Source organism: Mangrovimicrobium sediminis, assembly GCF_004745945.1.
In the GTDB taxonomy this organism is placed as follows: Bacteria; Pseudomonadota; Gammaproteobacteria; order Pseudomonadales; family Halieaceae; genus Mangrovimicrobium; species Mangrovimicrobium sediminis.
This window is the reverse complement of sequence record NZ_SRLE01000010.1, coordinates 1-57031: the sequence shown is the minus strand read 5'-3', so window position 1 is coordinate 57031 and position 57031 is coordinate 1. Positions and strand designations below refer to the sequence as shown.

Annotated in this window: 50 protein-coding genes; 25 read left to right on the top strand and 25 right to left on the bottom strand. The window is 66.6% G+C overall.

What is annotated here, in order from left to right:
* Positions 1 to 317: 317 nt before the first annotated feature.
* The 6 genes from E4634_RS15275 to E4634_RS15250 all read left to right on the top strand — a co-directional run bounded on the left by E4634_RS15275 (position 318) and on the right by E4634_RS15250 (position 4222).
* Positions 318 to 833: a GrpB family protein gene (locus tag E4634_RS15275; protein WP_135445447.1), complete on the top strand. Its 516-nt coding sequence runs from the start codon at positions 318 to 320 to the stop codon at positions 831 to 833.
* Between the two features lie 18 nt (positions 834 to 851).
* Positions 852 to 1388 carry a GNAT family N-acetyltransferase gene (locus E4634_RS15270; protein WP_135445445.1) on the top strand — a complete coding sequence of 179 codons (537 nt, stop codon included), beginning with the start codon at positions 852 to 854 and terminating at the stop codon, positions 1386 to 1388.
* Between the two features lie 46 nt (positions 1389 to 1434).
* Positions 1435 to 1890, top strand: a complete 456-nt coding sequence (locus E4634_RS15265) for a DUF6174 domain-containing protein (protein WP_135445443.1) — start codon at positions 1435 to 1437, stop codon at positions 1888 to 1890.
* A 152-nt stretch (positions 1891 to 2042) separates the two neighbouring features.
* On the top strand, positions 2043 to 2462 hold the full coding sequence (locus tag E4634_RS15260) for a GNAT family acetyltransferase (RefSeq protein WP_135445441.1): 420 nt from the start codon (positions 2043 to 2045) through the stop codon (positions 2460 to 2462).
* A 120-nt stretch (positions 2463 to 2582) separates the two neighbouring features.
* Positions 2583 to 3335, top strand: coding sequence for an FkbM family methyltransferase (locus E4634_RS15255; protein ID WP_135445439.1), 753 nt, complete (start codon positions 2583 to 2585; stop codon positions 3333 to 3335).
* A gap of 50 nt (positions 3336 to 3385) precedes the next feature.
* Positions 3386 to 4222: a hypothetical protein gene (locus tag E4634_RS15250; RefSeq protein WP_135445437.1), complete on the top strand. Its 837-nt coding sequence runs from the start codon at positions 3386 to 3388 to the stop codon at positions 4220 to 4222.
* A 97-nt stretch (positions 4223 to 4319) separates the two neighbouring features.
* Here E4634_RS15250 and E4634_RS15245 read toward each other — a convergent pair whose 3' ends face one another.
* From E4634_RS15245 to E4634_RS15205, 9 genes are all read right to left on the bottom strand, one after another.
* The gene (locus E4634_RS15245) at positions 4320 to 4715 is read right to left on the bottom strand and encodes an acyl-CoA thioesterase (RefSeq protein WP_135445435.1); all 396 of its coding nucleotides are present in this window, start codon (positions 4713 to 4715) and stop codon (positions 4320 to 4322) included.
* A gap of 94 nt (positions 4716 to 4809) precedes the next feature.
* On the bottom strand, positions 4810 to 5652 hold the full coding sequence (locus E4634_RS15240; protein ID WP_135445433.1) for an oxygen-binding di-iron domain-containing protein: 843 nt from the start codon (positions 5650 to 5652) through the stop codon (positions 4810 to 4812).
* A gap of 24 nt (positions 5653 to 5676) precedes the next feature.
* Entirely contained in the window at positions 5677 to 7374 is a 1698-nt protein-coding gene (locus E4634_RS15235) for an FAD-binding protein (RefSeq protein ID WP_135445431.1), read from the bottom strand.
* A 62-nt stretch (positions 7375 to 7436) separates the two neighbouring features.
* A complete protein-coding gene (locus tag E4634_RS15230) occupies positions 7437 to 8495 on the bottom strand; it encodes an LLM class flavin-dependent oxidoreductase (RefSeq protein ID WP_135445429.1) in 1059 nt (352 codons plus the stop codon).
* A gap of 237 nt (positions 8496 to 8732) precedes the next feature.
* Complete coding sequence (locus E4634_RS15225; protein WP_135445427.1) at positions 8733 to 10745, bottom strand: acetyl-CoA carboxylase biotin carboxylase subunit; 2013 nt, start codon at positions 10743 to 10745, stop codon at positions 8733 to 8735.
* Between the two features lie 76 nt (positions 10746 to 10821).
* The gene (locus tag E4634_RS15220) at positions 10822 to 12429 is read right to left on the bottom strand and encodes a carboxyl transferase domain-containing protein (protein ID WP_135445425.1); all 1608 of its coding nucleotides are present in this window, start codon (positions 12427 to 12429) and stop codon (positions 10822 to 10824) included.
* A gap of 20 nt (positions 12430 to 12449) precedes the next feature.
* The gene (locus E4634_RS15215) at positions 12450 to 12836 is read right to left on the bottom strand and encodes a MerR family transcriptional regulator (protein ID WP_206046911.1); all 387 of its coding nucleotides are present in this window, start codon (positions 12834 to 12836) and stop codon (positions 12450 to 12452) included.
* Between the two features lie 119 nt (positions 12837 to 12955).
* Positions 12956 to 13972 (bottom strand): YihY/virulence factor BrkB family protein, encoded by a 1017-nt coding sequence (locus tag E4634_RS15210; RefSeq protein ID WP_135445421.1) that lies wholly within the window; start codon positions 13970 to 13972, stop codon positions 12956 to 12958.
* Positions 13973 to 14028: 56 nt separating this feature from the next.
* Positions 14029 to 14187 carry a YqaE/Pmp3 family membrane protein gene (locus tag E4634_RS15205; protein ID WP_135445458.1) on the bottom strand — a complete coding sequence of 53 codons (159 nt, stop codon included), beginning with the start codon at positions 14185 to 14187 and terminating at the stop codon, positions 14029 to 14031.
* Between the two features lie 379 nt (positions 14188 to 14566).
* Between E4634_RS15205 and E4634_RS15200 the strand changes: the two genes are divergently transcribed.
* A complete protein-coding gene (locus E4634_RS15200; RefSeq protein WP_135445419.1) occupies positions 14567 to 15007 on the top strand; it encodes a VOC family protein in 441 nt (146 codons plus the stop codon).
* Between the two features lie 86 nt (positions 15008 to 15093).
* Here the strand turns inward: E4634_RS15200 and E4634_RS15195 are convergent, their stop codons facing one another.
* The 6 genes from E4634_RS15195 to E4634_RS15170 are packed head-to-tail and all read right to left on the bottom strand — an operon-like array spanning position 15094 to position 20865.
* The gene (locus E4634_RS15195) at positions 15094 to 16005 is read right to left on the bottom strand and encodes an SDR family NAD(P)-dependent oxidoreductase (RefSeq protein ID WP_135445417.1); all 912 of its coding nucleotides are present in this window, start codon (positions 16003 to 16005) and stop codon (positions 15094 to 15096) included.
* A gap of 8 nt (positions 16006 to 16013) precedes the next feature.
* Positions 16014 to 17180: an FAS1-like dehydratase domain-containing protein gene (locus tag E4634_RS15190; protein ID WP_135445415.1), complete on the bottom strand. Its 1167-nt coding sequence runs from the start codon at positions 17178 to 17180 to the stop codon at positions 16014 to 16016.
* Between the two features lie 35 nt (positions 17181 to 17215).
* Positions 17216 to 17929, bottom strand: a complete 714-nt coding sequence (locus E4634_RS15185) for a dienelactone hydrolase family protein (RefSeq protein ID WP_135445413.1) — start codon at positions 17927 to 17929, stop codon at positions 17216 to 17218.
* 31 nt (positions 17930 to 17960) lie between these two features.
* Positions 17961 to 18806, bottom strand: coding sequence for an SDR family NAD(P)-dependent oxidoreductase (locus E4634_RS15180; RefSeq protein WP_135445411.1), 846 nt, complete (start codon positions 18804 to 18806; stop codon positions 17961 to 17963).
* A 34-nt stretch (positions 18807 to 18840) separates the two neighbouring features.
* Positions 18841 to 20061: a cytochrome P450 gene (locus E4634_RS15175; RefSeq protein WP_135445409.1), complete on the bottom strand. Its 1221-nt coding sequence runs from the start codon at positions 20059 to 20061 to the stop codon at positions 18841 to 18843.
* Positions 20062 to 20106: 45 nt separating this feature from the next.
* On the bottom strand, positions 20107 to 20865 hold the full coding sequence (locus E4634_RS15170) for an SDR family NAD(P)-dependent oxidoreductase (protein ID WP_135445407.1): 759 nt from the start codon (positions 20863 to 20865) through the stop codon (positions 20107 to 20109).
* A gap of 148 nt (positions 20866 to 21013) precedes the next feature.
* Between E4634_RS15170 and E4634_RS15165 the strand changes: the two genes are divergently transcribed.
* Entirely contained in the window at positions 21014 to 22630 is a 1617-nt protein-coding gene (locus tag E4634_RS15165; protein WP_206046910.1) for an AMP-binding protein, read from the top strand.
* A gap of 90 nt (positions 22631 to 22720) precedes the next feature.
* Here E4634_RS15165 and E4634_RS15160 read toward each other — a convergent pair whose 3' ends face one another.
* A complete protein-coding gene (locus tag E4634_RS15160) occupies positions 22721 to 24931 on the bottom strand; it encodes a carbohydrate-binding family V/XII (protein WP_240725206.1) in 2211 nt (736 codons plus the stop codon).
* A gap of 207 nt (positions 24932 to 25138) precedes the next feature.
* Between E4634_RS15160 and E4634_RS15155 the strand changes: the two genes are divergently transcribed.
* Both E4634_RS15155 and E4634_RS15150 read left to right on the top strand, forming a co-directional pair.
* Positions 25139 to 26251 carry a hypothetical protein gene (locus E4634_RS15155; RefSeq protein WP_135445405.1) on the top strand — a complete coding sequence of 371 codons (1113 nt, stop codon included), beginning with the start codon at positions 25139 to 25141 and terminating at the stop codon, positions 26249 to 26251.
* A gap of 86 nt (positions 26252 to 26337) precedes the next feature.
* A complete protein-coding gene (locus E4634_RS15150; RefSeq protein ID WP_135445403.1) occupies positions 26338 to 28524 on the top strand; it encodes a prolyl oligopeptidase family serine peptidase in 2187 nt (728 codons plus the stop codon).
* A 69-nt stretch (positions 28525 to 28593) separates the two neighbouring features.
* Here E4634_RS15150 and E4634_RS15145 read toward each other — a convergent pair whose 3' ends face one another.
* Positions 28594 to 28902: an AzlD domain-containing protein gene (locus tag E4634_RS15145; RefSeq protein ID WP_135445401.1), complete on the bottom strand. Its 309-nt coding sequence runs from the start codon at positions 28900 to 28902 to the stop codon at positions 28594 to 28596.
* The gene (locus E4634_RS15140; protein WP_135445399.1) at positions 28899 to 29579 is read right to left on the bottom strand and encodes an AzlC family ABC transporter permease; all 681 of its coding nucleotides are present in this window, start codon (positions 29577 to 29579) and stop codon (positions 28899 to 28901) included. Before E4634_RS15140 ends, E4634_RS15145 begins: the two co-directional genes overlap by 4 nt.
* Before the next feature lie 285 nt (positions 29580 to 29864).
* On the opposite strand from E4634_RS15140, the gene E4634_RS15135 reads away from it, so the two are divergent.
* From E4634_RS15135 to E4634_RS15125, 3 genes are all read left to right on the top strand, one after another.
* Positions 29865 to 31037 (top strand): hypothetical protein, encoded by a 1173-nt coding sequence (locus E4634_RS15135; protein ID WP_135445397.1) that lies wholly within the window; start codon positions 29865 to 29867, stop codon positions 31035 to 31037.
* A gap of 32 nt (positions 31038 to 31069) precedes the next feature.
* Positions 31070 to 32251 (top strand): sulfotransferase family protein, encoded by a 1182-nt coding sequence (locus E4634_RS15130; protein WP_135445395.1) that lies wholly within the window; start codon positions 31070 to 31072, stop codon positions 32249 to 32251.
* Positions 32252 to 32324: 73 nt separating this feature from the next.
* Positions 32325 to 33332: a zinc-binding dehydrogenase gene (locus E4634_RS15125; RefSeq protein WP_135445393.1), complete on the top strand. Its 1008-nt coding sequence runs from the start codon at positions 32325 to 32327 to the stop codon at positions 33330 to 33332.
* 100 nt (positions 33333 to 33432) lie between these two features.
* Here the strand turns inward: E4634_RS15125 and E4634_RS15120 are convergent, their stop codons facing one another.
* Complete coding sequence (locus tag E4634_RS15120; RefSeq protein WP_206046909.1) at positions 33433 to 34386, bottom strand: helix-turn-helix domain-containing protein; 954 nt, start codon at positions 34384 to 34386, stop codon at positions 33433 to 33435.
* A gap of 383 nt (positions 34387 to 34769) precedes the next feature.
* On the opposite strand from E4634_RS15120, the gene exaC reads away from it, so the two are divergent.
* The 3 genes from exaC (at position 34770) to E4634_RS15105 (ending at position 40368) form a co-directional block, all read left to right on the top strand.
* The gene (gene exaC / locus E4634_RS15115; RefSeq protein WP_135445389.1) at positions 34770 to 36290 is read left to right on the top strand and encodes an acetaldehyde dehydrogenase ExaC; all 1521 of its coding nucleotides are present in this window, start codon (positions 34770 to 34772) and stop codon (positions 36288 to 36290) included.
* A 971-nt stretch (positions 36291 to 37261) separates the two neighbouring features.
* Complete coding sequence (locus E4634_RS15110) at positions 37262 to 37651, top strand: MAPEG family protein (protein WP_135445388.1); 390 nt, start codon at positions 37262 to 37264, stop codon at positions 37649 to 37651.
* A 257-nt stretch (positions 37652 to 37908) separates the two neighbouring features.
* Positions 37909 to 40368, top strand: a complete 2460-nt coding sequence (locus tag E4634_RS15105) for a TonB-dependent receptor (protein ID WP_135445386.1) — start codon at positions 37909 to 37911, stop codon at positions 40366 to 40368.
* A gap of 43 nt (positions 40369 to 40411) precedes the next feature.
* On the opposite strand, the gene E4634_RS15100 is transcribed toward E4634_RS15105, so the two are convergent.
* A complete protein-coding gene (locus E4634_RS15100) occupies positions 40412 to 42007 on the bottom strand; it encodes a tetratricopeptide repeat-containing sulfotransferase family protein (RefSeq protein WP_135445384.1) in 1596 nt (531 codons plus the stop codon).
* A 367-nt stretch (positions 42008 to 42374) separates the two neighbouring features.
* Here E4634_RS15100 and speD point away from each other — a divergent pair, with 367 nt between their 5' ends.
* Together speD and speE are read left to right on the top strand one after the other, a co-directional pair.
* Positions 42375 to 42800: an adenosylmethionine decarboxylase gene (gene speD, locus E4634_RS15095; protein ID WP_206046908.1), complete on the top strand. Its 426-nt coding sequence runs from the start codon at positions 42375 to 42377 to the stop codon at positions 42798 to 42800.
* Complete coding sequence (speE, locus tag E4634_RS15090) at positions 42793 to 43647, top strand: polyamine aminopropyltransferase (RefSeq protein ID WP_135445380.1); 855 nt, start codon at positions 42793 to 42795, stop codon at positions 43645 to 43647. The genes speD and speE overlap by 8 nt, the downstream gene beginning before the upstream one ends.
* Before the next feature lie 42 nt (positions 43648 to 43689).
* Here speE and E4634_RS15085 read toward each other — a convergent pair whose 3' ends face one another.
* The 3 genes from E4634_RS15085 to E4634_RS15075 all read right to left on the bottom strand — a co-directional run bounded on the left by E4634_RS15085 (position 43690) and on the right by E4634_RS15075 (position 47182).
* The gene (locus E4634_RS15085) at positions 43690 to 45186 is read right to left on the bottom strand and encodes a sensor histidine kinase (protein ID WP_135445378.1); all 1497 of its coding nucleotides are present in this window, start codon (positions 45184 to 45186) and stop codon (positions 43690 to 43692) included.
* Entirely contained in the window at positions 45187 to 45903 is a 717-nt protein-coding gene (locus E4634_RS15080) for a response regulator transcription factor (protein WP_206046907.1), read from the bottom strand.
* A gap of 70 nt (positions 45904 to 45973) precedes the next feature.
* Positions 45974 to 47182, bottom strand: a complete 1209-nt coding sequence (locus E4634_RS15075; RefSeq protein WP_135445374.1) for an MFS transporter — start codon at positions 47180 to 47182, stop codon at positions 45974 to 45976.
* A 263-nt stretch (positions 47183 to 47445) separates the two neighbouring features.
* Between E4634_RS15075 and E4634_RS15070 the strand changes: the two genes are divergently transcribed.
* The 4 genes from E4634_RS15070 to E4634_RS15055 all read left to right on the top strand — a co-directional run bounded on the left by E4634_RS15070 (position 47446) and on the right by E4634_RS15055 (position 52932).
* Entirely contained in the window at positions 47446 to 48279 is an 834-nt protein-coding gene (locus tag E4634_RS15070) for a peptidyl-prolyl cis-trans isomerase (protein ID WP_135445372.1), read from the top strand.
* Positions 48276 to 49262, top strand: coding sequence for a HupE/UreJ family protein (locus tag E4634_RS15065; RefSeq protein ID WP_206046906.1), 987 nt, complete (start codon positions 48276 to 48278; stop codon positions 49260 to 49262). The genes E4634_RS15070 and E4634_RS15065 overlap by 4 nt, the downstream gene beginning before the upstream one ends.
* A 42-nt stretch (positions 49263 to 49304) precedes the next feature.
* Positions 49305 to 51230 (top strand): DUF3604 domain-containing protein, encoded by a 1926-nt coding sequence (locus E4634_RS15060; protein ID WP_135445368.1) that lies wholly within the window; start codon positions 49305 to 49307, stop codon positions 51228 to 51230.
* Between the two features lie 193 nt (positions 51231 to 51423).
* On the top strand, positions 51424 to 52932 hold the full coding sequence (locus E4634_RS15055) for an alpha/beta hydrolase domain-containing protein (RefSeq protein ID WP_135445366.1): 1509 nt from the start codon (positions 51424 to 51426) through the stop codon (positions 52930 to 52932).
* A gap of 30 nt (positions 52933 to 52962) precedes the next feature.
* Here the strand turns inward: E4634_RS15055 and E4634_RS15050 are convergent, their stop codons facing one another.
* The gene (locus tag E4634_RS15050) at positions 52963 to 53526 is read right to left on the bottom strand and encodes a TetR/AcrR family transcriptional regulator (protein WP_135445364.1); all 564 of its coding nucleotides are present in this window, start codon (positions 53524 to 53526) and stop codon (positions 52963 to 52965) included.
* 102 nt (positions 53527 to 53628) lie between these two features.
* Between E4634_RS15050 and E4634_RS15045 the strand changes: the two genes are divergently transcribed.
* From E4634_RS15045 to E4634_RS15035, 3 genes are read left to right on the top strand one after another with little or no spacing between them, the layout of a single operon-like run.
* Positions 53629 to 54345 carry an alpha/beta hydrolase gene (locus tag E4634_RS15045; protein WP_135445362.1) on the top strand — a complete coding sequence of 239 codons (717 nt, stop codon included), beginning with the start codon at positions 53629 to 53631 and terminating at the stop codon, positions 54343 to 54345.
* A 4-nt stretch (positions 54346 to 54349) separates the two neighbouring features.
* Positions 54350 to 54778 carry a VOC family protein gene (locus E4634_RS15040; protein WP_240725205.1) on the top strand — a complete coding sequence of 143 codons (429 nt, stop codon included), beginning with the start codon at positions 54350 to 54352 and terminating at the stop codon, positions 54776 to 54778.
* 52 nt (positions 54779 to 54830) lie between these two features.
* Positions 54831 to 56483, top strand: a complete 1653-nt coding sequence (locus E4634_RS15035) for an isovaleryl-CoA dehydrogenase (RefSeq protein WP_135445360.1) — start codon at positions 54831 to 54833, stop codon at positions 56481 to 56483.
* 15 nt (positions 56484 to 56498) lie between these two features.
* On the opposite strand, the gene E4634_RS15030 is transcribed toward E4634_RS15035, so the two are convergent.
* Positions 56499 to 56990, bottom strand: a complete 492-nt coding sequence (locus E4634_RS15030) for a TPM domain-containing protein (protein WP_135445358.1) — start codon at positions 56988 to 56990, stop codon at positions 56499 to 56501.
* Positions 56991 to 57031: the final 41 nt, after the last annotated feature.

Sequence of the window (57031 nt, the reverse complement as noted above, 5' to 3'; positions counted from 1 at the left end):
TATGTCCAAGAGCACTTTCGAGACGCGAGATACCGTCCACGATGTTCCTTCCCGGTGACTTCTGGGCGTCGATACACACTCTCTCCTGCTCGTGGGCCTATCGGCCGATTTACCGCAAACTTTAGGGCCGAAGGTACGCAATGAGGTGTATCGTTCAACTCGTCGTAGCGCGCAGATCACTACTTCCGACTACGGAGAACATCATCCTGGATTGTTGTGGAAGGCGGGTCCGGTGAAGATCTTCGAATTTCTCGCCTTATCGGCGTGACCCTGTAACCATATGGCTAACGACCACAAACATGTAAGCGAGTACTCAGTTGATCGAGCTATACAAAATTGAAGACATCCAGCTACAAATTGATTCCACCGCGGAACAACTCATAGCACGGTGCACAGCGCTTTTGCCGGATGCGTCCATCCACCATATCGGCAGCTCATCTATTCCCGGTGCGCTGACCAAGGGCGATGTGGATATTCTGGTAGTCGCCGAGCACAACCGGTACGCCGATGCCAGGCGCTCTCTCGATGAGGTTTTTTCTCACAACCCTGATATGGCGCCCGAGGAAGGTTTCACCAGCTACAGCGGTTGCCACCATGGCTGCGACTACGGCGTCCAGTTGGTAGCACAGGACGACTCCAAATGTGGGTTCCTGGCTTTTCGCCAGGCACTGGTAGCCAACTCAGCCCTGCTTCAGGAGTACAATGCCATTAAGCGCTCCGCTCAATCGGGCTCGATGGAAGACTATCGCGCCGCCAAGGCCGCTTTTGTAGAGCGTATACTCAGCCAGGTGACGGCGTGGCATGGCGCTCGTGCGCAGCCAAACGATGGTTAGCCATGCGGAGTAAGTAGCATGACGACATTGCAAACCGATCGGTTAAAGCTGCGCGAAGTCGAACTCGCCGACGCTCCCTTCATGCTCGAACTGATTAACCAGCCAGCCTGGAAGGCGTTCATCACCCAGCACGATGTTCGTTCGGAACAGCAGGCGGCAGACTACATCGACACCCGAATTCGCAGCATGTACAGGACGCACGGTCACGGACTCTGGCTTGTAGAATCAAAGGCGTCAGCGCGCTCTCTGGGCCTGTGTGGATTGCTGCGCAGGGAGGGGCTTGCAGATATCGACCTTGGTTTTGCCTTCCTGCCTACAACCTGGGGAAACGGCTTCGCCCGCGAAGCATCGATTGCATGCCTGCAACATGCCTTTGATACACTCAAGGTCGAACGGGTTGCGGCAATTACAGTGCCGGAAAACACTCGATCTATCCGGGCACTGATAGCGCTCGGGTTTGCGTACGTGTCGCCGTATTCACTCGCGGATTCGCAGGACGTATTGGATTTGTACAGTCTCGATGCGGACAGCTTTAATCTACATATACACCGGTGACCAATGTTGGTCCGTATACCCAGGCTATGAGAAGAAGGGATCCCGCATGAAAATTGCCAGCCAGTACCTCCTGCCTCCACTGCTCGCCTTCACGCTGTTGGGTTGCGATGATTCCAACAACAATAACGTCAGCGCAGAGCAGAAGGCGCTGAACCAGGCCGAGAAGCTGTGGAGCGAGGCGGCCGTGGACAGTTACACCTATATCTATTCCCGGCTGTGTTTCTGTCCCCCGGAGGAGGACCTTGTGGTCACTGTCACCGAGGGCCAGGTCACTTCTGCTTTCTACACGCCGAGCGGCACGTACCTGACTGAGTTGAGCCTGTTTGACCTGAACACCATCGAGGATTTCTTCGCTCTCGTGCAGCAGGCCATCGACGAGCCCGTTGCCAGCCTTGAGGTGGTCTATAACCCCGATTTGGGATACCCGGTGACGATCGCGATAGATTACGATCTATCCATTGCCGATGATGAGATCACGCACAGAATACGCGATCTTCAATAGCCCGCTGTATGCCGGCGCACGCATTGTAGCTTCGCAGGTCACTGAGCTGTCTTCGTTGCGATGACGGGAGCGCTGTGCGTTGCACAGCGGGTCCTGTACTTTTCGCTGCATCTTCGGCTGGCAACTATCGCGCTCACTCGCTGGCTATAACGATGAATATTCGCCCCTTCGAAGAACACGACAGGACCGCAGTCATCGACTTGTGGCGGAGTTGTGGGCTTGTTGTTCCGCAGAATAACCCCGACAAGGATATCGACCGCAAGCTCAAGGTGGATCGGGACCTGTTCCTTGTGGGCATAGAGGACGGCACGATCGTCGGTTCGGTCATGGGCGGCTACGAGGGCCATCGCGGCTGGATCAACTACCTCGCCGTCCACCCGGATTCCCGGCGCAAGGGGTATGGGGAAGCCATCATGCGCGCCATCGAGACGCGTTTGCGCGAGAAAGGTTGCCCGAAAATAAATTTGCAGGTGCGTACCAGTAACCTGGCGGTGATCGCCTTCTACGCGGCCATCGGTTATGGGCAGGATGAGGTCGTCGGTATGGGTAAGCGGCTCGAGCACGACGCCTGAGTTGGTGTCGCGTTAAAAAGCTCTGCAGCACAGAGCAAATATGGCCCCGCCTGGGCCATGTTGATAATGGTACTGTTCGTGCTATATAGATGCCCCGTCCCAAATCCGTGAGCCTGCCCGGTGCGACTCAAGTCCCGCCTGAAAAAACTGCTGGAGCAAACGACCCGCACCCGGATCTATCGCCGGTTGCCGCGCGGTGTCGATTTCGCCGTGGATATACAGGCCGCGCTCCCAGGCTACGAGCCCCGCGTGATAGTCGATGTCGGTGCGAACACCGGACAGTCGGCGCGCGGTTTTCTGAACCGCTTCCCTGCGGCGCAGATCTACTGCTTCGAGCCGGTGGCGACGACGCAGCGGCGCCTGCGCGAGCGCTTTGCGGACGAACCTCGCGTAGAGTGTCTCGAATTTGCCCTGGGCGCGGAACCGGGGGAGGGCGAGATGGTGCTCGCCGGCCCCTCCGAGCAACACTACCTGCGCTCGCCGGAGGCAGCCGACAGTGACGGCCCGGCTACCCAGTCCGTCAGCATCGACACCCTGGACCGCTTCTGTGCGCAGCGCGCGATCGATCGCATTCACTACCTGAAGATCGACACCGAGGGTAGTGACCTCGATGTGCTGCGCGGGTCAGTGCACTGCCTCACTGGGCAGACAGTAGATCTTGTACAGGTTGAGGCGGGAATGAACCCCGGCAATACCACCCACGTCCCGCTGGAGGAACTCAAGGCTTTCCTCGAGGCTCGCGACTACTATCTCTTTGCGCTCTACGAGCAAGTGAACGAGTGGCCAACCCGGGCGCCCCACTTGCGGCGCGTGAACCCGGTGTTCATTTCGCGCAGGTTGAGTGAGGCTTTCAGGGATAGCACCCCGGCGTGAACAGCGGTGGTATTCCTGGACTCGCAACCGCCAGCGATGCGTCAGTCGCTATGACGCTCCCCGCCCTGACGACAGCTCTTGCGCAGCCGCGCTCTGATTACCTGGTGTTTTCCTCGGTGGGCGACCAGGCGCAGGTGAACACCTGGCTCAAGGGGCGGCGCAACTTCGACCTGTGGACCTGCTACTACGGCGAGGGCGAGAATCCCTACCGGGAGATCAGCGATTACAGCCTGTCGCGCCGCGGTGGGAAATTCCCGAACCTGCATTTCATCTACCAGCACTGGCGCGAACTGCTTGCGCACTACCGGGCAGTGTTTGTCCTCGACGACGATATCGCGCTCAGTGGCAGGCAGATCGCACGGCTTTTCGGCCTGCTGGAAGGACACGACCTGTGGGTGCTGCAACCGGCCTTCGATTCCCGCGGCAAGGTCAGCCACGAGATCACGCGTGAACAGCCGTTGTCCTTTTTGCGCTATACCAATTTCGTCGAGGTCACCTGTCCGCTGTTCCGTCGCGAGAAACTGGACGCCTTCATGGAAGTCTACGACCCGAGCGTGGTGGGGTGGGGCGTGGACTTCTGGTTTGCCCACCATCTGGGTGCGCAGCGTGAAGGCAGGATGGCGATTGTCGACGCGGTGCCCTGCATTAACCCGCGCAATGCGCAAAAAGGGGGGCAGAGGACGATCGATACGCTGCAGGATACGCCGACGCGTATCGCCCACTGGCGGCGTGTGCAGGAGGCGCTGGGTATCGAGTTGGAGGAGCAGAGGGAGTTTGCTGCCATCCGCAACCACTGGAACCCCGCGGCGCTGGGGCGGGCTGTTGTCGTGAGCCTGAGACGCCGCCTGCGCCGCTGGCGTGAGCGTCGCGCAAACGAGCACCGTTGATATCATTCCTACGAGCCGTACCAGTAGTGCCTATGTTACGACTGGGTTCGCACTTTGGCCTGGTGCCAGTGGAGTCCGGTAGTTAGTTCACACGCCGTCACCCGATACAGGCCAGGAACTCCTGCGGCGTGGGCACGATGTCCTTGGCCTGGTCTACGCAGACCAGTTCCACTTGCGCGGTGACGGCGGCTTTCGCGCCCGCCGGTCGCCAGAACTCGTGCTCCCAGATCGTGCGGAAATTGCCGTCCTGGCGCACGGTGGTACGCACTTCGCACACCTCGCCGAACTGTACGCCGTCCGCGTAGGTCAGGCTCGCCTTGTAGACCACGAAGCCGACCCCGCGGTCGCGCCACACCGCGGCCAGCACGGCACCGTCGATAATGTGCTCGCGCGCGCGTTCGAAGTACTTCAGGTAGTTGGCGTGGTAGACCACGCCGGAGTGGTCCGTGTCCTCGTAGTAGATCTGGACCTTGTGCGTGAATACCGACGACATACAGCGACCCTTGGCGGGAGTGGGGAAGGAAGGTGAAAAGTGTGCCTGTGCCGGCGGCGGGGGGCAAGCGTCCGTGGCGGTGCCTGTCGGGAAGTCAGTCTCGCGGACCGCCGGACTCAGGCAGTGCCGCGCCGACACCTTCCAGGTGCAGCGAGGCCGGCGCGGTCTCGGGCAGGGCGGCCATCATCGCCAGTGCGTCGTTCACGCAGTCATGGGGGATAACCGGCGTGTGTGCGCCGGCGATCACCTGCAGGTCCAGCGCGGAGAGGCGCTCCACCTGCGGACGAAATTTCTCCATGTCCACCAGCGCGATCCACGGACACAGCGAGTTCTGGTGGTATTTAGCCATACCCTGCGTCCAGAACACTTCGGGCATTTCGTCCACCCGGTCTACGGGCTCCACTGGCATGGGCGTGCAGAAGGCGTCGGAGGCGTAGTACGCCCGCGTCTGCAGGTCGAGCATGCCGAGCGTGTAGGGGCTGTCGAACACCGGCGGGCGCAAGGCCTGCAGGCGGCGCCCGCCCAGTTCGAAGGTCTCGCCCTCGGTGACGGTATGCACCCGCGATTCGGGAATACCGAAGGAGGCGCAGGTGCGCCAGGACGAGGCGCGATTGACGATGAGCCGCGCGTTGGGGCAGCGCGCGAGGGCTTCCATCAGGTTGCCGGTGTGGTCGAAATCATCGTGGGTCACGAAGATCCAGCGCACCGCCTCCGGTTCGACCAGCGAGAAGACATCCTCCAGCCAGGATTCGCGCAGTACGCCCATCCCGGTATCCACCAGCATGGGCTCCCGACCGCCGATCACCATGGCGTTGAGGTTGGTGGACATGGCGCTGGTGCGATAAATGCCGCGGATCACCCACACCGACTCGGCAATTTCCAGCGGCGCCTGGCGCACGGGTGGCAGGTCATCGTCCGGTGTGGCGAACAGGCTCATGTGAACTCTCCCTCGCTGCGCGGGTCAGGGCGCCAGGCGCGCAATCGCCTGTTGCAACAACTCGCTCGGCTTGCCCGCCACGTGGTGGCCGATGAGGTAACCGTGCATCATGCCGCGCGCGTTGGAGATGCCGCTTTGCATGACCGCGCCGGTCTCCATGCGGGCCATCGAATTGCCGGCAACATACAGGCCGGGTATCGGCTGGTTGTCCCAGCCCAGGGCGCGACAGTGTTCGTCCGCCAACAGACCCGCGGCGGGAATGGCGCTGCCGCCCATGCGTTTCAGTTCCACCGCGTAGAACGGTGGCTTGTTTAGCGGGCCGAGGTTGGCGTTGGGTTTGTGGAACGGGTCGCCGCACATCCAGGCGCTCCAGGGGTGGGTGCCGCGGCCGAAGGCCGGATCCTCGCCCTGTTCGGCGTGGCGGTTGAAGCCGCCGATAGTCGCCTCCAGTGACTGTGCGTCCACGCCCATCTTGCCGGCCAGTTCGGCGATGCTGTCCGCTTGCAGGCCGAAGCCGGTCGGCCAGGCCTGGTCCGGCATGATCGAGCCGAAGGGGTACTTATCCTTGGCCTGGGTGTCGAGGATCGCCCAGCAGGGAAAGTTCGGGTGGGTCTGGCTGGCGCCGTCGATCTGGTCCACGGTGTAGTTGAACTGGCGGTAGAAGGCCTCGTTGCCGAAGCGTTTGCCGGCGCCGTTGACCACGATGACATGCGGCAGGCCGATAGACGTCATGGCGCCGCGCGGCAGCGGGTGGCCCTCCTCGGTTTCTTCGCCGGGGATGTTGTAGCCGAGCAGGGTGATGTCGGGCACCCGTGCCACGCGCGCGCCGAAGGGGCCGGCGAGGCGGAAGTTGGCGCCGTCGATGGTGTCGAACACGTAGGAGATTGGCTCCAGCTGCTGGCCCAGGGTCTTGTTGAGTTCCTGGTGGCGCTCGTAGCTGCTCACCGCCACCACCACACCGCGGTTTGCCTTGATGAACAGGTCCTTGCCGTCGCGGGTGGCGCGCACGCCGATAATGCGCTCGCCGTCGCCGATCAGTTCCTCCACGTTGACGCCGGTGTGCAGGGGAATGTCGCGCTCCAGCGCCGCCTTGACGAAATAGGCGACCAGGCCCGGCCCCAGGCAGCGGATGTCGTTGCCCAGGCGCTCGCCCATCAGCTCGAAATCCCACCTGGCGATGTTTGCCGTACCGCCGCGGCCGTACATGTCCTCGTGGGTCATGCCGAAAGGCACTACCGGCGAGACGCGGGTTTTTTCCTGCCAGTCACCGAGTTGTTGTGCGGGGAAGGGCTCTACCTCCAGCAGGCGGCCCTCGGCCACCGCGTCATCGGAATGCTTGTAGTAGTAATCAGGCGCATCGCGAACCACGCGCATCTTCAGGCCGATGGTGCGCTCGAAGTAGCGCAGCGCTTCGCGCGCGTGCACCACCTTGTTGAGGATCAGCGCCTCGTCGCCATAGCCCATGGACAGCCGGCGCAGGTAGCGAAAGCCCGCGTCCACGGAATCCTCCAGTCCCAGCGCTGCGGCCAGGTGGTTGCCGGCGACCCACAGTTCGCCGAGCGACAGCGCGGTCACGCCGCCGACTTTGTCCGCGCGCTCCAGCACCATTGCGCTGGCGCCCTCGTCGTGGGCGGCAATGGCGGCGGAGAGCCCGCCGATACCCGAGCCGATGGCGACGAGGTCGGTCTCCATGTCCCACTGCTGCGGCAGGTTGCGAATCATGTGTGTGCTCTCCTGTGCCTGCGCGTTTTTTTGATTTTGTTTTGCGGGCTGCGGTGGCCAGGCTAACCCTTCAACCGCGGCATCACCTTGTCCGCGAACAGCTTGGCCTGTTCGTAGACCAGCTCGTAGGGCAGGCCGCCGAAGCTGAAATTGCACAGCATCTCGTAGTCCCCGACCATCGAGGCGCGCTCCAGGTGGTGTTCCACCAGTTCCTCCGGCGTACCGATCATGTTGCCGCCGATATAGTCGCGGTAGGCCTTGTCCGCGCCGCCCGCCGCCTCGGCGCGCTCGCCCATGTAGGCGTAGGTGGCGTAGGAGGGCAGGCTCTTGAAGTGCTCGCCCATGAACTCGTAGTGGTTGGCCACGGTCTCGAACATGCGCGCGAAGTATTTGTCGCAGTACTCGCTAACGCGCTTTTTATCCTCGAAGCAGAGCATGAAGTCCGAGATGATGAACGGCGGTGCCGGCTTGGCGTGTTTCTCCTGGAAGACGTCGCGGTAGTGGTTGATCTCGGGAATCGCCTTGCGCCAGTCGCCCTGGGAGAAGCGCAGCGTCTTCAGCCCGTAGTCCGCGGCGACCTCGACGGAGGAGGGCGACATCGACACCATCACCGTGCGGTCCTTGAAGCTCTTGAACGGCCGCGGGCGGATTTCCGTGTGCGGTATCTGGAACCACTTGCCGTTAGCTTCCACGATGCCGGTCTCGATGCCCTGCATGACGATCAGCGCGGCCTCGTCAAACACTTCCCGGGAGTCGCCCAGTTCGACGCCGAAGGAGCGGAACTCGCGCCTTGCCGCGCCGCGGCCCATGCCGGCGATCACGCGGCCGCCGCTCAGGATATCCAGCTCGATGAATTGCTCGGCCACGCGCAGCGGGTTGTTCCAGGGCAGGATGACCGCGGCGGTAATCAACTCGATCTTCTCCGTCTTGGCCGCCACCCAGGCCAGCATCTGGAACGGGTCCGGGCAGGCTGCGTAGTCGGTGAAATGGTGCTCGACGGGGCCGACGAAATCGAAGCCCATGGCCTCGGCCTCCACCGCGAACTGCGTCTCCTGCATGAACGTCTTGACGTCCGGTTGGCCGTGCATGTTCTGGTAGCCCAGGTGTAGTCCTACGCGCATGGTGTGTTCTCCTGGTTCGGTGTTTTTCTTATTGGTCGGGTCGAACAGGCTGCTGGCCCCGCCAGCGGGGGGCACGGACAGCGGGCTAACAATAACACCTAATGCGTTTCATAAAAAGCCTGGGCGCAGGCGTGGGGCGGACCAGCGTTTGCCGCTGGTCCAGTGGGTTTGAGAGGCGTTAATTGCCAGAGGGATGGGGCCGACGGCATGTGCGCTGGCCGGCCCCCAGTGGTCGCGCTAGGACTCCGCGACAGCGAAGCTCAGCAACTCGGCACCGCCCTCGACGAGGTCTCCGGGGGCGTAGTAGAACTCCTCCACGGCGCCGTCCGCCGGGGCGCGGATGCTGTGCTCCATCTTCATCGCCTCCATCACCAGCAGGGTGTCGCCCTTGCTGACGCTGGCGCCGGCGCTCACCAGGAGTTCGACGATGGTGCCGTTCATCGGCGCCGACAGCGCGCCCTCGCCGGGGCCGGCATCGGCCTCGCCGAGGTCCACGGCGGTCTCGCTGAACTGCACCGCGCTGTCCGCCGTGTACAGGGTGTACACGCCGTCGTGCTCGGCCACGGGTACGCGGATGCGGTGGCCGTCGATGTCTGCGGTCAGCTCGCTGCCCTCGAGTTCGCCGCGGGCGGTGACGCAGTGCTCGCCGCAGTGGATGCGGTAACGCACGGCATCGCCGCGGCCGGTTTGCTCGACGCTGACTTCAACTTCACGGCCGAGAATCTGCAGGCTGAACGGGTGCACGTGGGCCTCGTTCAGCCGCCAGGCGTTGCTGAAGTTCCACGGCGAGTGCGGGTCCACGCTCGCCGCGCGCGAGGCCTGCGCCGCCTGCTGCCGCGCCAGCACCAGGTACAACCCGGCCAGCGCCACGCTGTGGTTCAGGTCCTGCTCGCTCTCGTGGAAGATCTCGGCGCGGTGTTTCTCGATGAACCCGGTATCCAGTTCCGCCTTGCGGAAGGCACTGGTGGTGGCCAGGTTGTAGAGGAAGTCCACGTTGGTGGTGACGCCGCGGATGCGATAGTCGCGCAGGGCACGGGCCAGGCGGCGCAGGGCGCGCTCGCGGCTCTCGTCCCAGACGATGAGCTTGGCGATCATCGGGTCGTAGAACACGCTGACCTCGTCGCCCTGCAGTACGCCGGTGTCCACGCGCACGTTCTCGCTCTCCGCCGGCGGCTGCAGGAAGGTGAGCGTGCCCGTGGCGGGCAGGAAGTCGTTGTCCGGGTCCTCGGCGTAGATACGCGCCTCGAAGGCGTGGCCGTCGATGCTGACTTCGTCCTGCGCCAGCGGCAGTTCGCCGCCAGCGGCCACCACCAGCTGCCACTCGACGAGGTCCTGGCCGGTGATCATCTCGGTGACCGGGTGTTCCACCTGCAGGCGGGTGTTCATCTCCATGAAGTAGAACGAGCCGTCCTCATCGAGCAGGAACTCCACGGTGCCGGCGCCGGCGTAGTCGATCGCCCTGGCCGCCTGTACCGCGGCCTCGCCCATCTGCCGGCGCAGGTCTTCGGTCATGCCGGGGGCGGGGGCTTCCTCGATGACTTTCTGGTGGCGGCGCTGTACCGAGCAGTCGCGCTCGGCGAGGTATACCGCGTTGCCGTGGGTGTCGCAGAACACCTGGATTTCCACGTGGCGCGGTTTGGTCAGGTATTTCTCCACCAGCATACGATCGTCGCCGAAGCTGCTGGATGCCTCGCGTTTCGCCGCGGCCAGGGCCTCGTCGAACTCCTTCGCCGACCACACCTGGCGCATGCCCTTGCCGCCGCCGCCGGCGGTGGCCTTGAGCAGTACCGGGTAGCCCATGTCGTCGGCGGCCTGGCGCAGCAGCTCGGGGGACTGGTCCTCGCCGTGGTAGCCGGGCACCAGCGGTACGCCGGCGTCTTCCATGATGCGCTTGGCGGCGGACTTGGAGCCCATCGCCTCGATGGCGCCGGTGGGCGGGCCGATGAACACGATGTCGTTGTCCGCGCAGGCGCGGCAGAAGTCCGCGTTCTCGCTGAGGAAGCCGTAGCCCGGGTGGATGGCCTGGGCGCCGGTCTGCTTCGCCGCGGCAATCACGCGCTCGCCCAGCAGGTAGGACTCGCGCGAGGGCGCGGCGCCGATGTGCACGGCCTCGTCGGCCATGGCCACGTGCAGGGCGTCGGCGTCGGCGTCGGAGTAGACGGCGACGGTGAGGATGCCGAGGCGGCGCGCGGTGCGGATGACCCGGCAGGCGATTTCGCCGCGGTTGGCGATCAGGATTTTCTCGAACATGTCAGTGGCTCCTTTGCCGGGCGAGCGGGCCGGTGGTGCGCGATACGGTGTTGTCGTTCATGTCAGGCACTCCCGGTCACATCCGGAACACGCCGAAGCGGGTGGCTTCGGCGGGGCGGTTGAGCGCGGCGGACAGCGCCAGGCCCAGGGTCATGCGGGTCTCCGCCGGGTCGATCACGCCGTCGTCCCACAGGCGTGCGGAGGCGTAGTAGGGGTGGCCCTGGGCTTCGTAGGTATCGAGGATCGGCTGTTTGTAGGCGGCCTCTTCCTCGGCGCTCCACTGGCCGCCTTTTTTCTCGACCTGGTCGCGGCGCAGTTGTGCCATCACGCCCGCGGCCTGTTCGCCGCCCATCACCGAGATGCGCGCGTTGGGCCACATGAACAGGAAGCGCGGATCGTAGGCGCGGCCGCACATGCCGTAGTTGCCGGCGCCGAAGGAGCCGCCGATCAGCACCGTGAGCTTGGGCACCTTGGCGCAGGCCACGGCGGTGACCATCTTGGCGCCGTGCTTGGCGATGCCGCCGGCCTCGTACTGGCGGCCGACCATGAAGCCGGTGATGTTCTGCAGGAACACCAGCGGGATGCCGCGCTGGGCGCACAACTCGATGAAGTGCGCGCCCTTCATGGCGGATTCGCCGAACAGGATGCCGTTGTTGCCGATGATGCCCACCGGGTAGCCGAAGATGCGCGCGAAGCCGGTGACCAGGGTGGTGCCGTACAGCGCCTTGAACTCGTCGAACTCGGAGCCGTCGACCACCCGGGCGATGATCTCGCGCACGTCGTAGGGCTTGCGCGCGTCCTTGGGGATGATGCCGTAGATGTCCTCGGCCGGGTACAGCGGGTCCAGCGGCGGGGCCAGGTCCAGGGACACCGGCTTGACGCGGTTCAGGCGCGAGATGCACTGGCGGGTGAGCAGCAGGGCGTGGTGGTCGTTCTGCGCGTAGTGGTCGGCCACGCCGGAGGTGCGGCAGTGCACGTCGGCGCCGCCGAGATCCTCCGCGCTGACCACCTCACCGGTGGCCGCCTTCACCAGCGGCGGCCCACCGAGGAAGATGGTGCCCTGCTCGCGCACGATGATGGATTCGTCCGCCATCGCCGGCACGTAGGCGCCGCCGGCGGTGCAGGAGCCCATCACGCAGGCGATCTGCGGGATGTTCTGCGCCGACATGTTGGCCTGGTTGAAGAAAATTCGGCCGAAGTGCTCGCGGTCCGGGAACACGTCGTCCTGGCGCGGCAGGTTGGCGCCGCCGGAGTCCACCAGGTAGATGCAGGGCAGGTGGTTCTGCTCGGCGATGGTCTGGGCGCGGATGTGCTTCTTCACGGTGAGCGGGTAGTAGGAGCCGCCTTTCACCGTGGCGTCGTTGGCGACGATCATGCATTCGCGGCCTTCCACGCGGCCGATGCCGGTGATCACGCCCGCCGCGGGCACGTCTTCGTCGTAGACCTGGAAGGCGGCCAGCTGGGACAGTTCCAGGAACGGCGCGCCGGGGTCCAGCAGGGCGTTGATGCGCTCGCGCGGCAGCAGCTTGCCGCGGGACTTGTGCCGCTCCTGGTAGGCTTCACCGCCGCCGAGCTTGATGGCGTCGAGTTTGGCGCGCAGGTCGTCGACCTGGGCGCGCATGTGTGCGGTGTTCTCGGCGAACTCTTCGCTGCGCGTGTTGACTGTTGACTGGATAGTGGCCATAGGGGGTTCCGTCGTGGGTCTCAGTCGGTCCCGTCCGCCCCGTCGAGGGCGTCCAGGCATTTTTCTTCGGCATCCTGCAGGTCGAGCATCATGCCCTCGATGTCGTGCAGTTGCTGTTTCAGGTGGTCCTGCTTCTCGCGGATTTTGGTCAGCAGGGAGTGTAGCTGGTCGCGGTTGCCGTGGGCGGGGTCGTACATCTCGATGATCGAGCGGCTCTCGTCGAGGGTGAAGCCCAGCCGCTTGCCGCGCAGGATCAGCTTCAGCCTGGCGCGGTCTGCGGGGCTGTAGATGCGCGCACTGCCCTTGCGACGCGGCGCGAGCAGGCCCTTTTCCTCGTAGAAGCGGATGGTTCGCGTGGTGATGTCGAACTCCGCCGAGAGATCGGAGATGGTGAACTCGGTGCTCATCAGTGTTGTACACGACTTATTGTTGCGAGCGAAGTTTAGATAACGTTGACGTTAACGTCAATCTCGATCAGGTAGCCGCGATACTGCGTTTGCTCGCAGTGAGCGTCGGGAGCCGGGTGTCAGCTGGCGCGTTCCGCAGGCTGTTGCCAATCGCGGGCCGTCACCGTCCTGATGGCGGTGGCGTAGCGGCGTGGCTTGAGCGGGTCGCCCGCATGTCTGGCCATGGCCTTGATCAGCTCCGCACCGAAGAACAGGATCAGCGAGGTATAGTAGATCCACAGCATGAGCACGATCACCGAGGCCGAGGCACCGCCGAGTTCACTCAAACTGCTGTTGCCGATGTACACACCGATGCCGTACTTGCCCAGCAGCAGCATCGCGGTCACTGCCAGGCTGCCACGCAGCTTGTGTTTCCTCGGCACCTCTACGTCGGGCAGGAAATGAAACAGGGCGTAGATAATGCCGGTGACCAGCGCGATCAGGACCGCATTTTGCAGTAGCGAGACAACGACAATCGCGGCGTCGTTGAGCACCGCAAACAGGTAGGTACGCAGACTCACTACTGCAGAATCGATGATCAGCGAGACGAGCAACAGGAAACCCAGGCTGAGAATCATGCCGAGGGAGATCATGCGGTCCAGGAACTGCTTGACCAGCCCGCGGCCGGGCTTCGCCTGTACCGAGTAGATGTCGTTATAGGCGTCCTGCAGTTGCACGAAGATGTTGGTAGCGGAAAACAGTAGCACGACACCGCTGAGGAACAGTTGGAACCGGGTCTGCTCCTGGTTCTGCAGGGAAGACAGCAACACCGTGACGCCGTCCGCGGCCTGATCGCCGATGAGGACCGAGAACTGGCGCGTGATCTCTGCCTGGAAGTCGATATCGGCTGCTGCAAGGCCCGCCACGTAGATGGAGATCAGGACCATCGGCGCGATCGAGAACAACGTGTAGAAAGACAGTGCAGCGGAAAAGCGGAAGCACTTGTCTCCCATGAAACCGGCAGCGGCGTCCCTGACTACCAGCAGGGGGACTAGCAGCCTGTCCCCGGTCGAGCGTTCGCTGGTGGCCGGTTGTTCACCCGCGGTCGGTTGCCCGCTATCGAAAGTCGCGTGATCTGTGTCGTGATTGTCTTGCACTGTCTGTTCCCAAAAAGGCCCCGGACGAATCCGGGGCGGTTATCGCGCAGCAGGTTTTAGCGCCTGGCGATGATCCACACGGCGTGGATGATGCCGGGGATGTAGCCCAGGATGGTCAGCAGGATGTTCAGCCAGAACGCGCCGCCCAGGCCGACCTGTAGGAACACGCCCAGCGGCGGTAGCAGGATTGAGAAAAGTATTCGTATGAGGTCCATGATCGTCTCCTCGTCGGTTGCGTCTTCGCAGGCGTCTTCGACGGCATCGCCAGCGCTCGTGACCAAGGTCAATTCAAGGATCGTGCCATGCGCCTGAAACCCGGTATTTCAGGGGTTTCGCGTGCCCTGGTGGGTAAATCGCGTGTAAATCTTACGAAAATTTGTAACTTCTTCCGCGAGGGACTCGACGACGCGGGAAGTGCGTTGTGGGCGATGGCGTGTGCCGCGCGGTGGCGCAGGCGGAAAAATTCAGGGTTGCAGCCGAGTTGCGGTAAGGTAGGCGGTTGCAGGCCGTCGGGTTGGGGCGGCCGGGAAAAAATCGCGCGGTGCGCGGCATCAATAACGCAAACCCGACCCCCACAATTCAGGAGCAAAATCGATGAGCGAATCCCCTGTAGTGAGCATGATGCACACCGGCCTGTGCGTCAGCGACCTGGCAAAATCCAAAGCGTTTTACAGCGAGGCATTGGGCTTTACCGCCGACGTCAGCATGGAGGGCCTGGGCGAGCCGCTGGACCAGTTGCTGGAACTGCCTGGCCAGACCGTGGATGTCTGCCAGCTGCACAACAACGGGATGCGCATCGAACTGGTGACCTCCAGCGGCGGCGTCACCGGGCCGGCCGAGCGCCGCCCCATGAACCAGCGCGGCATCACGCACATGACCTTTACCGTAACCGATATCGAGGCGGTGATGGCCGCGGTAAAGGAATATGGCGGCCAGGTACACATGGAGACCTGGATCGATTCCGCCTTCGGTAAGATCGTGTTCTGTACCGACCCGGACGGCACCCGCATCGAGTTGATGCAGGCGCCGGGCTAAGAGAAGAGGTGGAATGAACGGCCGGGGTCGATCAGACATCGACCCCGGCCGGAAGGGTTACAGCAAGCGCCCGCTCCGTGCCCGGCTCACTTGCCCGCGTTGGCGCGGCCGAAGCTGTAGACGATGTGGTCCACATGCCCGGTGGTGACCGGGAACAGCAGCGGCTCGGAAGTATCCCGGATCTCATCCATGTGCTCTCCCACCTCGCGCATGGTCCAGGCGGGTTGGTAGACGCCGGGGGTTTCCGCCACGTAGGCGCGGGCCACGCGGCCGGCGATCGCCACCAGCATCTCGCCGGTCACCGAGCAGTCCTCGTGGGCCAGCCAGCCGACGGTGGGGGCGACCAGTTCCGGTTCCATGGGCGGGTAGGCGGAGATGTCGATGCCCTCGGCCATGCGCGTCACCGCCGCGGGGACGATCACGTTGCACTTCACGCCCTCGGCCTCGCCCTCGATGGCGACCACGTTGGACAGCCCGATCATGCCGGCCTTGGACACGCCGTAGTTCACCACGCTCTTGTTGCCGTACAACCCGCCGATCGACGAGGTGAGCACGATGCGCCCATAGCCGGCCTCGCACATCAGCGGGAAGGCCGGGCGCACCACATGGAAAGCGCCCTTGAGGTGCACGTCGAGCACCGCGTTGAAGTCCTCGTAGCTCATCTCTTTGAGCGGACTCGGACGCACGTTGCCGGCGTTGTGGATGAGGATGTCGATGCGGCCGTAGTTGTCCAGCGCGGCCTGGATGATCGCCTGGCCACCCTCGGGCGTCGCCACGGAATCGGTATTGGCCACCGCCTCGCCGCCGGCGGCGCGGATCTCGTCGACCACCGCCTGGGCGGGGCCGGCATCGGGGCCGTCCCCCTGCAGCGAGCCACCGAGGTCGTTGACCACGACCTTCGCACCGTTGGCGCCCAGCAGTAACGCGTAGGCGCGGCCCAGGCCGCGGCCGGCGCCGGTGATGACGGCGACGCGGCCGTCGAAGTTCAGGTCTTCCATGGTCGCCCCTACTTCTTCGGCAGTTCGATTTCCGCGGTCGCGGTGGCCATGGTGTTGCCCAGATGCGAGGTCATCTTCATCTTCACCTGGATCAGGTTGCGGCCCTCGTCATCGGTCAGTTTCTCCACCACGTCGGCGTTCATGATGGTCGCCTCACCGGTGAAGGCGGGGCCGCGGTAGGAGGAGTTGCAGTGCACCACCTGGCCCCACTCGCCCGCCCAGCCGGCCAGGTAGTCGAGGATCCACGCGCCCATGGAGGCGCCGTAGCCGTAGGCGCGCGGCATGCCGATCATGCGCGCGTAGCGCGGGAACAGGTGGCCGCGGGAGGGGCCGAAGTAGGCGCCGTCGGTCCACTCCGGGTTGTCGCGCTCCATCACCGGGTCGTTTTCATAGCCGGCCATTTCCTTGGTGAAGCCCATGGCTTCCATGTCCAGGCCCGGGCGGTGGGTGCCGCCCCAGATGGTGAACAGGTAGGCGCGCCACTCGGTGGTGAAGCTGGCGATGGTGTGCGGGCCGATGATGCGCGTGGGCAGGCTGTCGCCGACGTTGATGTCATCCCAGTAGCGCTTGCCGTGGCCCAGCTCGTGCATCATCTTGATGTATTCGTACTTCTTCGGCTCGAGGTCGTCCAGCGCCTCGTCGGTCCACTCCGGGTCGTCCATGGCCGCCGGGTCCACGCCCTTTTCCTCGGCCAGGTCGCGGCGGTAGCGGATGGAGGTGGAGCGCTGCTTGGCGATCAGGTCGCCGTCCTGGTTGTAGTAGTTGTTGTCGCCGCGCTGGAAGCAGGTGGGGCCGGCGAAACCGGTTTCCTTCACCACGTAGTCCAGCGGGATCTTCTCGTTGGTGATCTCGTCGCCGCCGAAGATCTTCGGCCCGTAGAACCACCACTCGTCACCGCCGAACAGCAGGTGCGAGTCGTTGATGCGGCCGACGCAGGCGGGGCCGGCACCGTGGCCGTCGTCGCAGGACACGGCGAAGGATTGCGGCGCCACGATCTTGCCGTAGCGACCCTCCGCGGCGAAGTCGTGGTCGTAGTGCAGCAGGTTGGGGTAGTGCATGGCCTGCACCCAGCGGCGGAAATCGTTGTTGTGCAGCGGTTCCTTCATGCGCGCCGGGTCGATCGGCTTGCCCATGTATTGGTCGAGATCGGAACAGTCGAGGGTCTTGTCGCTCATTGGTTACTCCCGTAATAAATTCTGGTGCGAAGAAGTCAGTTGAATAGTTCGTCGAAAAAGGCCGCCATGGCGTTCCATGAGCGCGCCTCGGTGCGCGCGTCGTAGGCCAGGCCGTCCATGCCGCGCGTGTCCGCTTCCGGGTCGGTGAAGCTGTGCAGCGCATTGCCGTAATAGGTGAACTGCCAGTCCACCTGGTCGCGGCGAAACTCGGTCATGACCGCGTCGATGGTCCCGGCGCCCAGCAGCGGGTCCTCGGCGCCGTGCAATACCAGCACGCTGGCGCGGATGCGGCCGGCGTCGCCGTCGATCTCTTCCTTGAGGCCGCCGTGGAAGCTGGCGATGCCGGCCAGCGCGGCGCCGCTGCGCGCCAGCTCCAGGCAGGTGGCGCCGCCGAAACAGAAGCCGATGGCGCCGAGCTTGCCGGCGTCTGCCTCGGCCTGCGCCGCCAGGGTATCCAGCGCCGCGCCGGCCATGGCGCGCCACAGTGTGCGGTCGGCGAACAGGGCCTGCATGCGCGGGCCCAGGGCTTCCATGCTGTCGAGAATCGCGCCGCCGCCGTGCAGGTCCGCGGCGAAGGCGACATAGCCTATCGCCGCCAGGCGCCGGGCGCGCTCGCGGGCGTGGTCGTTGAGGCCGAAAGCCTCGGGGAAGACCACGATACCGGGACGCGGGGCATCCCCGGCCTCCCAGTACAGCTCGCCGAGGTAATCGGTGTTGCCGTCGCTATAGGTGATCCTGCGTGTTTCCATGTCTGCTCCCCCGGGCGCCTGGCCGCGCGGCTCAGGCCTCGCCCTTCATCGCCTTGAGGAAGGCCTCGTTGGTGATCATCACCGGCGTGTTGTCCTCGTCGATGTGCGCGTGCTTCAGGGTGATGCCGCCGTCCACGGTCAGGCACTGGCCGGTGACGTAGCTGCCCATGTCGGTGAGCAGGAACATGATGCTCGCCGCCACTTCCGCGTGCTGCCCCTGGCGGGCCATGGGAATGGCGCGCCCCTCCAGTTCCGGGTTGGGCGGCAGCAGGGATTTCGGCCCGATCATCGCCGCCGGCGCCACCGCGTTGACGCGGATGTCCGACTTTGCCAGCTCCAGCGCCATGGTGCGCACCACCGGCGGGATCGCCGCCTTCGCGGTGGCGTAGGCGATGTGATACGGGCCGGCGCCGAGGCCGCTGATCGAGGATACCGCGACAATCGCGCCGCGCAGGGACTGCGCCTGCAGTTCCGCAGCGAAGGCCTGGGCCATGAAGAACATCGATTCCAGGTTCTTGGAGAACATCTCGTGCCAGGACTCGCGGCTCATCTTGGTCGCCGGCGCCCAGGTGTGGGCGGGACCGCCGCCGACCATGGTGACCAGGCCGAACAGGGTGCCGGGCGCGGCGCGCGCGGCGTCCATGGCGGCGGCGATGCCCTCCTCGGTCTGCAGGTCGGCCACTACGGTGACAATCGACAGGCCCTCGGCGATGAGCGGCGCGATGTCCTGGTCCAGCTTGGCCTGGGTGCGGTCCGCCGCCACCACAGTGGCACCCTGCTCGGCGGCCATGCGGCACACGGTGGTGCCGAGTCCGCCGCCGCCGGCGCCGGCCACCAGTACCACGCGGCCGTCGAGTCTCAGGCTGTCCTGCAACATGTGAAGTCCTCCAGTTATCGTTGTCTGTGCGGCGTCAGTGCACCGCTGCGGGTTCGAACTCGATGGGCAGGCTGCGAATGCCCCACACGCCGACGAAGGGACGCCAGGTCACCTCTCCGGCCAGTTTCGGTTTGCGCAGGCGCTGTGCCATCAGGTGCAGGCCCTCCTCGATCTGCGCGCGGGCCAGGAACTGGCCCAGGCAGATGTGCATGCCGCGGCCGAAGGCCAGGTGCCGGTTGGCGGCCTTGCGCCCGGGGTCGAAGCGCTCTGCGTCCTCGTAGGCGCGCGGGTCGCGGCCGGACAGGGTGAGGATGAACTGCAGGTTGGTACCCACGGGAAAGGTCACGTCGCGGTAGGTGAATTCCCGGCTCACCGTGCGCGGCACGTTGGAGACGCTGTGGTAGCGCAGGGTCTCCTCCATCACCTGGGTGCAGTAGCCGAGGTCCTCGGCGCAGCGCTCCCACATCTGGGGCCGCTGCAGCATCTCGTACAGGGTGAAGGTGAGCATGTTTTTTGACGTGTCGTAACCGGCGGCGAACACGAACACCAGCAGGTTGCGCATCTCCGCGTCGCTGAGCTTGCCGTCGCTGTTGGCGGCGAGCAGTTCGTCGAGCAGGTCCGGCGCGCCCGGGTTGCCGTCGCGCTGGCGCTCGCTGATGAAGGTGTCGGCGAAGTCGAGCAGCTGGGTGATGGCAGCATTGGCCGTGGGCAGTATCGACGGGTCCATGCTGAAGCTCATGCCCTGGGTTTCCAGGGCGTGGCGCAGCGGCGGCACCACGTCCGGCGAGGCGCCGATCACGCCGCACATCACGCGCACCGGGAAATTGGCGGCGAACTCGGCGAAGTCGAAGGCGCCGCGCGGGGCCCACTCGTCGAGCAGTTTCGAGACCGTCTCGCGCATCAGGCCGCGGTACTTGTTGACGTTGCGCGGGGTGAAGGCGGGGGCGACGTTGCTGCGCACGCGGTCGTGCTCCTCGCCCTGCTTGACGATCATCAGTCCCTCGGTGAAGTCACCCCAGGGCGTGCCCCTGGCACCCATGTGTTCGACGATATTGGCGGTGGCAAACTCCAGGTGGTCGTCCATGAAGTACAGGTCCTTGATGGCCTCGTACTCGTGCACCAGGTAGCCCACGGCGCTCTTCGCCAGCCACGGGTGCCACTCCCGCGCGGCGGCGAAGCCGGGCAGCGGGTCGGTGGCGAAACTGGGCTCCAGTACCGGCAGCTCCAGCAGGTCGAGCTCTTCGATGGACGGCATGGCGGCAGCGCCTCCGGGCGTCTTATTTTATCGTTATGGGTCGCCTCAGGCGTTCAGGGCCTCGGGCGAGAGGTATTTGGTGCTCGACCAGCCGCCGTCGACAACGATGGTCTGGCCGTTGATGAACTCGCCGCCCTTGGAACACAGGAAAGCGATGGTGCTGGCCACGTCCTCGGCTTCACCGAGGCGCGGGTAGGGGGTCATGTCCACCTGCATGCGGCGGAAGCCCTTGTCGTTCATGCGCTCGCGTACCATGTCGGTCATGGTCACGCCGGGGGCCACGCAGTTGGCGCGGATACCCGTGGCGCCGTACTCGCAGGCGATATGCTGGGTCAGCGAGGTCAGGCCGCCCTTGGCCGCGGAATAGGCGCCGCCGCGGCGGCCGCCGACCACGGCGAAGGTGGAGGTGATGTTGATGATCGCCGAACCCGGCTGCATGTGGGTGATGACGTCGCGCGCCAGACGGAAGGGCGCGCGCAGCATGATGCCGAGGAAGTGGTCCAGGGTATCGTCGTCGGTCTCGTGCAGCGGCTTGGGGCTGCCGATACCGGCGTTGTTGATCAGGTAGTCGATGCGGCCGAAGCGCTGCAGGGTGAGGTCGACGATGGCCGCCGGGGCCTCGTCGGTCGTGATGTCCACCGACAGTGTGACCAGGCGCTCCTCGTCGCCGATGATCTCGGCCAATTGCTCCAGCTTGGCCGGGTCGCGGCCGATGCCGACGACCGCCATGCCGCGGGCGTGCAGTTCTTTCGCCGTAGCCAGGCCGATGCCGCTGCCGGCGCCGGTAATAATCGCTACTTCCATCCTGTCAGGGCTCCTTATTATTGCGTAGTCTTGGGGCGGGCCTATCCACAGCTCGCGGGCGTGTACGGCCTTGCCGGGCCGCGTGTACTTTAGCGCGCGGCCCCAGTAAAATGAAGCGTATTATAATCATCTGTGTTGACTATTGGCTATGACGAGTACCGAGACCACGCACAGCCGGGGACGGCGGCTTATTGCCGGGCATTCGATTCGCTGGGACGAGGACCGCGCGCAGCAGGCGTATGAAAGCGGCCTGTGGGTGAACGAAACACTGGCCGACACCCTGGCGCGCATCGCGCGCGAGGACCCGGGCCGGGAACTGCTGGTTGAGGGCGAGGTGCGCCTGGACGCGCAGACCCTGTACGCCCAGGCCCAGGCGATGGCGCGCTACCTCGCAGCGCGACAGGCGCCGGGCAGCGTGGTCTCCTTCATGCTGCCCAACTGGCACGAGGCGGCGGTGATCTACGTGGCGGCGACGCTGGCCGGTATGGTCGCCCACCCGGTGCTGCCCTCCCTGCGCGAGCACGACCTGCGCTTCATGCTCGCGGATGTCGACAGCCGCTTCATCTTCATCCCGGCCCAGTTCCGCGGCTACGACTACGTGCAGATGCTGGGCAATGTCGTCGGCGCGCTGGATACGCCGCCCGAGGTCGTCGTGCTGCGCGGCGACGCCGGCCCGCACACCGCCTACGCGGACCTGTTCGCGGACGGGCAGGGCGCCGAACCGCAGCCGCCGGAGCCCGACGCGGTGCGCATGATCATGTACACCTCGGGCACCACCGGCAGCCCCAAGGGCGTGATGCACAGCCACAACTCCATCCACGCGCTGATCCGCCAGCTCGGTGAGCACTGGCGCATCGACCCCGGCGACAGCTTCCTGGTCGCCTCGCCGATCAGCCATATCGGCGGTTCTATCTACGCCTTCGAGATCCCGCTGCTGCTCGGCGCCAAGGCGGTGCTGATGGAGCGCTGGGACCCGCAGGAGGCGGTCGCGCACATGCGCGCGGAAAAGGTCAGCCACTTCGCCGGCGCCACGCCGTTCCTGGTCGCCCTGCTCGAGGCCGCGCGCGCCGCGGATACCCGCCTGCCGGACCTCAAGGTGTTCATCTGCGGCGGCGCCTCGGTGCCGCCTTCGCTGGTGCGCGAGGCGGCGGATTATTTCGAGCGCGCGGTGGTCACCCGGGTCTACGGCTCCACCGAGGTGCCGGTGACCACCGTGGGCTGCACCGCGGACGGCGATATCGACCACGCCGCGGAGACCGACGGCCGCGCCGGCATCGCCAGCATCCGCCTGTCCGAGGCCGGCGAGGTACTGGCGCGCGGGCCGCAGATGCTGGTTGGTTACGTGCACGCGGACGACGAGGAGAAAGTCTTCGACGCCGAGGGCTACTACCGCACCGGCGACCTCGGCCGCTGGGTGGACGGCGATTACCTGGTGATCGCCGGGCGCATCAAGGACATCATCATCCGCAACGGCGAGAACATCGCGCCCAAGGAGGTCGAGGACCTGCTGCTCGGCCATCCCGGCATCGGCGAGGTGGCCATTGTCGGCCTGCCGGATCCGAAAACCGGCGAGCGCGCCTGCGCCGTGATTGTCCCTTCTGGTGCCGCGCAGCCGGACGTCGACAGCCTGCGCGAGTTCCTGGTCGGCCTGGGGGTGGCGAAGTTCAAGATTCCCGAGCAGGTGGCGCTGCGCGAGAGCCTGCCGAAGAACGACGCCGGCAAGGTGCTCAAGCACCGCATTCGCGACGAGTTGCTGGCCGACTGAGTCACTCCGCCCCCTGCGCTGTGGCGTATTGCGGGTAGTGCACTGCGGGTGCCGGCGCTCGCCGGCGAGCCCCCGGTGCACGCCTCGCCGTCAACGGCGGCGGAACCCTCCCTTGAGATTCTGCGGCCGTGCCATCTCCCGCTGCATACCCATCTGCCGCGCGTTGTAGGCGCGGTCCAGTGAGTGGCGGTCCAGTTGCGGCGGGGTCATCTGCCGCGTGTTCATCTGCGAACGATTCTGGATGGCGCTTTGCGCGGCGTCGCGCTGAGCCTGGGTGGTGTGCTGCTGCAGGGTGCCCGCCGCCTGCTGTTTCTGTTGCTCGCTGAACGAGGGCCTGGACCACTGGCCGTTGTCGCGCGCCTCCCAGCCATCCTGCACGCGCCGCGCCACGTTGCCGCTGCCGTCCGCGAACACGTCGTTGGCGCGGTTGTCGGCGGGGCGTGCGCGCGGCAGTTGCGCTTTTGCGCTGGCGGCATCCGCCAGCCGCGCGCGGTTGGCGGGGCTGGTGTAGAGGTTGTCGCGGGCGCGGTTCAGGTTGATGCGGTCGCCGCCCTGCAGCTTGTTGCCGATATTGGTGCGGTTGCCGATGTTGATATTGTTGCCGATGTTGATGTCGCCGGTGTTGATCACCACCGGGCCGCGATAGCCGCCGCCGTACCAGCCGTTGCAGCAACCCCAGGGCCGGTAGCCGCCGGGGTAGCCGCCGCCCCAGGCCATGCCGAAGCTGAGAAAGCCGTTGGAATAGGACAGGCCGAAGCTCCATCCGGTCCACGGGTTGTAGCCCACATTGAACCCCCAGGTCGGCGGCCGCGGGTAGTAGTAGCGGCCGAAGTAGGGCGGGTAGTACCAGCCGGTGCCGTACACCGGCACGCCGTAGTAGGGGAAGCTCCACAGGTAGCCCGGCAGGTAGCCGACGTAGACCACCTCCGGGGTGGATTCGTAGATATGCACATACGTGGTGTTGTACACCGGTGAACTGGGCGGAATCTGCTGGATCTCCTCGCGCGGGATGCTGTCCGCCACCTGCCAGGGACCGGTGGCATCGGCGGCGGTGAACCACACGCCGTTGTCCACCGCGTAGTAGCGCCCGCCGACTTCCAGCACCTGGCTTGCGGTATTCACCGCGTAGGCCACGCTGGTGCCGGGAATCTTCTCGAACGTCGGCTTGCCGTCGTAGCTCACCGCCAGCGACGCCTCGCTGCGTTTGATCGCGGCGGTCTGCGGCACCTGTGCATCGAGTACCGCGTCTTCAGCTTCCTCGGTGCCGGCCACCGCGCTGCGCAAGCCGCCGATGTCGGAGTCCGGCGGGATGCGGGCGAAGGCGGTGGGCAGTTCGTCGGCAGGCACGAAGGTCCACGGCCCTTTTTCTGATTTTGCGCGGTACCAGCGTCCGGACAGCAACAGGTACATATTGCCGGTGGGCAGGTCGCGCAGCCAGGGTGACTCGGTGTTCTCCACGTACAGCAACTCGCCGCCGGTGAGGGATTTCCATGCGGGTTTGCCCTGGGTGACGATCAGCTCGCTGGGCTCGTCCGCGGTCACGATGGCCGGAGGGGTGTCCGGTTGCGGCGTGTCGTCTTCGGCGGGGGGCAGCATGCGGGCGAGGTCCGCCGGCGGCGAGGTGGTTTGCGTCCACGGGCCCATCGGGTCGGCGGCCCGGTACCAGAACTTGCCGGAGGACAGCCAGTACTCGTCGCTGCCCTTGCGGCGCACCACCGCCATGGGGGTGTTGAGCACGCGCTCGTAGGGGCTGTTGTCGATGGCGCCATAGCGGGGCTTGCCGTCGTACATCAGCAGCACCGCGGGCTGCTCGCTGAACAGGATGGCCGGCGGGTCGTGGCGCAGGTTCTCCAGGCTCTTCACTTCCGCCTCGGCGGTTTGCAGGCTGGCGGTGAGGCGCTCCATGGAGATTTCGAAGCCGTTTTCAGGCAGTGCCCCCTCGACGATGGCGGTGAAGCGCTGTTCGGCGGCGTCCTTGGAGTCGGGCCATTTCACCTGGGTGACGCGCACATCGCGGATCAGGGCGGTGCCCGCGGCGCGGTCGGTGTCCAGCTTGGCCTCGAACCAGAACGCGCCGAAGATCGTCTCGTCGCTGTTGTTGAGCTGTAGGGACATGGCGGCGCGCCCGCGCAGCACGTTGCCCTGCAGGGACTCCGGCTGCGGCTGGTAGACCACGATGCTGCCCTCGTCGGTGACCACTTCCTGTGGCCAATCCACGGCCGTGGCCGGAGCGGCGATGAGTGCGAGAAGGGTAGTGAACCACCACAGGCGGGGGAGCCAGGCAAAGGTGTTGTGCTGCATCTTGTTATCCCTCGGTTCAGGCTTTCCCAGTCTAGACCAGCGCCTGTCGAGCCGCGACAGGCTCCGGCGCGCGGGTGGCTGGGGTATAGTGCGGGCTTCCCGTTGTCACCGAGAAGCCTGCATGCCTTTGTTTTTGGATCGCGCATCGATGATTGCAGTGTCGATAGCCTGCGCAGCGAACAGCACGCCAGCGGGAAGCCGCGGGCGATGAGTGAGGCTACTCCGCGTTTTCGCTGTGCCTGGCTGCATATCGGGCTGGGCAAGACTGGCTCCACCGCCGTGCAGGCCCAGTTGCTGGCCAGCGCCGCGGTGCTGGAGCGCAGCGGTCTGCACTACCCGCGGCATTTCCCGCACCTGCGCGCCTTCGGCGGCAATCACTCGCCCGTGCTGCGTGGCCTGTTCGATACCAGCACCGAGCGCTCGCGCATTCTCACCATGCTCGGCCTGCGCAGCGAGGCCGCCCTGCAGCGCTTCAACCGGCAATCGCTGGACTGTCTGCGGCGCGGCTTCGAATCCAGCGAGGCGCCGCAGTTGCTGCTCTCGGCGGAGGGAGTGGGGCACTTCCCGCGTCCGGCGCTGCAGGCACTGGCCGCCTGGCTGGGGGAGATCGCTGAGGAGGTGCGGGTTGTCGCCTGTGTGCGCCATCCCCTGGATGCGCTGTCCAGCGAGATTCAGCAGCGGCTCACCGCCGGCGCGGTGCTGGAAACGCTGTACGCCGACCCGCCGGTCTACCCCCTGCGCAAGTTGTTCACGCGGCTGGCCGACAGCTTCGGCGAGGACAGCCTTGTGCTCTACGACTTCGCCGGCGCCACCTGCTATCCCGGCGGCCTGGCCGCGGCGCTGCTGGAACATACCGGAGTCGCGGTCCACGGGCTCGCCCCGGAGCCGCCGCGCGCCAATCCGAGCATGAGCCACGAAGCGGCGCTGTTGCTCAGTGCGCTCAACGCCCAGCGCGGCCTGTTTGCCGGTGGCGGGCGCAATCCCGAGCGCGCCCCGGACGACGTGCAGCGCATCGCCAGCCTGCCCGGGCGCAAGTTCAGTGCGCCGCCGGCGGTGTACGCGCTGGTGGAGCAGCGCATGGCCGACGACCTGGCCTGGCTGGAGGCGCGGCACAAGCTGGTGCTCTCCGCGCCCGAGCGACCGGCTGCGGACAATGAGGACCCCGGTTTCAGCCAGGCTGACATCGACGACCTCGCCCTGCGCCTGGCCGACGAGGCGCGCCTGCGCTATGCACTGTCCAGTCCGCTGCGCCTGCCGGCGCGCTACCTGCGGCAGTGGTGGCGGCGCCTGCGCAGTTGCCTGCCCGGCGCTGAGGGATAGGCCGCCCGAACCGTCTATAGTGAGTGTACTTTTCGAGCGCCGCCGCGAGCCGCGGCGCCCGGGCCAACCGACCCTGGAGACAATAAATGACTGTGACCACTACTGCCCGCTGGCGCCTGCCCGCCGCCCTTGCTCTGTCCGCAGCGCTGGCCGGCTGCGCCACCAGCGACAATCAGGCCCCGGCGGGACCGCCGGTGGCGAAAGTACAGGATGTGGTGGAAACCCACTGGGGCGTGCAGGTGCACGACCCCTACCGCTACATGGAGAACCTCGAGGACCCGTATGTCGAGGGCTGGTTCAAGGGCCAGGCCGACTACACCGCGTCCGTGCTGGATGCGCTGCCACAGACCGCCAGCCTGGAGCAGCGGCTGAAGGAACTCGACGCCGGCAAGCCCTACTGGACCTACGCCGTCCATCGCGAGGCGGATGGCAGCCTGTTCTTCATGCGGCGCAACGCCGGCGAGAGCGTCGGCAAGCTGTATTTCACGCCCGCGGGCGGGGAGCCGCGTCTGCTGGTCGACCCCGAGACGCTGGGCGGTGACGGCGAAGAGCACTACTCGCTGGAACTGTACTCTCCCTCGCCGGACGCGCGCTATGTGGCCTACGGCCTGGCCCAGGGCGGCTCCGAGGAGACCACCTACTACGTGATGGAGGTCGCCAGCGGTGAACTGGTGGGCCAGAGCATCGGCAACATCGAGACCGCCTACAACGCGCCGGAGTGGACCGCGGACAGCGAGGGCTTCTTCTACAGCCGCCGCCGCGACCTGCCGGCGGACGCCCCGGCCACCGAGGTCTACAAGCAGACCAGCGTGCGCTACCACCGCCTGGGCAGCGACCCGGCCGCGGATCCGGTGATCGCCGCCTACGATCGCTCGCCGCGCATGCCGATCAGCGATGTGGACTTCCCGAGCATGGTGATCACGCCCGGCTCGAAGTACGCGGTGGTCAAGGTCAAGCACGGCGACTCCAACGAGATATCCCTGTACAGCGCGCCCATGGACAGCCTGTTCGAGGCCAATATTCCCTGGCGCAACATCTGTACCGCCAGTGACCTGGTGGTGGACTTTGCCGTGCACGGTGACGAGATCTACCTTAAAACCGGCCAGGATGCGCCGCGCTACCGGCTGGTGAAGACCTCGCTGGCCGCGCCGGACCTGGCTGCGGCCACCGAGGTCGTACCCGCCGGCGACGTGGTGCTGGACGCGGTGTACGCCGCGGCCGATGCGCTGTACCTGGACACGCGGGTCGACGGGGTGAACAAGGTCATGCGCCTGCCCTATGGCGGCGGTGCCCCGCAGCCCCTGCCGGTGCCCGGCGATGCCGCGGCCTACGTCAGCGCGGTGTCCGAGACGCTGCCCGGCGTGTATACCTATGTCACCGCCTGGACCGTGGGGCCGCTGACCTACGCCTACGACCCGGCCAGCAATGCCTTCACCGACACCGGCCTGCTGCCCAAGGGCAAGTTCGACGCGGTGCCGGGCTACGTGTCGGAGGAAGTGCTGGTCACCAGCCACGACGGGGTCAAGGTGCCGGTGTCCATCCTGCGCCGTGCCGACGTGAAGCTGGACGGCAGCAACCCGACCATCGTCTACGGCTATGGCAGCTACGGCCTGTCCATGGACGTGAACTTCTCCGCCATCCGCCTGGCCTGGCTGGAGCGCGGCGGTGTCTACGCCATCGCCCACGTGCGCGGCGGCGGCGAGTACGGCCAGGCCTGGCACTACGCCGGGCGCATGCTGAACAAGCCGAACACCTGGAAGGACGCGATCGCCGCCGGTGAATACCTGGTGAAGAACGGTTACACCAGCCCCGAGCATATGGCGGTCATGGGCGGCAGCGCCGGGGGCATCCTGGTAGGGCGCGCCATCACCGAGCGTCCGGACCTGTTCGCCGCCGCAGTCAGCCAGGTGGGCATGACCGACACCATTCGCGCCGAGACCACTACCAACGGCGTGCCCAATATCCAGGAATTCGGCACCGTCACCGAGGAAGACGGCTTCAAGGGCCTGCTGGAAATGAGTCCCTACGCGCATGTGGAGGACGGCGTCGCCTACCCGGCGGTGCTGTTCACCCACGGCTACAACGATCCGCGCGTGAATCCCTGGATGTCCGGCAAGCTCGCCGCGCGCATGCAGGCCGCGACCACCGGTGGCCCGGTCCTGCTGCGCGTCGAATACGGCGCCGGCCACGGCATCGGCTCCACCCGCGGGCAGGTCCTCAAGCAATACGCCGACATCTACAGCTTCCTCCTCTGGCAACTCGGCGACAGCTGAGCTTGATGACCCCGGTTTAAAAAAAGCGCACTGCTTTTACGGTCAAAAAGGGCTCTGACCCCTTTCTTTTTAGAGGAGGGCGCCGAGGGCCCAGAACACAAGCATTGCGAGGGCGAGGGTGAGGAGGTGGTTGCGGGTTTTCCAGGCGAGCAGCGTGGCGACCAGCAGGGCGACCAGTTCCGCGGCGCCGGGCAGGCCGCCCTGGCCGGGGGCGGTGAGCAGGGCGACCACCAGGGCGGCGAGCACCGACGGGCCGACGTATTCCATGGCCACCGACACGCCGTGGGGGATGCGCCGGTTGGCCAGTGCGAGGATGAACAGGGCGCGGCTGGTATAGGTGCCCAGGCCTGCGATGACAATGGCGATGAGTCCGCTCATTTGCGCGAGCCCTCGTACAGCAGCCCAAACACGATACCCGCCGCGGCGCCGAGCAGCAGGCCGGAACGGTGCGGCAGGTCCGCCGCGAGGAAGGTCACCGCGGCGGCGATCAGCGCGGCCGCCGCTTTCGGCCAGCGGTCGATGCCCATCACTACCAGCGCGGTAAACATCACCGGCACCGTGAAACCCAGCCCCCATTCGCTGGGGATGGTCGGGCCGATGATGATCGCCAGCCCCGTCGCCGCGCACCACAGCAGCCAGAAGGTGAGCCCGGTCGCCAGGTAGTAGGCGCGGAACTCCTCGGGCGGCAGGTGCTTGCGCAGCACGCACAGGGCGAACACCTGGTCGATGAGGAAGTACGAGCCCACCCAGCGGAACCACGCCGGTTGCTGCTGGAAGGCCGGGGCCAGCGCGGCGGAGTACATCAGGTGGCGGGCGTTGACGATGAGCGCGGCCATCACCGCCGCCGCCACCGCCGCGCCGTCGCTGAGCAGGGTGATCAGGGTGAGCTGCGAGGCGCCGCCGTAGATCACCCAGGAACTGCTCCAGCCCACCAACGCCGAGAGTGGCGCGTGCAGGATGGTCACCCCGAGCACGAAGGCGAAGGGGATGGCCGGGATGAACAGGGGCAGGGCGTCGATGATGCCCCGCCGCACGGTCTGGCGCGTGGAGGTCATGGGCGCGTAGTCTACTGGCCCGCTATGGCAACCGCCATAACTGCGTCCTTCGACAGCGCTATCGGCCTGGCTCCGCAGTGGCGTGAGCAGAACAGCCCCCTGTGCTGTTCCTGTTCGGTCTCGCGGACCCAGCCGGGACCTGCAGCGCCAACCCCGTCCAGCGGCGCCATCCCATTTGTCACAGCGCTCCCCGCGCCTGCCACCTGTGCCGCCCCGCCCTTGCGTCGCGCCCGGCCAGCGGTTAATGTGAAACGAGTATTTATAAAAATAATCACGGGTAACACGATGCCGGAACCCCTTGGCCCCTGGGCCGACTACGTCGAACTGCTGAAGCCCGCAGGCGACCTGCTCGACCTGACCTGGCGCCCCGACGACCCGGAGTACCGCGCCGACGTCTACCGCCAGCTGGCGATGAACCTCTCCTACGCCTATTTCCAGTATTTCCAGGCCGACCCCCTGCACCCGGAATTCATGCCCCTGTGGAATTCCGTCTACCTGCTGCAGCCGAATCCGGACGACGTGTACTACTACGCGCCCATCGACGGCCACCGCCAGTACCGCATCAGCGGCGACCGCGGCGAGACCTACATGGTCCACTTCCAGTTCGGCGCCGGCATGATGGGCATGGTCTACCCGCCCGGCCGGCAGATCAGCTACCTCGATGCCCGCGAACTGCAGCCGGATGCGAAGGGTCGCTTCGAGTTCATCGCCAGCGTCGAACGCCCGGCGGGCTATATCGGCACCTGGCACGAACTCGACCCGAGCTGCGACTTCATGATGGTGCGCCTGCGCTCCTACGACTGGGGCGGCGAGGCGGACACTCGCCTGGCCATCGAGTGCCTGGACGCGCCGCCGGTGAAGCCGCGCATGAGCCCGGCGCAGATCGACCACAAGCTGCGCGAGATGTTTACGCTTTCCGAGCGCTGGAGCCGCCTGTGGTTCGAATACCAGCTGGACCTCATCGCGCGCCTGGGCAGCAACAGCTTCGAACTCAACCGCTTCGAGGGCATGGGCATCCAGAACCAGGACTACTGGACCGCGGTCTTCGAGCTGGAAGAGGGCGAGGCCCTGCTGCTGGAGACCGACCTCCCCGCACAGCGCCACTACTGGAACGTGCAGCTCAATGACCCGTACTTCAACGCGGTGGAATTCGTCTACCGCCAGACCAGCCTCAACGGCCACACCGCCAGCATCGACCCGGACGGCCGCTTCCGCGCGGTGATCGCCCTGGAGGACCCGGGCGTGGCCAACTGGCTGGACCCGGGCGGCTTCCGCCAGGGCACGGTGTTCGGCCGCTGGACCGAGTGCGATAGCGCACCGGTGCCGACGCTGACCCGGGTGCCGCTCGCACAATTGGAAGCCACCCTGCCTGCCGGCATGGCGCGCGTCACACCCGAACAGCGCGCGCAGGCCCTGCGCGAGCGACGCCTCGGCGCGCAGCTGCGCCGGCGCTGGTAGCCCCACAACCCGCAGCCCTACAGGGAGAGACCATGGCCTGGGACCCAAAATGGACGGCGCCGACGCGCTTCTACCGCAGCGAGGACTACCTGCACGAGGCGGCCATCGCCATGACCGGCCTCACCGATTTCGGGGAGGACGACTACCAGACCGGCCTCGCCGTGGTGCTCGCCTCGATGGACGCCGACCCCAGTTTCACCCCCGCCGGCCGCCAGCTCGCCTGGGATGCCGTGCTGCTCACCCTGATGGCGCGGCTATACACCCAGGAGGGCTGGAAGGCGCACCCGCAGTGGCAGTACAACGCCATCGAAAAACCGCTGGTCATTACCGGCCTGGTGCGCTCGGGCACCACCGCCCTGCACAAGCTGATGGGCGCGGACCCGCAGTTCCAGGGCCTGGAGCACTGGCTCACCGTGGCCCCCATGCCGCGGCCGCCGCGTGAGGAATGGGAATCCCACCCCGCCTATCAGCGCGCGCTCAACTACCTGGCGCGGCTGTTTGGCGTTTCACCGGAGGCGGCGGCCACGCATAACATCGTCGCCCATGAATACGACGAGTGCCTGGAACTGCAGCGGCAGAACTTCACCAGCAACCGCTGGGCCTGCACCTGGTACTCCGGCGGCTACGACGCCTGGTGGCAGAGCCAGGACGAGCGCCCCAGCTTCGACCGCTACGTGGATATCCTCAAGCTCATCGGCTGTTACGACCAGCGCCGCTGGCTGCTAAAGAACCCGGGCACCGCCGGCCACCTGGCCTGGCTGTTCGAGCACTTCCCGGACGCCTGCGTGGTGCAGATGCACCGCCACCCGCTGCGCGCGGTGCCCTCGATCAGCAGCACCATCCAGTTCATCCACCGCGCCTTCGAGGGCGAGGGCGCCGAGGTCACTGCGCCGCTGCTCGGGGTGCGCGAGATGCACAAGTGGATCGACGCCATCGAGGCGGGCTACCCGGTGCGTGAGCAGCACGAGGACCGCTTCATGGATGTCTACCACAAGGACCTGCACGCGGACCCGATGGGCACCATCAGGCAGATCTACGAGCGCTTCGAGATCGAGATGAGCGCCGACGCGGAGCGCCTGATCGGCGAGCGTATCCGCGCCAACCCGGAGGGGCAGGTGGAGCACCGCTACGACCTCGCGGACTTCGGCCTCACCGAGCAGGGCATCCTCGCGCGTTACCGCTGGTACCTCGAGCGGTTCCAGCCGCAGCTCTAGGACTTCAACCGCAACGCGCGACGCCAACCGCCAGCGTTGGCTTGCGCCCAACACGTCAGCAGGAGGAGCCGCCATGCGCGCCGCCGTCTTCAACCAGGTGGGCCAGCCCCTGGAAATCCGCGAACTGCCGGACCCGACACCCGGCCCGGGGCAGGTGGTATTGCGCGTCGAGCGCTGCGGTATCTGCGGCACGGACCTGCACTACACCGACGGTTCCGGCGCCACCTATGAAGCCGGCTTCGTGCCCGGCCACGAGAGCGGCGCCGAGGTGGTTGCGGTGGGCGCGGGGGTGGATTTTCTCAAGGTGGGCGACCACGTCGTGCCGCACCCGGTCAGCGGTTGCGGCGCCTGCGCCGAGTGCCTGTCCGGCTCGCCCTTCTGGTGCAGCCAGCTGACATTCAACATGGGCGGCTTCGGCCAGTACAAGACCTCCGGGGCGCGCGCCTGCATTAAGCTGCCCGAGGGCCTGTCGCTGGCGGATGCCGCGATTGTCGAACCGCTCACCTGCGGCCTGCACGGAGTGGCGCTGGCCGGCGTGCGGCCCGGCGCCACGGTGCTGGTGATCGGCGCCGGCCCGATTGGCCTCGCGGCCATCTACTGGGCGCGCCGGCTCGGCGCGGGGCGTATCGTCGCCGCCGCGCGCTCCACCCGCCACGCGGAGAAAGCCATGACCATGGGGGCCGACGCCTTCCTGGCCATGGACGATGATTTTGCGGTGCGCCTGCAGGAGCAACTCGGCGGCGCGCCGGAGCTGGTCTTCGAATGCGCCGGTGCCCAGGGACTGGTGGCGCGCTCGGTGGAACTGGTGCGCCCGCGCGGCACGGTGGTGGTACTGGGCATGTGCTTTCACGCCGAGACCTTCGTGCCGGCGACGGCCGCGCTCAAGGAAGTCACCGTGCGCTTCGCCGTGGGCACTTTGCTCGAGGAGTTCCGCACCGTGGCCGACACCCTCGCCGCCGGTCACCTGGAACCGCTGGCCATGGTCACCGATACGGTCTCACTGGACCAGCTCCCCACCGCGTTCGAGTCACTGCGCCAGCCCGGCCACCAGTGCAAGGTGCTCGTCGACCCCTGGCGCTAGTAGCGGGGTCGACGCGCTCGCCCCGGCCCGCCGCTGCCGGGCTGCATTCAGAGCGTCTGGAAAAAAAGCTGTCGGGGCGGTTTCGCCCGGGCCGGGGGCCTCAGTGCGCGGCGGGTTCGCTAGCGACTGCGGCCCTCTCAAGCCCGCGCTGGGCGTAGGCGCTGGGCGATACCCCGTACTGCTGCTGGAAGCGGCGCGAGAAATGGCTGGGGTTGCTGTAGCCCACCTCGTAGCAGGTGCGGGTGACACCGTTGCCCGCCGCGATCAGCTCCCGTGCCCGCTCCAGGCGCCGCTGCTGGATGTACTCCATCGGGCTCACGCCCAGCGCATCGCTGAACTGCTGGTAGAACTTGCTGCGTGACATGCACGCGATACGGCACAGCTCGCCAACTTCGATCGCCTCGCCCAGGTGCTGCTCGATATGGGCGATGACCTGGGCCAGTGCGTCCGCGGTCGGGTCCAGGGCGGCGCAGCGGCGGATGAAATCCCGGCCCTGCCGGCGCAGCATGCGCGTGACCAGTTCGGTGACACCGAGATCCAGCACCAGGTCGCGCTCGCTGTCATCGCTCAGGAAGCAGCTGACGATGCGCGCCAGCAACTGCTGGGTGGCCTCAGTGTGGTACAGGTGCAGCACCTGCTCCGGGCGCGGCGACCACTCGCCGAGCAGGCCCGGCGCCGGGTGCTGGCGGTTCAGGCGCTCGCATTCCAGGCGCAGCCGCTCGCGGCTGATGCCCAGGGTCAGGCAGGTGGTGGGGTTGTTCGCGGTGGCCTCGGGAAAGTCGATGTCGACGCTTTCGCCGGGGGCCATGACGAAGGATTCGTGGGGGGTGAACGGCGCGTCCGCCAGGCCCTGCCCGTGCAGCACCTTGCGCCCGCTGAGCATGCCGCAGTAGAGCAGTTCCTCGGCGTCCAGGCGCACCCGCTCGGCGGCGGCGTAGGTGTCGTAGATGGACAGTTCGGCGCTGTGGCTTTCATAGAGGGTGCGGTTCTCCACCAGCTGCCGCGGAGGCCGAAGCCCGCCGCGCCGGCGCACCGCCGCGATTTCCTTACTCAAGTTATTTTTCTGCATACGTCACCTGGCTGCTGCCGGCCGTCCTGCCGTCGGTAGGGACCAGTCGCGCACCCCACGATAGGGCGCCCCGGCGCTGGCCAAAGCGCAATCTTCCCACAATCGCCGGCCCCGCGCACCGTTCTGCCGGCGCTCGGCCGCAAGTCCCGCGAACGCTCGGAGCAAGTCGTGCGGACGCTCAGTCCAAGTCCTCCGGGCGCTCAGTCCAAGTCCTCCGGACGCTCAGTCCAAGTCCTCCGGACGCTCAGTTTAGTCCCGCGGACGCTGGTGCTAGCGCGCCGCCCCCGATTGGCTATGCTTTGCACGGATACGACCCGGGGTACCGCCGCGTCGGCGCCCCGTTATGCCAATAACAAGGAGTAGCCGCAATGATTTATGCCAACCCCAGCGAAGTAGACGCCATCCTCACCTTCAAGACCCAGTACGGCAACTTTATCGGGGGCGAATGGGTGCCCCCGGTGAACGGCCGCTACATGGATAACCCCAGCCCGGTCAACGGCGAGGTGTTCTGCAGCGTGCCGCGCTCGGACGCCGCCGATGTCGAACTGGCCCTGGACGCCGCCCACGCCGCCGCGCCGGCCTGGGGCAAGACCCCCGCCGCCGAGCGCTCCAACCTGCTGCTGCGCATCGCCGACCGCATCGAGCAGAATATCGAGAAGCTTGCCGTGGCCGAGACCTGGGACAACGGCAAGCCGGTGCGCGAGACCCTCGCCGCGGACATCCCACTGGCGGTGGACCACTTCCGCTATTTCGCCGGCTGCCTGCGCGCCCAGGAAGGCACCATGGCGGAGATCGACGAGACCACCGTCGCCTACCACATCCACGAACCGCTGGGCGTGGTCGGCCAGATCATCCCCTGGAACTTTCCCATCCTGATGGCCGCCTGGAAACTCGGCCCGGCGCTGGCCGCCGGTAATGCCGTGGTGCTCAAGCCCGCCGAGCAGACCCCGGCATCCATCCTGGTGCTGGCAGAGCTGATCGCGGACCTGCTGCCCCCCGGCGTGCTGAACATCGTCAACGGCCTCGGCGAGGAGGCGGGTCAGGCCCTGGCCAGCAGCACGCGCATCGCCAAGATCGCCTTCACCGGCTCCACCCCGGTGGGCAAGCACATCCTCAAGTGCGCCGCCGAGTCGCTGATCCCGAGCACCGTCGAGCTGGGCGGCAAAAGCCCCAACGTCTACTTCGAGGACGTGGTGCAGCACGAGGACGACTACCTGGAAAAATGCGTCGAGGGCATGACCCTGGCCTTCTTCAACCAGGGCGAGGTGTGCACCTGCCCCTCGCGTGCCCTGATCCAGGAATCCATCTACGACAACCTGGTGGAACGCGTTATCGAGCGCTCCAAATCCATCGTGCGCGGCAACCCGCTGGACACCTCGACCCAGGTCGGCGCCCAGGCCTCCGCAGAACAGTTCGAACGCATCATGAACTACATCAGCGTGGGCAAGCAGGAGGGCGCCAAGGTCCTGCTCGGCGGCGAGGCGGAATCCCTCAAGGCGCCGCTGTCCGGCGGCTATTACATCCAGCCCACCATGCTGTTCGGCCGCAACGACATGCGCATCTTCCAGGAGGAGATCTTCGGCCCGGTGATCAGTGTCACCACCTTCAAGGACGAGGCCGAGGCACTGGCCATCGCCAACGACACGGAATACGGCCTCGGCGCCGGCGTCTGGACCCGCGACATGAACCGCGCCTACCGCATGGGCCGCGCGATCCAGGCGGGCCGCGTGTGGACCAACTGCTACCACGCCTACCCGGCCCACGCGGCCTTCGGCGGCTACAAGAAATCCGGCATCGGCCGCGAAACCCACCACAAGGCCCTCGAGCACTACCAGCAGACCAAGAACCTGCTGGTCAGCTACAGCACCAGCCCGCTCGGCCTATTCTGACTTCGGGCCTCCAGGCCTCCTGCTTAGCCCGCTTTTGCGGGCTTTTTTTTTGCGCCTTTCTCCGGTGCGGGATCGCCGGCTGGCTGGTTTGTTCATGGCCAGAGGCGGCAGCCCTTCCAGGGTTCGAAAAGCGCACTCACCCTGGAAGGGCTGACGCCTCCGGCCGCGCGACATCGCGCTTGCTGAGAGATTGCCACGGGCTCAGTTCGCCAAAGACGGCCCGGCAGCGGGGCTGCTGGCCGCTCCAGTCTGGCGCCCCTCCGGGGTGCCCTCAGTCGGCCAGGAGCCTTACAGCGCTTCGCTGTCTCCTGGCTCTCCCTCGGCGCCAGACGTGATTTCCGCGGCCAACAGCCCCGCTGCCAGGCCTCGCATCGCGTGAGACGTCATGTTTGGAGTTTCGAGTTGCGGTCCTGCGCAGTGCGCCGACTGCGCGCACGGTGGTTTCGCGCTGGAACGGTGCCACATACAGGGAATCGCAGCGCACCGGGGAGCGAGTATTAACCGCCCGGACTTTGCTGCAGAAACTTTCAAGCAGTCGCCTGTCTTTCCGCCAACCGAACCACCACGAGCATCGAGCACGCAAGTGCCGGGAGACGGGCGGGTGGAGCGCTCGCAAAAGGCGCGCCGAGGAAGTGGAGCGAGACAGCTCGCTGGCTCGCGACCGACTGAGGGCACCCCGGAGGGGCGCGATCTTCAGAGCGCTCCGCCCGCGGGTCTCCCGGCAACCCTCGAAGCCCCCCGGACTCGGCGGGCGATCACCCGTCGAGTAGTACCGGCAAGAGGCAGGCTCGGACGTGGTGTGCCCCCGACGCGACTGAGCTTTTGGAGCGACGGGGGCACACCGCGTCCGCGCCTGCCGGTCAGCGCACTCCGACACAGCAATGCCAGCCCAGCCCTACCCAGAGAATGACAGACCCCACCCAGTACCCTAAGGTGAACACAGTCCCAAACCAGAACGAGGAGCCTCACCCGTGACCGTCATCGTTGCCTGTCTGATCATCGGCGCCATCCTGCCCCTGCTCGCCAAAGCCCCCCTCGGCTACGTGCAGGCCCGCCAACCCGGCGGGTACGACAACCGCTACCCGCGCCAGCAACAGGCCGCCCTCGACGGCCTCGGCCAGCGCGCGCTGGGGGCCCACGAGAACGCCTTCGAGGCGTTTCCCGCGTTCGCCGCCGGCGTGTTACTCGCGTTGTCGTCGAACGGCCCCGCAGCCATGGTGCAGACCCTGTGCTTGGTCTGGGTCGCGGCGCGGGTGGGGCACCTGGCGTTCTACCTCGCCGACATCGACAAGCTGCGCTCCCTGTGCTGGCTGGTGGGCATGGTGTGCGCGATCTGGTTGATGTGCCTGGCACTGCCTTAGCCGGGTACGGGTCTCTCGTGCGACTTGTTGGTGCAATCGCGCGATGCTGCCCCATTTCAGCCCTTTACGCCGCCCTGAACCCTGTCCGGCGGGTGGCGCGCCCCTCGATTCACCGCAGCTTGCTTGCAACTGACCGCAATTGGCTACCGATGGCCTGTCTTTTGCACTAAACATAAGCTCAAGCCGCTGCTAAACGCGGTATGCCGGCTAACACTAAAACGCGTGCTAACAGACTGCTAACAGACAGGGGAATCCCAATGCGCCAGACACCTTATCGCAAGCGTACGCTCGCCCGTGCCGTCTCAATTGCCACCTTGCCCGCCGTTGGCCTCGCCGCGCCGTCGCTATTTGCCCAGGAGATCGATTCCCTGCGCGTGGAGGAGGTGATCGTCACCGCCTCGCGGCGCAGCGAATCGATCCAGGACATCCCGATCAACATCTCGGCGGTGAGTGGCGACAAGATCGCTTCCCAGCGCCTGTACGGCGTCACCGAGATCGCCAACTACGTGCCCGGCCTCACGGTGATCGACCGCGGCCCGCGCGACGAGCACCCGGACATCCTGGTGCGCGGCCTTAACACCACCGCGACCGGCCCGGGCTTCGTCTCGGACACGGTAGCCAGCTACTTCGGCGACATCCCGGTGACCGTGGATATCAAACCGGTGGACCTGGAGCGGGTGGAAGTGCTGATCGGCCCGCAGGGCACCCTGTACGGCCAGGGCACCATGGGCGGCGCCATCCGCTACATCCCGAAGCTGGCCGACGCCACCGAGTTCTACGGCGAGGCGCGCGGCAACTTCTCCAGCAACGAGGAGAGCGGCGGCTACCTGTACGATGTTGGCGTCACGATCAACCTGCCGATCATCGAGAACGTGCTGGCGGTGCGCGGCAGCCTGGACCAGCTCGATGACCCCGGCTTCGTGGATTACAACTACGTGGTGCGCGAGGGCGGGGTGTCCAACCCCGAGCCGGACTTCAGCAACCCGGAGGACGTCAACGCCAATCTGAAGCGGGTCAAGGACGCCAACGGCGAGGAATCCCTGGCCGGGCGCCTCAACCTGCGCTTCACCCCGAACGACTGGCTGGACGCCAACCTGTGGTACCTGTACCAGGACACCGAGGCCGAGGGCCGCCAGCTGGACCACCGCCTGTCCTTCGGCACCGACAAGTACGAATCCGGCCTGCGCTACGAGGAGCCCAACGATTACCGCACCGAACTGTGGAGCCTGGACGTCAAGATCGACATCATGGACATCGCCGAGGCCACGGTGATCTACGGCAAGACCGACTTTCACGAGGAGGGCCAGCGCGACCAGACCGACCTGCTGCTGGACTTCGAGTACGGCTACGAGTTCTTCCCCAGCTTCTCGTCCTACACCCGCGAGGAGAACGACGAGGAAACCGATACCGTGGAGATCCGCCTGGTCTCCACCCACGGCGGCCCCTTCTCCTGGGTGGTGGGTTACTTCTACAACGAGTTCGACCAGGACGCGGTGAGCGAGGAATACACCCCGGGCTTCGACCAGTTCGCGGTGGATGAATTCGGCGGCGTGCAGCTGCGCCCGGACGCGCTGGAGTACATCGAGCTGACCGATTACTACCAGGAGGAAGAGGCCTTCTACGGCGAGTTGTCCTACCGCTTCCTCGACGACCGCATGGAGGTCACCGTCGGCTACCGCGACTATACCTTCGACGTGGACAGCACCGGCGGTTTCGGCCTGCCGCTGTTCGATACCGTATTCCTCGGCGAGCCCCAGGATGCGATCAACGTGGACCTCGGTACCAACAAGGGCAGCAACAACGGCGACCTGTGGAAATTCAACGTCGCCTTCGACCTCGACCCGGACAACATGATCTACGCCACCTACTCCGAGGGTTACCGCAACGGCGGCGTCAACGCGGTGCCCGAGTGTACCCCGGAGCAGATCGAGAGCACCGACCAGCAGCTGTGCGCGCAGGCGGACGAGGTGTTCATCGACCCGGATACCATCAAGAACTACGAGCTGGGCTACAAGGGCCTGCTGCTCGACGGCCGTCTCTCCACCACCGTCGCGGTGTACTTCATCGACTGGCAGGACCTGCAGGTGTCCACCACCACCGACCTCGGCGGCCTGCCGATCATCGGCAACGGCTCGGAGGCGGAGAGCAAGGGCCTGGAGTTCCAGGGCAGCTACCTGATCGGCGAAAACTGGGAGGTGGATGTCACCTACGCCTACACCAATGCCGAGCTGACCGAGTATGCGCCCGGCCTGGTCGGCCCCTTCGATGCCGAGGAGGGCGCGCGCCTGCCCGGCTCGCCGGAGCACCAGGGCACCTTCAACCTGACCTACACCGACATCGTCGGCGATGGCATTGAGATGAAGCTGAACTACGGCTTTATTTACACCGGTGACGTGTACAACATCGTCGGCGGCGACGATGACCCGCTCATCGACCCGGAGACCGGCCTGGCGGCTGACTACGGCGGCGAGTCGATTCCCTCCTACGACATCCACCACCTCAGCGCCAGCTTCAGTCGCGACGCGTGGATGGTGCAGGCCTATGTCGACAACCTGTTCGACGACTACTACGTCACCGGCATCCGCGGCACGCGGCGCTTCCTGCAGGACGAAAAAGCCGGCCCGGGCAATGACATCAACGGCTTCACCCTGCGCAGTTACGCCCAGTACATCGGCGCGCCGCGCACCTTCGGCCTGCGCATGACCTACAGCTTCTAGGCCGGGGCGCTCCACGGGCCCATCCGCCGCCCGGCGGCGGGTCCTACACGCCGGTCACGCCCTGCTCGCGCAGCTCGGCGATGGCCGGCGCCATCTCCTTCTCGTATTTCCGCCAGCGGCCTATGGCGTCGCGGTACAGCGGCTGGCGCACCTGCATGGCGCTGGCGGTGGTCACCGCGCCATCGCGGTGGTGGAAGTCCAGGCAGGCGTCGTCCCAGGGCAGCGCCAGGTAGTCCAGTGCGGCGCCCAGGGTTTGCCGCGGGTCCTCGACCAGTTGCTCGTACTGCAGGGCGTGGATGCGCGCGCCGTACAGCGTGTGCCAGTGCCGGCACAGGCGATCAAACAGGCAGTAGTAGTGGGCGGTGTCGGCGATATCGTAGGCGTAGTTGTAGTAGGAAAAGTTCACCGCGAACAACTGGCGGTAGTTGGCCAGGCAGGTATCCAGCGGGTCGCGGCGCACGATGATCACCCTTGCTGCGGGCAGTGCACGCAGGATGAACCCCAGTTGCAGGACGTTGAGCGGCTGCTTGTCCGCCAGGTAGCGCGTGCCCGGCGCCGGCGTTCCACCGCGGGTCTCCAGCGCATTGCGGTAGGTCCGGGCGATCTGTTCCGGGTCCGCCTCCAGCGCGCCGGCGATCACCGCCGGGTCCAGCACACGCGGCGAACGCTCGCCGGAGGCTGCCTTTACCGCGTGCGGGAAATCCTGCAGTTCGCCGAGTCCGGCGATGGCCGGGTGGGCGCTGAGCATGCGCTCTACCAGGGTGGTGCCGGAGCGCGGCATGCCGACGATAAACAGCGGCGTCCAGTCCTGCTGCGGCGGCCGCGGCTCCGGGTCCGCCGCGGTGAACCCCTGCTGCAGGGCGGCAAACAGCGCCTCGTCCTGCGCGCGGTCATAGGCGATGCGCTCGCGCTGGGCGTTTTTGGCCTCGCACAGGGCGGCGAAGGCGGCGGGGTAGTCGCCGCGCTGCTCGTACAGGCGCGACAGGGCGTGGCCGATGTACAGGCGGTCCACCGCCCCCAGTGCCGGGTCTGCGGCGAGTGCCTCGAGGCGCGCCTGCCGCGTCGTATCCGGCGCGGTCTTTTCCAGTTCGGATAGTGCCCAGTAGGCGCGGGCGAAGCGCGGCTGCAGGTCGATGGCGCGCTCATAGTGGGCGCGTGCACCCGACTCGTCACCCAGGAACTGCTGCGCCGAGGCCAGGTTGAAGTGGAACTGCGCGTTGGACGGCGCCGCATCCACTGCCCGTTGCAGCACCCGGGCCGCCCGCGCGTGTTCGCCCAGCCGGGTAAACACCACGCCCAGGGTGTCCAGCGCCAGCGCCCGCGGTTCACCGGCGGCCAGTGCTGCATCGGCAGCGGCCAGTGCAGCGGCGGGCCGGTTCAGCAGGGCGAGCAGCTTGGCCTGCTGGGCCAGGTAATCGGAATTGTCGGGGGCCAGGGACACGGCGCGCTCCAGCTGCGCCAATGCGCCGGGCAGGTCGCGTCGCGCCTCGGCGGCGATGGCCAGCAGGAACCAGGCGTCGGCGAAGTCCGGGTCGGCGGCGACAATCGCCTCGCACTCGCCGGCCATGGCGCGCAGGTCGCCGCGATTGAGGGCGCTGACGGCGCGTCGGTGGCGCTGGCTGTTGGCGGAATCGGGCATGCTGCGGTTGCGGCGGGTGAGCAGGCATTATCCGGGGGATAAACCGCGGAATCCACCGTCGTCGACCGCAGTTGCCGGGCGTGGTCGCCTGCGCGGTGGAGCGTCGGGCGCGCACCGGCCACGGCCTGCGGAAAATTTCACAAAACGCGTCCGAAAAACGCTTGCGTTGCCACAATTTGGGCTTATGATTCCCGCCATCGAAGCAACCCGATCTTTTTTATGTTCATCCGTTAACGCGCAGCGCAATCCCGGACCGAGTTCCCGGCAGATGCGTTGCGATCGACAACCACTGCTGTTTGAGGAGCCCGATGGGATGGCACACGACGCCGCGCCTGTTGAACGTGATGTAGTACGCCCGCTCAATGCCATGCAAGCCTGGCCTGAGCACCACCAGATCGGTGAGGAAGCGATTCCCGCCGACCACTTCGTTACCCGCGGCGACACCGTGTTCGCCGGCACACACCTGATTCTCGACCTCTGGGGCGCCACGCACCTGGATGATCTCGCGCGCATGGAAAACGCGCTGCGCGAGTGCGTGGTCGAGGCCGGTGCCACCCTGCTGCACATCCACCTGCACCACTTCACCCCCAACGGCGGCATTTCCGGCGTCGCGGTGCTCGCCGAGTCACACATCTCGGTGCACACCTGGCCGGAGCGCGACTACGCCGCCTTCGACGTGTTCATGTGCGGTGACGCGCGCCCGGAGCAGGCCATCGGCGTACTCAAGCGCGCCTTCCACCCGCGGCGCATGAACATCCTCGAGGAGTTGCGCGGGGTGGTCGAGCGTGCCTGAGCAGCAGTACCGGGAGACCCTGTACGCGGGCTGGTGCCAGCAGTTCGAGGTCGAGGAAATCCTCTACGAGGTGAAAACCGGGCACCAGCACCTGGTGATCTTCCGCAACGCGAAGTTCGGCCGGGTGCTGGCGCTGGACGGCATCATCCAGACCACTGAGACGGACGAGTTCGCCTACCACGAGATGCTCACCCATGTGCCGCTGTTCGCCCACCGCGCGCCGCGCCGGGTGCTGATCGTCGGCGGCGGCGACGGCGGCATCCTGCGCGAGGTGACACGCCACGCCGAAGTCGAGCACGTGACCATGGTAGAGATCGATCCCGCGGTCACCGAGATGGCCAAGCAGTTCCTGCCGGGGCACTCCGCAGGCGCCTTCGACGACCCGCGCCTCAACCTGGTGTTCGATGACGGCGCCGCTTTCGTCGCCAAAACGGAAGAAAAATTCGACGTGATCATCAGCGATTCCACCGACCCGGTGGGCCCGGGCGAGGTGCTGTTCAGCGGCGGCTTCTACGCCGCCTGCCACCAGCGCCTGAACCCGGGTGGCATCCTGGTGACGCAGAACGGCGTGCCCTTCCTGCAGCCCGATGAAGTACGCGACACGTCCCGGCGCCTGGCGCCGGTGTTCGCCGACCACCACTTCTACCAGGTGGCGGTGCCGACCTACGTGGGCGGCCTCATGACCCTGGCCTGGGCCAGCGATGACGCGTCGCTGCGCCAGCAGTCGCAGGAAGTGATCGCCGCGCGCTTCGCCGCCAGCGGCCTGCGCACGCGTTACTACAACCCCGGCGTGCATGTAGGCGCGTTCCACCTGCCGCAGTTTATTCTCGACGGAATGGCTGGCTGAAGCCTCGCCGCGCGAAGCTCGACGACTGGCGCCGCGCCGCCCTCAGGCGGCGGCCGCCGACGGCAGGTTGAACTCGAAACGGGTGCCCTCGTTGACCCGGCTGGCCACCGTGATGCGGCTGCCGTGCAGGTCGAGGATGCGCTTGACGATGGCCAGGCCCAGGCCGCTGGACTGGCCGCGGGAGGAGCGCCCGTGGGAACTGCGGAAGTAACGCTCGAAGATATTCTCGATCTCGTCGTCGGGGATGCCGCAGCCGGTATCCGCGACGGTCACCGCCACGTCCTGCTGTTGCGCGCTCACGTCGAGGGTGATGCTGCCGCCGGCGGGCGTGTATTCCAGCGCGTTGCGGATCAGGTTCTCCAGCACGCGCTGCACCAGGCCGATATCCGCGTGTACCAGGGCGCGGTCCGGCTCCCCCGCCAGGCGCAGGTCGATATCGCGCCGGCGCGCCTCCAGGGCGAACTCCTGCACCACGTCGTTGAGCAGTTCGGCGAGGGAGAAGGTCTCCAGCGCCAGCGGCATGCTGCCGGAATCCAGCTTGGACAGCTCGAACAGGTCGCCGATCAGCTCGCCCAGGCGCTGGGTGTGCTTGCGTGTGATCTCCAGGTACTGCTCGCGCTGGTCGGCGTCCAGCTCGCGGTTTTTCAGCAGCAGGGTGTCGACGTAGCCGTGCATGCTGGCCAGCGGCGTGCGCAGGTCGTGGGAGACATTGCTGATCAGCTCCCGGCGCAGTCGGTCGTTCTCCTGCAGGGCCAGGAACTGCTCGCGAATCTTGCTGGCCATGGCGGCGAAGGCGTCGCTGAGGGTGCTGATTTCATCGCCCTTGCCGTCGCCGCTGCGCGTGTCGAAGCCGAGCAGGGCCTCCGGGTCCGCGTCCGGGTCCAGGGCGACGTTGGAGAACGCCTCCACGTCGCGGGTGAGCCGGGTCAGGCGCCGGGTGAGCAGGGTGAACACGATGTGCCCGGCCAATCCGCCGCCGATCACCAGGGCGGCAATCGCCAGCACGCTGATGTTGCGCACGTAGCTGTCGCGCACCGCGCCGGCCAGCATGTCGTACTTGCTGCCGCCGAGTACCACGTAGAGGTAGCCCTGCAGGGTATCCTCGTCCATCACCGGTGCTGCGGAGAATACTTTCTCGCGCTGTGGGTTGCGCGGGTCGGTGCCGTACAGCGGCAGTTTCGCGTCGCCGGCGATCAGTTCGGTCACCGGCCCCAGTTCCACGCTCTGGCGCAGGATGGTCTCCGGCGGCAGTGCGTGGCCGAGGATGGCGCCGTCTCGGCCCAGCAGGTAGACCTCCACCGAGGGGTTGATGACCATGGCGCGCTCGGCCAGGCGCTCAAGTTCCTCGCGGTTGACCGCGCCGTCGTGCATCAGCGTGGTCTGCCCGGTCACGTACATGGCGATGTCCGCGTTGAGGCGCTGGGTGACTTCCTCGTGGTAGCGCTGGGCGCCCCACTGCTCCAGGGCGTAGAACGCGCCGCCGACCACGATCATGATCAGCAGCAGCGCCAGCGACAGGCGGGTGATCAGCGAGTTCATTCAGGCGGCACTCGCGACGGACTGCATCTTGTAGCCCACGCCCCACACGGTGACGATGTACTGCGGGTGCTCGCTGTCCGGCTCGATCTTGCCGCGCAGGCGGTTGATGTGCGAGTTGACCGTGTGCTCGTAGCCCTCGTGGCCGAACCCCCATACCGAGTCCAGCAGCTGGGCGCGGCTGAACACGCGGCCCGGGTGGCGGGCGAAGTGCAGCAGCAGGTCAAACTCGCGGGCCGTGAGTTCGACCCGCGACTCGCCCACGCGCACCTCGCGGCGCGCAGAGTCGATACTCAGGTCGCCCACGGTGAGGGCTTCGGGCGCGGCGCTCTCGGCCCCTGAGCTGAGGGCGTCGATACGGCGGAACAGGGATTTCACCCGCGCCACCAGCTCGGAAACGCTGAACGGCTTGGTCACGTAGTCGTCGGCGCCCAGCTCCAGGCCGAGCACCCGGTCCAGCTCCGATGACTTGGAGGTCAGCATCAGGATAGGCACATAGTTGTGCTCCGCGCGCAGGGCCTTGCAGATGGACAGGCCGTCCGGCCCGGGCAGGCGCAGGTCGAGGATCACCAGGTCCCAGCTGCGGGCGAAAGCCTGGCGCATGCCGGCGTGGCCGTCGTTGGCCACAGTGACCTGGTAGCCCTCGTCGCGCAGGTGCAGGGCGATCAGTTCGGCGATGTCGTGCTCGTCCTCGACGACGAGAATATGGTGTTGTTTCACGGTGATTCCTCCAGTCGTTCCGGAGTATAGGGAAGAAGTTTCACGAAAATATCCCGCCCCGCGGGAGGGATCAAGCCTCGCCGGAGCGGGCGGCGCGGCGGCCGAACAGGGCGATCAGCAGCAGGGCGCAGGCCATCGGCAGGATCAGGCTGGAGAGTATGTGCAGGGCCGCCAGGCCCTGGGCCAGCAGCCAGCTCCCCGCCAGCGGCGCGATGGTGGCGCCGAAGCGGCCCAGGGCACCGGCGGCGCCGATGCCGCTGGCGCGCAGGGAGGTCGGGTAGACGATGGCGGCAAAGGCGGTGAGGGCGTAGGCGACCCCCATGGTGCCGGCGCCCATCAGGCCGATGAGCAGCATCCAGGCGGTGAGCTGGGCGGGCACCACGTGCAGTGCCGCGATGGCCCCGGCCACCGCGCCGAAGCCGAGCACCAGGGCCGGCATGACGCGCTGGCGGTCGACCATCCAGCCGAGGAAGAAGCCGCCGAAGATACCGCCGAAACTGAATACGGTGACCGCGCGCACGGCGTTGTCCACCGTCCAGCCGGCGAGATTGAGCAGGGTGGGCAGCCAACTGGAAATCACGTAGGTGCAGAAGGTGGAGAGGAAGAACAGGCTCCACACCAGCAAGGTGGTGGCGCGGTAGGGCGCCGCCAGCAACAGGCGCAGCCGGTGCAGGCTGCCGGCCGAATTGTCCATGGATACCGCCGCCTGCGCCTCGCGCGAGGCCCGGGCCTCGAGGAACTGGCGGGATTCCGCCAGGCCCCAGAACAGCACCGGCAGCATGGCCAGCGGCAGCAGGCCACCGAACACGTAGACGCCCTGCCAGCCCCAGTTGGCCAGCAGCGGCGGCGCCACCAGCCCACCGAAGGCGCCGCCCAGGGCGGACATCGCGTAGACGCAGGACAGCACGCGGGAACGCAGCTGCGGCGGGGCGTACTCGGAGGCCAGGGTGAGGGCGTTGGCCAGGCTGACGCCGAGGCCGAGTCCGGTGATAAAGCGCAGGCCGACCAGCTGCGGCAGGTTCTGCACCAGCGGCACCAGCAGGCAGGTGAGCCCGCCCACGGCGAAGCCGGCGATGACCATGGGGCGGCGGCCGTAGCGGTCGCCCAGCGGGGTGATGAAGGCCGCGCCGATGGCCATGCCGAATACCGAGGCGGACAGCGCGATGCCGAAGCGCGCCGGGGCGAGTTGCCAGTCGGCGGCCATCGCCGGCACGCTGATCGGCGCGACGATCATGTCCAGGCCGTCGAGCAGCAGGACCATGGCGCACAGTGCGACCACCCGCCAGCGCAGGGCGTCGGGCAGTTCGGGTTCGGGGAGGGCGCTATCGCTGGACGCTGTATCGCTGATGGTGATTTCTCACGGGGTTTCCGGCGGTTTATTATGTGTGCTGCGCACCTTATATCTGTGCTGCGCACCGCTCGCCGGTATCGGGCGGGGCGCTGCACGCTAGAATAACACCGGCAGAGGTTCTGGCAAGCGCAGCACGTGGGCGCGCCGGCCCTCCTGTCACTTGCCTGCACCGGAGTACCGAGGAGCCCGACATGCGACGCCTGTTGCGAGAACCACTGCTGCACTTCCTGCTGCTCGGCGCGGGCCTGTTTGCCCTGTACGGCTGGGTTAACCCGAACGGCTTTGACAACGAGCGGCGCATCGTCGTCGATGGCGGGCGCGTCGCGCAGCTGAGCGCCCATTTCCAGCGCACCTGGAACCGCGCGCCGACCGCAGCGGAACTCGCCGCCCTGGTCGACAACTTCGTGGTCGAGGAAATTTTCTACCGCGAGGCCCTGGCCCTGGGGCTGGACAGCGGCGACGACGTGGTGCGCCGGCGCCTGCGCCAGAAGATGGAGTTCCTCACCACCGACGCCGTCGCCCTCTACGAGCCCGCCGAGGACGAACTGCAAGCCTTCCTGGCGGAGCATCCCGAGCGCTTCCGGCGCGAGGCGCGCTACACCTTCGAGCAGCTTTACTTTTCCCCCGACGCGCCCGGCGCGGTGCGCGAGCGCGCCGGGCAGGCGCGCCGCCAGTTGCTGGCCGGGGATGTGGCGGCGGGCGACCCCTCCCTGCTGCCCGCGAACATGCAGGGGGCGGCCGCCTCGCAGGTGGACCGCAGCTTCGGCCAGGGTTTCGCTGCCCAGCTCGAAGCGCTCACGCTGGGGCAGTGGAGCGAGCCTATCGGCTCCGGTCTGGGCCTGCACCTGGTGCGTTTGGACACGCGCGAGCCCGCCTACCTGCCGCCGCTGGCAGAGGTCCGCGCGACGGTGGAGCGCGAGTGGCGCGAGGCGAAGAACGCCGAGGTCAAGGCCGAACTGATCGCGCAGCTCAAGCGTGAATACGAGATCGTGATCGAACCCGATGCCGCGGGAGTCTCGTCGTGAGGCCGATCCTGGCGCTGCTCTTGCTGTGCGCCGTGTGCGGGGCGCGCGCCGACGAATTGCGCCCGGCCTACCTGCAGTTGACCGAGACCCGGCCGGATGTCTTCGAGGTGCTGTTCAAGGTGCCCGCACGTGGTGGCGCTGAGCGACTGGATTTGCGCGTGGAGTTCGATGACAGCGTGGTCGCGCAGTCCGCGATCAGCGACGGGTTCGTCGGCGGCGCCCACCTGCAGCGCTGGACCCTGCAGCGTCCCGGCGGACTCGCCGGCACGCAGTTGGGCATGACCGGGCCCGCCGCATTGCGCACCGAGACCCTGCTGCGCGTGCAATACCGCGACGGCAGCGCCCTGGTGCACCGCCTGACGCCGGAGGCGCCGCGCTACGTGGTGGAACCGCAACCCGGCCTGTGGCAGGTGGTGTCCACCTACCTGGTGCTCGGTGTCGAGCATATCCTGATCGGCCTGGACCACCTGTTGTTCGTGCTGGTGCTGCTGCTCATGGTCGATGGCACGCGCAAGCTGGTCGCCACCATCACGGCGTTCACCGTGGCCCACAGCATTACCCTGAGCCTCGCCGCGCTGGACCTGGTGCGCGTGCCGGTGCCGCCGGTGGAGGCCTGTATCGCGTTGTCCATCGTGTTTGTCGCCGCGGAGATCGTGCACCGCGAGCGCGGCCTGCCCAGCCTCACCGCGCGGCGCCCGTGGATCGTGGCATTCACCTTCGGCCTGCTTCACGGGCTGGGTTTCGCCGCGGCGCTGGGGGAGATCGGCCTGCCCCAGTCCGCGGTGCCGGCGGCGCTGTTGTTTTTCAATGTCGGCGTGGAGATCGGCCAGTTGCTGTTCGTCGCCGCGGTGCTCCTGTTCGGCTGGGTGGCGCGGCAGGCGCTGCGCAGCGAGCCGCCGCGCTGGCGCGAGGTTCCCGCCTATGCGGTCGGCGCCCTCGCCATGTTCTGGGTGATCGAGCGCACCGCTGGCTTTTGGGCCTGAGCGTACTAGACTTGCGGAGGTTCCAGCCCCGGAGATCGCCGCATGGAAGTCGCTGCCTGTCTGTCCCGTACTGCATTGCTGTCCGCAGTCCTGCTCACCCTGGGTGCCTGCCAGAAACAGGCACCACCGCCGCAGACCGAGGCGCCGCCGCCAGCCGCGGAAGTCCCGGTAGCCGCGCCCCCGCCGCCACCCGAATCGTCGACGCCGGCCTATCCGACGGTGGCGTATTTCGGTGATACCCACGTGCATACCGGCTGGTCCGCCGACGCCGGCATGGACGGCGCCATCACCGGCCCCGAGGATGCCTACCGCTTTGCCCTGGGCCAGGAAGTCACCAGCAACTCCGGGCTCAAGGCGCAGTTGCACCGGCCCTACGACTGGTTCCTGGTCTCCGATCACTCCGACGGCATGGGCGTGATCAATGAACTGGTCGCCGGCAACCCGGAGATGCTTGCCGACCCGGTGCTCAAGCGCTGGTACGAGGCGCTCACTTCCGGCGATGACAAGCGCGCCGCTGACGCCAAGAGCGAACTGGTTGTCATGCAGTCCGAGGGGCGCCTGCCGCAAGTGGTCATGGACCCGAAATGGATGGTCTCCGCCTGGGAGAAAACCATCGAGGCCGCGGAGAAATATAACGATCCCGGCAAGTTCACCACCTTCATCGCCTACGAGTGGACGGTGAACGCCGACGGTGGCGACAACCTGCACCGCAATGTGATCTTCCGCGACGGCGCCGACCGCGCCAGCCAGGTGTTTCCGCTGACCACCTTCGAGACCCAGGACTCGACGAAGCTGTGGGCCTGGATGAAAGCCTACGAGGACAAGACCGGCGGCCGCATGCTGGCCATCCCGCACAACGGCAACATGTCCAACGGGCGCATGTTCGAGGAACAGCAGTTCGACGGTTCGCCGATGACCCGCGAGTGGGCCGAGATGCGCGCCCATTACGAGCGCCTGTACGAGGTCACCCAGATCAAGGGCCAGAGCGAGTCGCACCCGTCGTTGTCGCCGGACGACGAGTTCGCCAGCTGGGACCTGTGGGATCGCGGCAACCTGATCCTCAAACCCAAGCCCGAGGGTGCCTGGCGCTTCGAGTACTGGCGCGAGGCCCTGAAATCCGGCATGCGTATCAAGCGCGAACTGGGCGTGAACCCCTTCCTGTACGGCGCGAACGGCGCCACCGATACCCATACCGGGCTGTCCACGACCGAGGAAGACAACTTCTTCGGCAAATTCAAAACCCTCGAGCCCAGCAACACTGGGCGCTGGAATTTCCCGCTGCTAAGCGGGGCGACGGACAGCTACATGGGCTGGGAGATGGCCGCCTCCGGAGTAATGGGCGTGTGGTCGGTGGCCAACACCCGCGAGGCGCTCTGGGACGCCATGCACCGCCGTGAGACCTTCGCCACCACCGGTCCGCGCATGTCGGTGCGTTTTTTCGGTGGCTATGGCTTCAGTGCCGCCGATCTGGACGGCGATTTTGTCGCCGCCGGCTACGGCGGCGGGGTGCCCATGGGCGGCATGCTGCAGGCCGCCGAAGCCGGCACGCCGCCGACGTTCATCATCGCCGCGAGCAAGGACCCGGACGGCGCCAACCTCGACCGCGTGCAGGTGATCAAGGGCTGGGTGGATGCCGAGGGCAACACCGGCGAGAAGATCTACGACGTGCGCTGGTCCGGCGAGCGCGAGCCCGGTGCCGATGGTAAGTTGCCGCCCGTGGGTAACACCGTGAACCTGGAGACCGCCGAGTACAGCAACACCATTGGCGCCACCGAACTGCAGGCAGTGTTCGAGGATCCGGACTTCGACCCCGCCCAGCAGGCGTTCTACTACGTGCGTGTGCTGGAGATCCCGACGCCGCGCTGGACGCTGTACGACAAGGTGCGCAACGGTATCGAGATGGATGCGACGGTGCCGCTGGTGCACCAGGAGCGCGCGTTCAGCTCGCCGATCTGGTACCTGCCCTGAGCGGGGCCTGAACGGCGCTTGCAGCCGGGCACTGGAGGCCGCGATTTGCTAGAGTGACCCGGCACCGGGAGCGCCAGGCGGCGCCCCGCACCCATAATAAGATCGACCAATATCGACAAGGAAGCCGTCCATGTCCGCTCCGCGCTTATCCTCGTGTTTGCCCTCGTGTTTGCCCTCGTGTTTACCCTGGCGTTTGTGCGCCATCGTTATTTTCAGCCTGTTTTTCAGTGCCTGCGGCGATTCCGATGGTCCCGCCTACCCGGCGCTGGAGGTGCCGGATCCGGTTGTCGAAGGTCCGCTGGAGGGCAACCCCCTGCTGCTCGGCACCCTGTTCAACCTCGCCGATGTCGGCTACGAACAAGCCGAATTCTTTTTCGCCGGCACTGCCAGCGCCTATCGCGATGACAACCTCTTCGACAGTGATGGCCGCTGGCGGGTTGTGCCCGATGCCTCCGCCGACTACAAGACACGCCTGGTGGTCTACCGGCCGATCGACCCGCTGGCCTTCAACGGCACGGTCATTCTCGAGTGGCTGAACGTCACCGCAGGGGCGGACGGCCCGGCGGACTGGGTGACCCTGCACACGGAGCTCATCCGCCGCGGCTACGCCTGGGTAGGCGTGTCCGCGCAACAGGTGGGCGTGGAGGGCGGCGACCTGTTCTTCGACGACGTGATCTCGCCGCCGCTGAAGGAGGCGAACCCGGAGCGCTACGGCTCGCTCTCGCACCCGGGAGACAGCTTTGCCTACGACATCTTCACCCAGGCGGCGCAGGCGGTGCGCTACCCGGGCACGGTCGCGCCGCTGGGGGACCTCACCGCACAGCGCATCATCGCCGCGGGTGAATCCCAGTCCGCGTTCTACCTGACCACCTACGTCAACACCCTGGGCCGGCGCACGGACCTGATCGACGCCTACTTCATCCACAGCCGGGTGCATATCGGCGATGCTGCCTCGGCACCGCTGTCGCAGGCGCCGCAGGCGGAGATCACCACACCCGCAGTCGTGCGCATCCGCGACGACCTCGACAAGCCGGTGCTGGTATTGCAGACCGAGACCGACGTGCTGGCCCTGGGCAGCTTCGCCGACCGCCAGGACGACAGCGACAGCTTCCGCCTGTGGGAGGTCCCGGGCACGGCTCACGCGGATATCTATGTATCGATCGCAGGGCGTTTCGACCTCGGCGACGACCCCGCGGTCGCCGCGGTGGTGGAGAACGCCACGCCGGCGCCGGGCTTCATCGAGTGCGACAAGCCGATCAACAGCGGGCCGCTGCACTTCGCGGCCAAAGCGGCGATCGCGGGCCTCAACCGCTGGCTGGTCGATGGCGACCCACCGCCGGAAGCTGAGCGCCTGGCGCTGAACGATACCGGCGATGCCTACCAGTTTGATGCCTACGGCAATGTGCTGGGCGGGGTGCGCACACCCTATGTGGATGCGCCGATCGCGCGATTCTCCGGCGAGGGCCAGGGCGACATCGAGGATGGCAGCGTGTGTGCGCTGTTCGGCACCACGGAGATCTTCGGCGTGGAAACCCTGCTGGACCTGTACCCGGATGCTGCAGCCTATGCGGTGGCCGTCGAGGACGCCGCGCGCGATGCGGTCAACCAGGGGTTCTTGCTGTCCGAGGATGCCGAGTTGATCATTGAGGCCGCGCGTGTCGCTGATATTCCGCCAGTGATCTTCGTCCCGGACGCGCCCTGACCTACCACACCGTAACCTGCCGCGCCCGCGTCAGCGGGCGTCGACAATCGCCTGCACCGTTTCGCTGAGCCAGGCCGCCAGCTTGCGCCGGCTCGGCCCGCTGGCGGGTAGCAGCGGCAGTTGCCGCGTGTACAGCACGAAGCTGGTCGACAGCATGAAAATCTCCACCGCGCGCACGCGGCCGTCAGGCGTACCCAGCCAGGCGGCCAGCGGGCGCACCAGTTGTTCCTCCGCCACGCGCCGGGTGATCTCGCTGGCCTCGTCGTCGCCGGTGGACAGCGCGATCATCGCCGGCGGCGTGAGGTCCAGGGCCGCGTCGGTGAACAGCTTCGCCAGGTGCGCGCCGAACTGTGTGCGATCCACCTGCAGCAACTCGTCGATGCGCACCGCGTCGGTCAGCGCCGCCTCGAACAGCCCCGCCTTGGAGCCGAAATACCGCAGCAGCATGGGCGAGCTGACATCCGCCAGTGCCGCGATCTCGCGAATACCGCTGCGCGAATAGCCGCTGCGCGCGAAGCACGCCTGCGCCGCGGCCAGGATACGGGCGCGGGTTTTGGTCGCGTTGCGACGCTTGATCGGGGGGCTCGAGGTCATGGGCGGCCAGTATACAGCGGTTGACAGCCAGGCGTGCAGGCCATAAGTTACCCGTCGATAACATAATGCAGGCGCCCGCTGGCGCAGCAAAGGAGAACACGCATGGCGACATTCGTACTGGTACACGGGGGCGGACACGGCGGTTGGTGCTACCAGCCGGTGGCGCGGCTGCTGCGCGCAAGCGGACACGAAGTTTACACGCCGACGCTCACCGGGCTGGGCGAGCGCGAGCACCTGCTCAATCCATCGATCAACCTCGACACCCACATCACCGACGTGGTCAAGCTGCTGCAGTTCGAAGACCTGCAGGACGTCTACCTGGTCGGCCACAGCTACGGCGGCATGGTCATCACCGGAGTGGCGGACCGCGCGCCCGAACGTATCGGCAACCTGGTCTACCTCGACGCCGCGTTTCCCAGCAATGGCCAGTCCCTGGTGGACGTGGCGGGCGAGATGATGGCGGCGTCGCGCGCACGCGGGCGCATCGTCGACGGCGTCGAACTGGTGCTGTTTCCCGACGACCTGCCCTACGGGTATTTCGGTGTTACCGACCCGGCGCAGATCGAGTGGATGGCGGCCAGGCTCACCCCGCACCCCTTCGCCTGTTTCGAGCAGAAGCTGGTATTGCAGGACGAGGCGCGGGTGCGCGCCCTGCCGCAGTCGTTCATCGTCTGCGCCGAGAACATGCCCGAGGAATACCACGACGCCCTGCGCGAGATGTGCCAGGGCCGCTTCTGGGTGGTGGACACCGGGCACGACCTGATGATCACCGAGGCGGAGAAAGTGGCGGGCATCTTCGAGGAGCTGGCGTCCATGTAGTGCTATGCTGTCCGGCATGCAGGACGCCAACCCCCTCAACCTCACCCACATCGACCACGTCGTTATCCGCGCCCGCGATATCGAGCTGATGGTCGCGTTCTACCGCGACGTGCTTGGCTGCCGCCTGGAGCGCGGCCCCGGCGAACTGGGCCTGGCACAACTGCGCGCCGGCCTGTCGCTGATCGACCTGGTGGATGTGGAGACCGAACTCGGACGCGCGGCGGGCGACCCGCCGGACGGCCGCGCGCCCAACATGGACCATGTGTGTTTCCAGGTCGAGCCCTGGGATGTCGCGGCGATCACCGCGCACCTCGACAAACACGGCGTGGAGTACGGCCCGGTGGAATCGCGCTACGGCGCTGCCGGCCAGGGCCCCTCCATCTACCTGCGCGACCCCGAGGGCAATACGCTGGAATTGAAGGGCAGGACGTAATCGGTAAACTGGCGCCACCGTCCACCGCCGCCTGTGTGCACCGGAGCGTCCCATGACCGACCCCAGCCAGTTCGCCACCCACGCCGTCGAGAACCAGCCCGGCGCGCTGCGCGATTACAACGCCTGGACCAGCGATGCACCCCTGCGCGAAGCGGTGGCACGCGAGGGCGCCGGCTGGGCGGTATCCCACCTGCACGAGTATGGGCGCCTGGTCGGCGGCGAACTGGTCGAGCTGGGCTTTGCCGCCAATCGCCACCGCCCCGTGCTGCACAGCTACGACGCCCACGGCAGGCGCATCGACGAGGTCGAGTTTCACCCGGCCTATCACCGCATCATGCAACTGGCGATGCAGCATGGCGTGCACAGCTATGCCTGGCGCAATGTCCATCGCGAGAGCGCGCATGTGGCGCGCGCCGCGCTCATCTACCTCGGCTCCCAGGCCGACGCCGGTAGCGCCTGCCCGCTGTCCATGACCTACGCCGCCATTCCCGCACTGCGTCACGCCGGCGACTGGGCCGCACCGTGGGTCGAGAAACTCACCGCGCAGGACTACGACCCGCGCGCCCTGCCCATGGCGGACAAGCGCGCCTGCACCATCGGCATGGGCATGACGGAAAAACAGGGCGGCTCGGACGTGCGCGCCAACACCACCCGGGCAGTGACCCAGCCCGATGGCAGCTACGCGTTGGTCGGCCACAAGTGGTTTTTCTCCGCGCCGATGAGCGATGCCCACCTGGTCCTGGCACAGGCAGACGCGGGCCTCACCTGCTTCCTGGTGCCGCGCCTGCTGGCGGACGGCACGCGCAACGCCGTGGCTATCCAGCGCCTGAAAGACAAACTCGGCGACTGGAGCAACGCCTCCTCGGAGGTGGAGTTCCAGGGCGCCCACGCCCTGCGCGTGGGGGCGGAGGGTCGAGGCGTCGCCACTATCCTGGAAATGGTCGCGCTCACCCGCCTCGACTGCATCACCTGCTCGGCGGCGCTGATGCGCCAGGCGGTGGTGCAGGCGGTACACCACGCCGGCCAGCGCCGCGTGTTCGGCAAGCTGCTGATCGACCAGCCCTTGATGCGCAACGTGCTGGCCGATCTCGCGCTGGAGGCAGAGGCCGCCACCGCGCTGGCCATGCGCGTGGCCCGGGCCATCGACGCCGCGCCGCGCGACCCACGCGAGGCGGCGTTTGCGCGCATCGCTACTGCCCTGGGCAAGTTCTGGGTGTGCAAGCGCGCGCCGGGGCAGGTGAACGAGGCGCAGGAGTGCCTGGGCGGGATCGGCTATGTGGAGGACACCATCATGCCGCGCCTGTACCGCCAGGCGCCGCTCAACTCGATCTGGGAGGGGGCCGGCAACGTGCAGTGCCTGGACGTGCTGCGCGCCCTGCGCCGCGAGCCGGAAACTCGCGAGGCGTTGTTCGAGGTGCTCGGCCGCGCCGGTGGCCAGCAGCGCGACCTGGACCTCGCGGTGGCACGCCTGGCCGCGGATTTCGACCGGCCGGAGACCCTGGAAGTGCGCAGCCGATACGTGGTCGAGCGCGCGGCCAAGGCCCTGCAGGCGGCGGTGCTGCTCAGCGGCGAGCAGCCGGCGATCGCCGAGATATTCTGCCGGCACCGGCTGGGGGAAGAGGGTGCGGCGAGCTATGGCACCCTGGCGGCGGATGCGCCCTTCGACCTGCTGATTGCGCGCGCGACTGCGCTGAGCGAGGGCTGAGGTCCGGCGGCGCGCTCAGAGCAGTGTCGGTCGATTGGGTAGTTCGTCGCGGTCGTCGTCGCGTGGCGGGAAGTGCTCGGCGATCAGCGCGCTGATGCGGCGAATGCCGAGCAGGGCGCCGGCCTCGAACTCGCTGCGGGCAAACGCTGCTTCCATCTCGCGGCACACCGCCTCCCATTGCTGTGCGCTGACCAGGCCGTTGTAACCGCGGTCGGCGACAATCTCGATGTCGCGCTCGGCCAGCAGCAGGTAGATCAGCACGCCGTTGTTGGCCTCGGTATCCCAGGTGTGCAGGCTGGCGAAGGCCTCCACGGCGCGCTGGCGCGCGCTGACGCCGCCGAGCAGGGCGGGGAGGTCCAGGGCGGTTTCCACGGCGAAGCGCAGCTCGCCACTGTGTTCGCGCTCGGATGCCTTGATGGCCGCCTCGATGGCGTCCAGCGTGTGCTCGCCAAAGGCGCGGCGCAGGCTGCGGCGGGTGGTACAAAGATTGGCGATTACGCGATGCATGGTTTACCAGCCCCCCGAGGCGCCGCGATCCGACCAGCTGT

What these genes read in the sequence shown, in the direction of transcription:
- E4634_RS15270 (WP_135445445.1), top strand. Translation starts at nt 852, where the DNA reads ATGACGACATTGCAAACCGATCGGTTAAAGCTGCGCGAAGTCGAACTC.
- E4634_RS15265 (WP_135445443.1), top strand. Translation starts at nt 1,435, where the DNA reads ATGAAAATTGCCAGCCAGTACCTCCTGCCTCCACTGCTCGCCTTCACG.
- E4634_RS15260 (WP_135445441.1), top strand. Translation starts at nt 2,043, where the DNA reads ATGAATATTCGCCCCTTCGAAGAACACGACAGGACCGCAGTCATCGAC.
- E4634_RS15250 (WP_135445437.1), top strand. Translation starts at nt 3,386, where the DNA reads ATGACGCTCCCCGCCCTGACGACAGCTCTTGCGCAGCCGCGCTCTGAT.
- E4634_RS15245 (WP_135445435.1), bottom strand. Translation starts at nt 4,715, where the DNA reads ATGTCGTCGGTATTCACGCACAAGGTCCAGATCTACTACGAGGACACG.
- E4634_RS15240 (WP_135445433.1), bottom strand. Translation starts at nt 5,652, where the DNA reads ATGAGCCTGTTCGCCACACCGGACGATGACCTGCCACCCGTGCGCCAG.
- E4634_RS15235 (WP_135445431.1), bottom strand. Translation starts at nt 7,374, where the DNA reads ATGATTCGCAACCTGCCGCAGCAGTGGGACATGGAGACCGACCTCGTC.
- E4634_RS15230 (WP_135445429.1), bottom strand. Translation starts at nt 8,495, where the DNA reads ATGCGCGTAGGACTACACCTGGGCTACCAGAACATGCACGGCCAACCG.
- E4634_RS15225 (WP_135445427.1), bottom strand. Translation starts at nt 10,745, where the DNA reads ATGTTCGAGAAAATCCTGATCGCCAACCGCGGCGAAATCGCCTGCCGG.
- E4634_RS15220 (WP_135445425.1), bottom strand. Translation starts at nt 12,429, where the DNA reads ATGGCCACTATCCAGTCAACAGTCAACACGCGCAGCGAAGAGTTCGCC.
- E4634_RS15215 (WP_206046911.1), bottom strand. Translation starts at nt 12,836, where the DNA reads ATGAGCACCGAGTTCACCATCTCCGATCTCTCGGCGGAGTTCGACATC.
- E4634_RS15205 (WP_135445458.1), bottom strand. Translation starts at nt 14,187, where the DNA reads ATGGACCTCATACGAATACTTTTCTCAATCCTGCTACCGCCGCTGGGC.
- E4634_RS15200 (WP_135445419.1), top strand. Translation starts at nt 14,567, where the DNA reads ATGAGCGAATCCCCTGTAGTGAGCATGATGCACACCGGCCTGTGCGTC.
- E4634_RS15195 (WP_135445417.1), bottom strand. Translation starts at nt 16,005, where the DNA reads ATGGAAGACCTGAACTTCGACGGCCGCGTCGCCGTCATCACCGGCGCC.
- E4634_RS15190 (WP_135445415.1), bottom strand. Translation starts at nt 17,180, where the DNA reads ATGAGCGACAAGACCCTCGACTGTTCCGATCTCGACCAATACATGGGC.
- E4634_RS15185 (WP_135445413.1), bottom strand. Translation starts at nt 17,929, where the DNA reads ATGGAAACACGCAGGATCACCTATAGCGACGGCAACACCGATTACCTC.
- E4634_RS15180 (WP_135445411.1), bottom strand. Translation starts at nt 18,806, where the DNA reads ATGTTGCAGGACAGCCTGAGACTCGACGGCCGCGTGGTACTGGTGGCC.
- E4634_RS15175 (WP_135445409.1), bottom strand. Translation starts at nt 20,061, where the DNA reads ATGCCGTCCATCGAAGAGCTCGACCTGCTGGAGCTGCCGGTACTGGAG.
- E4634_RS15170 (WP_135445407.1), bottom strand. Translation starts at nt 20,865, where the DNA reads ATGGAAGTAGCGATTATTACCGGCGCCGGCAGCGGCATCGGCCTGGCT.
- E4634_RS15165 (WP_206046910.1), top strand. Translation starts at nt 21,014, where the DNA reads ATGACGAGTACCGAGACCACGCACAGCCGGGGACGGCGGCTTATTGCC.
- E4634_RS15160 (WP_240725206.1), bottom strand. Translation starts at nt 24,931, where the DNA reads ATGCAGCACAACACCTTTGCCTGGCTCCCCCGCCTGTGGTGGTTCACT.
- E4634_RS15155 (WP_135445405.1), top strand. Translation starts at nt 25,139, where the DNA reads ATGAGTGAGGCTACTCCGCGTTTTCGCTGTGCCTGGCTGCATATCGGG.
- E4634_RS15150 (WP_135445403.1), top strand. Translation starts at nt 26,338, where the DNA reads ATGACTGTGACCACTACTGCCCGCTGGCGCCTGCCCGCCGCCCTTGCT.
- E4634_RS15145 (WP_135445401.1), bottom strand. Translation starts at nt 28,902, where the DNA reads ATGAGCGGACTCATCGCCATTGTCATCGCAGGCCTGGGCACCTATACC.
- E4634_RS15140 (WP_135445399.1), bottom strand. Translation starts at nt 29,579, where the DNA reads ATGACCTCCACGCGCCAGACCGTGCGGCGGGGCATCATCGACGCCCTG.
- E4634_RS15135 (WP_135445397.1), top strand. Translation starts at nt 29,865, where the DNA reads ATGCCGGAACCCCTTGGCCCCTGGGCCGACTACGTCGAACTGCTGAAG.
- E4634_RS15130 (WP_135445395.1), top strand. Translation starts at nt 31,070, where the DNA reads ATGGCCTGGGACCCAAAATGGACGGCGCCGACGCGCTTCTACCGCAGC.
- E4634_RS15125 (WP_135445393.1), top strand. Translation starts at nt 32,325, where the DNA reads ATGCGCGCCGCCGTCTTCAACCAGGTGGGCCAGCCCCTGGAAATCCGC.
- exaC (WP_135445389.1), top strand. Translation starts at nt 34,770, where the DNA reads ATGATTTATGCCAACCCCAGCGAAGTAGACGCCATCCTCACCTTCAAG.
- E4634_RS15105 (WP_135445386.1), top strand. Translation starts at nt 37,909, where the DNA reads ATGCGCCAGACACCTTATCGCAAGCGTACGCTCGCCCGTGCCGTCTCA.
- E4634_RS15100 (WP_135445384.1), bottom strand. Translation starts at nt 42,007, where the DNA reads ATGCCCGATTCCGCCAACAGCCAGCGCCACCGACGCGCCGTCAGCGCC.
- speD (WP_206046908.1), top strand. Translation starts at nt 42,375, where the DNA reads ATGCAAGCCTGGCCTGAGCACCACCAGATCGGTGAGGAAGCGATTCCC.
- E4634_RS15085 (WP_135445378.1), bottom strand. Translation starts at nt 45,186, where the DNA reads ATGAACTCGCTGATCACCCGCCTGTCGCTGGCGCTGCTGCTGATCATG.
- E4634_RS15070 (WP_135445372.1), top strand. Translation starts at nt 47,446, where the DNA reads ATGCGACGCCTGTTGCGAGAACCACTGCTGCACTTCCTGCTGCTCGGC.
- E4634_RS15060 (WP_135445368.1), top strand. Translation starts at nt 49,305, where the DNA reads ATGGAAGTCGCTGCCTGTCTGTCCCGTACTGCATTGCTGTCCGCAGTC.
- E4634_RS15050 (WP_135445364.1), bottom strand. Translation starts at nt 53,526, where the DNA reads ATGACCTCGAGCCCCCCGATCAAGCGTCGCAACGCGACCAAAACCCGC.
- E4634_RS15045 (WP_135445362.1), top strand. Translation starts at nt 53,629, where the DNA reads ATGGCGACATTCGTACTGGTACACGGGGGCGGACACGGCGGTTGGTGC.
- E4634_RS15040 (WP_240725205.1), top strand. Translation starts at nt 54,350, where the DNA reads ATGCTGTCCGGCATGCAGGACGCCAACCCCCTCAACCTCACCCACATC.
- E4634_RS15035 (WP_135445360.1), top strand. Translation starts at nt 54,831, where the DNA reads ATGACCGACCCCAGCCAGTTCGCCACCCACGCCGTCGAGAACCAGCCC.
- E4634_RS15030 (WP_135445358.1), bottom strand. Translation starts at nt 56,990, where the DNA reads ATGCATCGCGTAATCGCCAATCTTTGTACCACCCGCCGCAGCCTGCGC.